Genomic DNA, 55,268 nt, shown 5'->3' with positions numbered 1-55,268 from the left:
CTTCACCTGCGCTGATGCGCGACAACAATGATCGGTCTCTGGTTGCCGCTGGATGAAAGCCGGGGGTCACGTCACGCGCCATATAGCGCAACCTGTTCAGCACCTTCCGCAGATCGGTTTTGGGCTTGCGGCCACGCCGGGGGCGCCGCCCCAGTATATCAGTCATCCGGTCACGGCGCGCTTGGGCCCAAATCCCGAGCTTGAATCACAACAAGACCAGCAGCTCAAGCCATTCCCAAACAGATCCTCAGAGCAGCGTATATCGCTCAACGGCGGCATCGACGTCCTCATAGACAGTCGCGCTGCCGTTATCGATAAGGACTGCCCTATTGCACAGCTCTTTCACCAAATGAGTGCTATGCGAGGCTAGGATCATCGTGCGATCCTTACGCCTTTCAAGAAGCTCATACTGGCACTTGCGGTTGAAATTCTGATCCCCCACCATGATGATCTCATCAACCAGATAACAATCAAATTCGATAGCCAACGATAAAGCAAAAGCCAGGCGCGCCCTCATGCCTGAGGAATAAGTCTTGACCGGCATGCTCAGCTGCCGACCAAGTTCCGTAAAATCTTCAACAAACGCCTTAATCTCAGAGTATTCGCGTCGGTAAATACGAGCTATAAAACGGGCATTATCATATCCCGTCAAACTGCCTTGAAAGCCGCCAGCGAAACCAAGCGGCCATGATATGGACATCCCGCGTACGATCTTGCCCGATGTCGGCATCTCAACACCACCGATCAGTTTGATGAGCGTACTCTTCCCCGCTCCATTGCGACCAAGCAATGCTAGACGATCCCCCGGTCGAACAACCAAGTTGACGTCGTTCAGCACTCGCTTTCGGTGAGAACCGTGCTTATATTCTTTATAGATTCCGTCGCAGACTATCATAGATGAAACCGCATGCTATTCGACTGCAAGCGTCCGCCGGACGCGACGACAAAGAATCAGCCCAATCATAGTCAACACGGCCGAACAACCAATTGTATACCATGGGTAATAGTAAGCGGTTATCAGATCTCCCCATATGCCCTTTCGCAGCATTTCCATTCCAGTAACAAAGGGGGACCATAGCAGATAATCCCTCATCCGAGGCGTCAGCCATGAGGCCAGTGTAAAAAGGCCAGAAAAGGGAATCATGACGTAAGTAGTCACGGGCACGAATTTTTCGAGAACATCCGACATCTCTGAAAGCGGAGCGATAACAAGACAGAGAGAGAAGGAAAAAAAGGCATAGATCATCCATCCCGCGATAGCCATGCCAATGTCGGCAGGAACTGGAAACTGGCCAAACGCCATCAGAATGGCAGCACTAAAAACAAAGGCCATCATGCCGCCAACCATCTCGATCAGAAATCTGACGATAACAAAATCGAGAATCTTAACTTGTCTATGGTAAAGGATGCTGCTGTTTGCAGTGAACACTACGACACTTCGATTCACCCCATGTCTGAACATTGTGATCGGAATATAACCGGTGACCACGAAGGCCGTAATGCCGATGCCATGTTCGGTTTCGCCGTGCAAAAAGTGCCAGATAAGTGCCACGAGCCCAGCAAACAATAACGGCTCTCCCATGATCCATAGGAAGCCGATATTTTCCCGCCCGAAGCGAGTGGTAAGCTCGCGGATCATCAACGCGTGGATCACGCGCAGCTGCGTAATCCATCCGCTATGCAGTTTAGCCAAGCTGTAGTTAGCCACCTTCAATCGTCCGGCGCGTGTTCAAGAATGCCGACAAACAGCATCCAGCCGATGAAATAGAGGCAACTGGCCGCCGCTGCGACGACGATGATTGCTATAAGTCGCTTCGGCAGCAGCGGCATATCGGGCAGATTGGGATCCACGATCCGCTCGAGGTAGAATTGCTGGCGCACGGCTTCGGCTCGTGCCTGAACCAGCGCCGCATTGGCGACGTTGAGCGTCTCCGTCGCGAACTCCTGTTCGACCATGAGATTTTCATAACCGCCCATTTTGGATGCGATACCGCCGCTGGAGCCCACGACACGGCTGTCCTGCGAGGCGATCTGCGTCGAAATCGCATTGATCCGCTGGCGCAGCGAAGGGATTGACGGATTGCGCGGCGCCACGCGTTCGATCTGGTCAAGCTGAGCCTGAAGCGCAGCGCGTTGCGCGATCATGCCATTGGCGATTTCGATCACACCCACAGCCTGTTTGCCCGGATCAATCAGTTCCTGGCTGTTGCGATATTGAGCCAGTTCGATCCGCGCCTTCTTGGCGCGTGCAGTGGCCAGGTCGACCTGCCTCTGCGCCTCGGCGATAGCCCTGCCCTGCGCGCGGACGTTGAGCTTGTTCACGAGCGCTTCCGAAAGCCGCAAAAGCTGCTCGTTGATCGCAAACGCGTCCTTCGCGCTAAAGGCTTTCACCGTCACGATTGCCGTGCCTGTCTCGGTATCGAGCCGCGCGCCAACCATTGTGCCGTAATATTTATAAAGGTCCTCGAACGTGCCATCGTGGAAGAAGGGCATCGGGAAATGCGAGAGAAAGTCGCCATTCGGCGCCGAATAGGCAGCGCGGACCCCTGGGGCTTTCTCGAGGGCCTTCAATGCGTCGCGCGAACGGACATATTCGAGGATCTCGTTGGTCTGCTCCTGTCCGCCGGACAAGCCCGTAGTTTGGATGAGATTGGCCAGCGTCGATATCTGCGAACGCTTCTGGTCCGCGCTCTTGAGGACGAAGCGCGATTCCGAGACATAGATGTCGGAAGCGATCAGCCCATAATAAAGCACCGCCAGCAATGTCGGCAGGATAACAAACAGCGCAAACCAGCGCCGTTTTTTTAACCAGACAAAAAGCGCGCGCCGACGCTCGATCGCCGCGGCCTCTATCGGAAACGACTGTTCAATATTCATAACTTATTGTGGCACTCATATGCTTTCAGGCGCGCTCTCCGCCCATCTCGCCTGCGCTAGGCCAACACGCTGCAGCGCGCAAGCATGGCGTTTGCGGATTCCCTGCGCCGGAGCACCGGCTGCAAAGCGTCTAGCTCACTCGAAGAACGCCCTGTCTTAAAGCCGCAAGACAAAATGTTCGCTGAATCGATTGAGCTGGGGATGATGCCAGGGGTCGATTTCCTCGTCCGGACCCGCCCCCGTCCGCCATGCCGCCTTCAGCGCCGCGAGCTCGCCGGCGAAACGCGCCGCGCCGATCGGGTCCCGGTCCAGTCCGCGCGAGACAGATTCATGATGGATCAGGCGCGCGCGCGGTTCGTAGAGCGACTGCCAGCCCCGGGCGTTCAGGCGCATGCACAAGTCCACATCGTTGAATGCAACAGCAAAATTCACTTCGTCCAATCCACCCACAGCATCGAAGCTCGCGCGCCTGACGACGAGGCATGCGGCCGTCACTGCCGATACGAACTGCGGCAGCGCATGGCGACGAAAATAGCCCTGCTGTTCCGGACGCAGCAGCCGGTGGGCATGCGCCGCGCCACCGCAGATTCCGAGCACCACCCCGGCATGCTGGATGCGTCCGTCCGGATAGAGGAGCTGGGCTCCGACCGCGCCCACTTCGGGGCGCAGCGCCTGACGAACCATCAGCTTAAGCCAGCCCGGTTCAATGACTTCGATGTCATTATTGAGCAGGCAAAGCATCTCGCCGGTAGCCAGGCTCGCGGCGCGGTTGTTGATCGTCGAGAAATTGAAGGGACCCGGATGCCGCAACACCCTGTGTCGTGCCGGATCAAGCGCTTCGAGATAGGACAATGTCTCTGGGTCGTCGCTCTCGTTGTCGACGATAATCACTTCGAGATCGGGATAGTCGGTGCGTTCCAGGCCTTCGAGGCAGGTCCGCAGCAAATCGACGCGATTACGCGTGGGCACGATCACGCTGACCCGGGGCAACGGGCCTTCCTCCACACCACTCCGTTCGGTCGCCACGACACTTTCTACGACAGGAATCTGCGGTGCAGGCCGCTCTCGTCGGTGATGCAGGACATAGGGCAGGCGTAGCGGAGTCCCCTCGCCTGCTGCAATCGCCACTAGTTCGCTTGCCCAATCCGCCTCACGCAGATGAGCCAACTGGTCTGCATCGATCCGCACGATGCATGCCCCGGTCAGATAGTCGAAGTGGCGGAACAACTCGGCATTCCACGAAGGTTTGAAATGCGGCGCGACGCGCCTGCCGCGTACATCCAGAATATCATCATCGGCATAAATGATAGGCGCGTGCGTCCGCGCGGCGACGCGATAGGCGGCGACAGCATCCGGCGCCAGGATATCGCCGGCAGGCAAAGGCATGAGCCAGGGCGACACGCTCCAGTCGATTTGCGCGGCGGCCGCAGCGAGATTGGGGACCGCGGGCGTTCCCAGCGGCAATATGATCGCACCCTGCATTGCGAGACTGGCGATCGTCTCATTCTGCCCCGGCCCCGCCTCGATCAGCGCAACGATGACAGGCCCGTCGCCGTCGGGTGCGACCGTGGGGGAAGGTTCGTCGCGCAGCCAGAGGCGATAGGCGCGCGGCGAAGCAGCCATCAGCGGCGCAAACTGCGCGCGAGCGCGCACCCGCTTTCCCAACACGCGCCACCAAAGGGCGGTCAGCCATGCGCGAGGAGCGAGCCGCGCCGCATCGAAATGCACCGCCAGCATCAACCAGGCTTCGTTCGCCTTCATTCCGTCCTTCACATCTGCGTGACTCAGGGTCTTCTTCGCGCACTGACGTCCGGCCGCCCGCGAACGCGCCGCGGCAAGGCAATCGTCAGCGCGATTTCCCCATCAAACGCTGCACAAGGCCGGCGCGGAGGCCGCCCGCCGACCTCGGCCCGGACTTAAGCAAAGCCTCGGCCGATTCTCCGAGATAGCTGTTCCGTCGCGGCAAGCCGTCGCTGATCGCTACCAGGTTTCGCAATTGCAATTGGCCTATGGACTCATCCGAAAAGGCGGGCGTGTAGTAGATGCAATCATCGAAATAATAATGCGTGACTTGCGACCAGCGTGTTTGGCGCAGATCATTTTGCGGGCTGCCGCCGTGCAGCAGGTTTGCGCACCAGACCAGCGCTTGCCCCTTCCGCGCCAGGAAAGTTTCCGGCTGCACATCATAAGCCTCACACAATGCGCTCCAGGCCGGGCCATAGGGATCCTGCGCGGAATCGAGCGCGCTGCCAAACCCCCTCCGTCCGATGAGGGCATTCGTCATGATCGGCCACCGATGCGATCCGGGATAATAGAGCAGCGGACCGGCATCGGGTCCGATATCTTCCATCGCCAGCCAAACGCCACACATGAAGCGTTCGGGCAGGCTGGAGAAATGCACGGAATCGGAATGCGCGTCCTGCTGCGTGCCAACGGGGAAATTCAGCGTCTGGAACGGAAAGGCGCGGCGGCCGTATAGTTTGCCTAGCAAATCCAGCACCGCCGCGTTGGCGGCAATTGATCGGACGTCCTCGTCAACCCGCCACGCATCCTGAATGCGGCGCACCCCGGCGCTCTTGTTGCTTTCCGGATCATCGAAATCGACACCGAAGCTCGGAGAAAGACGACCCTTGATCCGATCGATCCGCGCTTCAAGATCGACGTCGGGAAAATCGAAAACCGCATAGCCCTTGTCGAAAAGGCTGTCGGCGATCGCTTCCTCTGCTGCGCTCAGCCCGTGCATGGACTTCTGCTTGGGAAACAACGGCGATTCGATGAGGGGCAGACCGGGAAGCAGATTCGTCACGAGGGAGGCGCCTTTCTTTTTGTAGCTTCTACAATGCCGTTCGCCGCGAATGAAAGCTGGTTGTCGCGCCGTCCCGCGCGCCGCGCATGTGCATAGTCGATCAATATGCGCGCCGCGCGTCGCAGACCCGCCGGTCCCCGCGCAACATCCCGCATCAGGCTGAAAAGATCGTGGCGAACGGTGGCCCGATCGTCGAGCCCGGCATAGGCATCCCAGAAGGCGTCGACACCGATCGCTTTCGGCATGTTGAAAATACCGTGATAACCGAAGGTCATATCCACATCGCCCGCACGCTCGGCCGAAAACAGATCGGCAAGCGCAGCCGGCGCAAAGCGCATTCCCCGGCTCTCCAGCCAGTCGCGGTTGCGTCGGCAGACGGCAAGATCTTCAGGATGGGATGGGCGGAACCCGGCATCCTGGCACGCCAACATCAACCGGCGGCTGCGCAGCGAAAAGCCGCCATTGCCGACATCATGCCCGTCGTCGAATTGCGGCCAGGTCGCGCCGATATAGTCATAGTCGAGAAAGTCGGCCCGCCAGCGTCGTGCATCGAGGACATGTCCGTCCCATTGCACGATCAGGCAATGCGTTGTCGCGATATGATCGGCCACGCCGGATAATAGGAAGTCCGAATATTCGGCAGATGATCTGATGCGCGCGATCGGTGCCACGCGAATCTCTGCATGGCCTTGCGTCACGGCCGCATCGGTGAAGAACAGGCAATCGGCGAAGGCGATCTGCTCGAGGCACGCCTCCAGCGCCCTTAGCGTCGCCTGCACATTCACCGACGCCACGGCGCACAAGGTCACCTGCGGCAGGGCAAGGCGATCAGCGGCGGTGCGGATGCGCGAAGCGGCCATGCCCTCTCCTTATTCCTATCGGAAAGCACTGGCTCAACGAACCATATGCCGGCACCGCATTTGGATCCGCGCCGCGCAAGGCAGACAAATCAGCGTTCAGTCAAGACGGTCCGCAGATAGCGACCATAGTCCGACTTGCCGAGCTTGACGATCGCCTGCTCCATCTCCGTCACGCCGATGAAGCGTTGCCGGAACGCGATTTCCTCGGGGCTGGCGATCTTGAACCCCTGCCGCTTCTCCAGCACCCGGACGAAATCGGCGGCGTCGAGCAGGCTGTCGGGCGTACCCGTGTCCAGCCAGGCATAGCCGCGCCCCATGATTTCCACCGACAGCTGGCCGCGTTCGAGATAGATGCGGTTGACGTCGGTAATCTCCAGTTCGCCGCGCGCCGACGGTTGCAGATTCGCCGCGATATCGACGACCTGTTCGTCGTAGAAATAGAGCCCGGTGACCGCCCAGTTCGATTTGGGCTCTTCGGGCTTCTCCTCGATCGAGATGGCCTTCATCGCATCGTCGAAACTGACGACGCCATAACGCTCGGGATCGTTGACATGATAGGCGAACACACTCGCCCCCGATGCGCGGGACGCCGCGCTGCCCAGCAGCTCGGGCAAGCCATGGCCGTGATAGATATTGTCGCCGAGAATCAAGGCCGATTGCTGCCCCGCGACAAAGTCGGCGCCGATGATATAGGCTTGAGCGAGGCCGTCCGGGCTCGGCTGCTCGGCATATTCGAAACTCATGCCCCATTGCGAACCGTCGCCAAGCAGAGCCTGGAACGCCGGCAGGTCGCGCGGCGTGGAGATGATCAGCACTTCACGAATACCCGCCAGCATCAGCGTGCTCAGCGGATAGTAGATCATCGGCTTGTCATAGACCGACATCAGCTGCTTCGAAGTCGCCAGCGTCATCGGATAGAGGCGGGTTCCGCTCCCCCCCGCCAGAATAATGCCCTTCATGCGTTGATCCTTAGTCTGGGAAAGCCGTTCGGCTTGCGAATGTCAGAGGCGGCTGATCACGGTTTCCAGCGCTGGCCGCCAGTGCGGCAAGGCGACGCCATGCACGTTGGCGACAAGGCCGCAATCGAGGCGCGAATTGGCCGGGCGAGCTGCCGCTGTCGGATATTCCGCGGTCGCTATCCGCTTCACGGTGGCGGTCGGCCCGCCCCGCACTGCCGATGCCGCGAAAATCGCTTCGGCGAAATCCGCCCATGTCGCATCGCCGTCGGCGGTCATATGGAAAATGCCCCGCAGCGCCGGATCGGGCGTCGCGACCAGATTCTCCGCCACCTGCAGGATGCCGTCGGCAATGTCGAGTGCGCTGCTCGGATTGCCGATCTGGTCGGCCACGACGGCCACCTCGTCCCGGTCGCCCGCCAGGCGCAGCATCGTCTTCACGAAATTGCCGCCAAAAGGGCTATAGACCCAGGCCACGCGCAGGATCGCGCTATTGTCGCCGTGCGCGGCGAGCACGGCTTCTTCGCCCGCCAGCTTGGAAGCGCCATAGACGCCCGTCGGTCCGGTGGGATCGGTCTCGAGATAGGGGCGATCCAGCGCGCCATCGAATACATAGTCGGTCGAGATATGGACGATGGGCACGCCCAATGCCCGCGCCGCTGCGGCGACCAGGCCCGCTCCCCGGCCATTGATCGCCATGGCGGTTTCGACTTCGCTCTCGGCCTTGTCGACCGCCGTATAGGCTGCGGCCGACACGATCGCATCGGGCGCGGCGGCTTCCAGCGCAGGCAGGATCGAAACGGGGTCGGCGAGGTCCAGATCGGGCCTGCCGATCGCCAGCACCTCATGCCCCGCCGCCGCCCCGCGCTCGATCAGGCTGGTGACGACCTGCCCGGTGCGCCCGGTGACCGCCAATCTCATACCGTCAATCCCTCGGAAACCCGTTCGGTCACAACCAGCCCAAGCCGTTCTCCGTCATAGCGCTCACGCAGCGGGCGCCACCACCATTCATTGTCGAGATACCAGCGCACGGTCTTCTCGATGCCGGTATCGAAGCTCTCCCGTGCACGCCAGCCGAGTTCGGTTTCCAGCTTGGTGGCATCGATCGCGTAGCGCGCGTCGTGCCCCGGTCGGTCGGCGACAAATTCGATCAGCCTCTCGCGCGCGGCGTCGATCGGCGCCAGTTCGTCGAGCACGGCACAGATACGGCGCACGACATCGATGTTCCGCCGTTCGTTGCGTCCGCCGACATTATAGGTCTCGCCCGGCCGACCACGCTCGACGATGAGGTCGAGCGCGCGCGCATGATCGTCGACATAGAGCCAGTCGCGCACATTCTCGCCCGCGCCATAGACGGGCAGGCGCTGGCCGGCGAGCGCATTGAGGATAGTGAGCGGGATCAGCTTTTCGGGGAAATGATAGGGGCCATAATTGTTCGAGCAATTCGACACCACTACCGGCAGGCCATAGGTGTGCCACCAGGCCTTGGCGAGATGGTCCGACGCCGCCTTGGAGGCAGAATAGGGTGAGCTCGGATCGTAAGGCGTCGTCTCGCTGAACAACCCATCCGCGCCCAGCGAGCCATAGACTTCGTCGGTCGAGACATGGAGGAAGCGGAAGCCGGCGGCCGCATCGTCCGCCAGCGTGCTCCAATAGCCGCGCGCGGCTTCCAGCAGGCAGAACGTCCCGACGATATTGGTCTGGATGAAATCGGCCGCGCCGGTGATCGAGCGATCGACATGGCTTTCCGCTGCCAGATGCATGATCCGGTCGGGGCGGAATGTGGTGATCGCCTCCGCCATCGCGTCCCGGTCGCGGATGTCGGCTTTCAGAAACCGGTGATTGGGCTTTCCTTCCACCGCGCGCAGCGAGGCCTCGCAGCCGGCATAGGTCAGCGCGTCGATGGTCAGGACCTCATAGCCCTTCTCCAGCACCAGATGGCGCACGAGCGCCGATCCGATGAAACCCGCCCCCCCCGTTACGATCACACGCATGTCATGCGCTCCAGTTGAAATAGGCCGGAAGCTCGGCCAGAGAAGGCTGCTTGCGATCCTTGGCCGACAATGTGTCCGGATCCGCAACGTCAGGCCATGTCAGGCCGATCGCCGGATCGTCCCACGCCAACCCCTTGTCGCATTCGGCGCTGTAATAGGCCGTGACTTTGTAGCAGATCACCGTATTCGGCTCGAGCGAGCAAAAGCCGTGCGCGAAGCCCGATGGAACCCAGAGCTGCTTGCCATTTCCGGGCGTGAGCGTCTCGCCCACCCATTGACCATAGGTCGGCGACCCCCGCCGGATGTCGACCGCGACATCGAACAGCGCGCCGGCGGTGCAGCGCACCAGCTTGCCCTGGGCGAAAGGCGCGCTCTGGAAATGCAGGCCGCGCACGGTGCCGGCCCTCGCGCTCAGCGATTCATTATCCTGCACGAAGCTGTGATCGCCGCAATGCCGGGCAAAGACGTCCGCGCGGAAGGTTTCCGCAAAATATCCGCGCTCGTCTCCGATGTGACGAGGCGTAAAAAGCCGGACATCCGCGATCGGGTAACTTGTGACTTCCATGCCATCCTCACGAAATTGAAACCGGCGCGATGTGGCGCGCGCTTATCTGCTGCTGTTCTGCAGCGTCTGAACCGCGCTGGTCACGGTGAGGATCGGCGAGAAGAGCTGGCTGATGAGCTGGATCATCTTGGTCGGCTGGTTGGCGGATGCGTTGCCGAAATATAGCACGTCCTTGTCGCGTATCTCGAAATGCTGGGCCAGGAGGTAACTCCCCCCCTTCATCATGTTCAGATGATAGACGACGGGTACGTCTTTTCCTTCCTCGCCTTTGACATAGCGGAAAACGAAGATCGCCGCCGGATCGCCATAAGCGGGGTTCACGCCGCCGGATGCGGCGACCGCCTCGATCAGCGAAACCTTCGAGCGCTGGAACGGAACCTGATCCGAACGCCCCGAAGCGCCGAGAACCGAGAAGGATTCGGGCGTGCTGAGCAACGTCAGCCGATCGCCCGGATAGACCCGGACGTCGAACTGGGGCTCAGCCAGCAGATCGCCCAGACGCACGTCGACGATATCGTCGCGCCGCGCGATCCTGACCACCAGATCCTTGGCCGCCCCGCGATAACCACCGGCCAGCGCGATGACGTCGGTCAGCGTCTCATGGTTGGTCTGCAGCACCAGCCGCCCCGGCCGCGCCACCTCGCCGCCCAGAATCACCGAATTATTGATGACCTCGCGCTGCGTCACGAGAACCTGGGGGTTCTGCGAAAGTCCGCGCAGGGCGTTGCGGATCTGGGCCTGGACTTCCCCGACTGTCTTGCCCTGCACATAAAGGCGGCCCGCATAAGGCACCACGATATAGCCATTGTCGTCGATCCGGACCGACGGCAGCGTCTGCACCTTCGCGGTCGGATCGAACTCCGCATCTGAAGCCGCGCGGCTGTTGCCGAAAAGCGCGACCCCCACTTCATAGATCGAAATGCCGAGCACATCGCCGGGGCCGACCATGTCGGTGGGCGGCGGCGGCAAGTCGGGCAGCGAAACCGGCGCCGGCGACCGACCCTGCGGAATCTGGCCGACGTCGCTGACTTCGACGATCTCCGCCGCTACCGGGCTTTGCTGATCGCCGATCGATTTGCGAACTTGCGCGCCGGTCGGGCCGGAGGATGGAAGCGTCGAACAGGCACAAAGTGCGGTCGAAAGACCGAGAACAATAATTGTCTTAAATTGCATACACCCGATGCCTGTACTTCCGCCCTTTTGGAGGCTCTGCCCCTTAGACCAACCCACCATCGGGTGCAATTCGACTATTCATCCCCCGAACGCCTCGCGCGCCAGCGCTTCCCTGAAATCGGGATGCGCGATGCCGATCAGCGCCTTCGCCCGCTCGGCAAGCGTAAGCCCGCGCAGGTTGACCACGCCATATTCGGTGGCGACATAGTGCACGTCGTTGCGCGGCGTCGTCACCGGGCCGGTCAGGCGGGGGACGATGCGCGAGGCCTTGCCGCCGGCTGCGGTCGAGTGACAGGCGATGATCGATTTGCCGCCCTTCGCTGCCGATGCCCCGCGCACGAAATCGAGCTGCCCGCCCGATGCGCTATACTGCGCGCCGCCAAGGCATTCGGAATTGCACGCACCCTGCAGGTCGATCTCCAGCGTCGCGTTGACCGAGACCATCCCGTCGTTGCGCGCGATCACCGCCGGATCGTTCACATAGTCGACCGGATGCGCCTCGAACGCCGGATTGCCGTCGAGATAGTCGTAGAGCGCCTTGTCCCCCATCGCGAAAGTGAAGACGCTGCGCCCGGCGTGGATCGACTTGCGGCTGTTGTCGACCACGCCCTGCCGCATCAGCGCCGCCAGCCCCGGCGTCATCAGTTCGGTATGGATGCCGAGATGCCGGCGATCGGCAAGCGCCGCGCACACCGCATCGGGCAGCGCGCCGATGCCCATCTGCAGGCAGGCGCCGTCCTCCACCAGATCGGCGATCAGCCCGCCGATCACGACATCGGTGTCGCGGATCGCCGCCGGCGGCACCTCGACCAGCGTGCGGGGATTCTCGACGATCGCCGTCACCCGGTCGATCGGGATGCGGCAATTGCCCGCGACGCGTGGCATCGCCGGATTGACCTCGACGATCACCTGCCGCGCGCTCTGCGAGACAGCCAGCGCATAGTCGGTATTGGTGCCGAGGCTGAAGCAGCCTTCCTCGTCCATCGGCGCAACGGTGGTGACGAGCACGTCGACATCGACGAGCCGGCTCAGCACGCGCGGCGCCTCGCTGAAGGCGGTGGGAATGAAATCGACGGGCGGCAGCCCCCTTGCCGCGGCTTCCTTGTCCAGCGCGCGCTCGATCGCGCCGTGAAACAGGCTGATCGGCCGGATCCGCTCGCGCAGGTCGAGCCGCAGCACGGGCGCGGCATTGGCGCAGGACAGCAGATAATAGAGCGACAGGCCCGAGACCTCGCCGCGCCCGGCACGCTCGGCCAGTGCAGCAAGCAACGCGGGCGGCTGCGCCACCGCCAGCCCCATGGCGATGCGCGCGCCCGAGGCGATGAGCCCCACCGCCACCTCCGCGCTCGTCACCCGCGCGGCATAGGCCTCGGCATATGCTGACATTCAAATCCCTTCCGCCGCTCGTTCACGGCGAATGGAAGCGGGCCAAGCCCGATTCGGCAAGCCGCAACTCTCCCGAGAGTGGAACCCTATTCAGCGAAACCGTCATTGCGAGCGCAGCGAAGCAATCCAGGGAAGCTCGGCATCGCACTGGATTGCTTCGCTGCGCTCGCAATGACGGGGGCTGGGAAACCCCACCTAATCCTTCCCCGCCCCCTTCGCCGCACGCCGGTCGAGTATCTGCTTCAGCGGATTGGGCCGCCCCGGCGCCACGCGGCGCAGGCGGTTGGTGTCGTGATGCTCGAACGGATCGGGCCGGCCGTGGACGAGCAGCATCGTACGGATATCGTAGCTCCAGGCGTCGTCGCCGTCGAAGCTGATGTCGATGCTGTAGCTGTCGGTGCGGAAGCCATATTCGAGGAAGGCGGTCGAACAGATGCCATATTGGGTCTGTCCGCGCGTCGCGCTCAGCGACAGCTTGTCATCGCCCGGCTTGGCCTGTCCGGAGGCCAGCGCCACCTGCCCGCGCGGGATCGCCAGCGTCTGCAGAATCAGCCCCGTCGCCGGCTCCCACAGCCAGTAGCCGACCTGCTCGTGGAAGGTGATCTCCTCCTCGCGCGTGGTGATGTGCGTGTGATAGCGCAGCCCGTAGAAGAGCTGCGGGCCGTTGGTCTGCGGGTCGATCGCGTCGAAGGCGACCTTCTCGATGAACACGCGGCGCTCGGGCGCCTCGGCCTTGGGGTTGATGTCGACGCCCTTCTCGGCCTCCCACCGTCCCGCAAGCCGCGCCAGCGGGCCCAGATTGGCGAGCGTGTCGGGGTCGACATCGCTCGGCTCGGTGAAGATATCCTGCGGAAACGGGTTCATCGCGTCACTCCCTCATGCCGCATCGGACACCCAGTCGGCCCGCGCGATTCCCTGAGCGTAGAGCAACACGCTCAGATCGCCATGCTGAACACGTGCGGCGGCGGCGGCGGCGGTCGCGGGCTTGGCGTGATAGGCGACGCCCAGCCCCGCCTCGCGGATCATCGGGATGTCGTTGGCGCCGTCGCCGACCGCCAGGCTCAGCGCGCGGTCGTGCCCGGTCAGCGCCAGCGCCTCGCCCAGCGCCTGCCGCTTGGTCTCGGCGCCCACGATCGGCCGGTGGACGCTGCCGTCGAGCGCGCCCTTCGCGATCCCCAGCCGGTTCGAGATCGCCCGGTCGAAGCCGATCGCCTCGGCCACGCGATCGGCAAAGGCGGTGAACCCGCCCGAGACGAGCCACGCCGTCCCGCCGCGCGCGCGCATCGTCCGCACCAGCGCGCGCGCGCCGGGCATGATACGCACCCGCTCGTCATAGCAGCGCGCCAGCACGCTTTCGTCGAGCCCCCTGAGCAGCGCGACGCGCGCATCCAGCGCCATCTCGAAATCCAGCTCGCCGCGCATCGCCCGCTCGGTCACCTCGGAAATCTCGGCGCGCAGCCCTGCATAGTCGGCCAGCTCGTCGATGCATTCGACGGTGATCATCGTCGAATCCATGTCGGCGACGATCAGCCTCTTCTCGCGCCCGGCAAGCGGCTGGACGATCACGTCGGCCCCCGCCATCGCATGTTCGAGCGCGCGGCGCACCGTCACCGGATCACCCGCGAAGCTCAGGTCCGCCGCCTCGCCTTCGTCGATCGTCGCGATCGCTCCCGGCACGGCGCCCGCCGCCGCGATCCGGTCCGCCGCCGCCGAAATATCGCCCTGCGAAAGATGTTCCGATGCTATCAGCGTGGCGATGAACAAGGCTGTGTCCCCAAAGCGTCCCAAGGTCGCGCTCATCGCAGGGCCGACGGCCAGCGGCAAGTCCGCGCTTGCGCTCGCCCTCGCCCGCCATGCCCCAGCGACGATCATCAATGCCGATGCCTCGCAGGTCTATGCCGATCTCCGCATCCTTTCGGCGCGCCCGTCGGACGCCGAGATGGCCGAGGCGCCCCACCGCCTGTTCGGTCATGTCGACGGAGCCGAGGCCTGCTCCGCCGCGCGCTGGGCGGCCGAGGCGACGGCGGAGATCGACGCCGCGCACGCGGAAGGCCGCCTCCCCATCCTCGTCGGCGGCACCGGGCTCTATCTGCGCACGCTGATCGACGGCATCGCCCCGGTGCCCGAAATCGACGCCGGCGTGCGCGCCGCCGTCCGCGCGCTGCCCGTCGCCGAAGCCCATGACGCCCTGTCGCGCGAGGATCCGGAGGCCGCGCGCCGCCTCAATCCCGGCGACACCACGCGCGTCGCCCGCGCGCTGGAGGTCGTGCGCGCCACCGGCCGCCCGCTCGCCGCCTGGCAGGCCGCGCGCGAAGGCGGGATCGGCGACCGCATCGCGATCGACGCCGCCATTCTCCTTCCCGATCGCGACTGGCTGTTCGCGCGCTGCGATGCGCGCTTCGAGGCGATGGTCGAGGGTGGCGGCATCGACGAAGTCGAGCGCCTGCGCGCCCGCCGCCTCGCCCCCGACCTCCCCGTGATGCGCGCGATCGGCGTGCGCGAGATCGCCGACTGGATCGACGGCAGGACTGATCGTGCCGCCACCGTCGCCGCCGGCCAGCTCGCCACGCGCCAGTACGCCAAGCGCCAATATACCTGGTTCCGCAATCAGCCTCCCCCCGCATGGCCGCGGATCGAGCAATTGAATGACGATTTCATTTCTCATTTTATAACGAAATTACATCATTAAGCGTTGACACGCCCATTTCTTGCCAATAGGCGGCGCGCTTGCGTTCGCCGACCGGCGGCGCGACAAGGATTCGGCCGCAAGGGAAGACAATGGCACGCGAACTGAGTGGGGCAGACATATTGGTCGAGGCTCTGGTCGATCTGGGCGTCGAAGTGATCTTCGGCTACCCGGGCGGCGCGGTGCTTCCGATCTATGATGCGCTGTTCAAGCAGAAGCGGATTCGCCACATCCTCGTCCGCCACGAACAGGCGGCGACGCATGCGGCGGAGGGCTATGCCCGTTCCACCGGCAAGCCCGGCGTGGTGCTCGTCACCTCCGGCCCGGGCGCGACCAACGCGGTCACCGGCATCACCGATGCGCTGATGGATTCGATCCCGATGGTCGTCATCACCGGGCAGGTCGCGACGCACCTGATCGGCACCGATGCCTTCCAGGAAGCCGACACGATCGGCATCACGCGCCACGTCACCAAGCATAATTATCTGGTCAAGGATCCGGGCAGGCTGGGCAGCGTGATCCACGAGGCGTTCCACATCGCGACGTCGGGCCGCCCCGGCCCCGTCGTCATCGACATCCCGAAGGACGTGCAGGTCGCCACCGCGCCTTATGCGAAGCCCGGCGCGATCCAGCACAAGACCTATCGCCCGCAGGTCAAGGCCGACCAGGCGCTGATCGAGCAGGCCGTCGACATGCTGGCCGCGGCCGAGCGCCCGATCCTCTACACCGGCGGCGGCATCATCAACGCCGGCCCCGCCGCCAGCCAGCTGCTGCGCGAACTGGCGCGGATCAGCGGCGCGCCCGTCACCTCGACGCTGATGGGGCTGGGCGCGCTGCATGCCTCATCGCCGCAATGGCTGGGGATGCTGGGGATGCACGGCACCTACGAAGCCAATATGGCGATGCACGACTGCGATCTGATGCTGTGCCTCGGCGCGCGCTTCGACGATCGCGTGACGGGCCGGCTCGATGCCTTCAGCCCCAACAGCCGCAAGATCCACGTCGATATCGATCGCTCGTCGATCAACAAGAATGTCCGCGTCGATCTGGCGCTGGTCGCCGATGTCGGCCACGCGCTGGAAGACATGGTCCGCGTCTGGAAGGCGCGCCAGCATCCCAAGCCTGATCTCGCGGGCTGGTGGAGCACGATCGACGGCTGGCGTGCGAAGAAGAGCCTGTCCTTCGCCCCGTCGAAGCAGGAGATCATGCCCCAGCATGCGATCCGCGCGCTGTGGGAAGCGACGAAGGATAAGCAGCCGATCATCACCACCGAGGTCGGCCAGCACCAGATGTGGGCTGCGCAGCATTTCCACTTCGAGGGGCCGAACAAATGGCTCACCTCGGGCGGGCTCGGCACGATGGGCTATGGCCTGCCCGCCGCGATCGGCGCGCAGCTCGGCAACCCCAGGGCGCTGGTCATCGACATCGCGGGCGAAGCCTCGATCCAGATGAACATCCAGGAACTGGGCACCGCCACGCAATATCGCCTGCCGGTCAAGCTCTTCATCCTTAACAACGAATATATGGGGATGGTCCGCCAGTGGCAGGAACTGACCTACAGCAGCCGCTATTCGGAGAGCTATAGCGACGCGCTCCCCGATTTCGTGAAGCTGGCGGAGGCCTATGGCTGGACGGGCATCCGCATCGAGGGCCCCGATCAGCTTGACGACGGCATCGCCGCGATGCTCGCCGCCGATGGCCCCGTGCTCGTCGACTGCCGCGTCGCCAAGCTCGCCAACTGCTTCCCGATGATCCCCTCCGGCGCCGCGCATACCGACATGATCCTCGATCAGGCCGAGGTATCGGGCGAAATGGACGATGAGGCGAAAGCGCTGGTTTGATGACCCGCCGGGCTCTGCATCTCCACGTCGCCGAGCCCTATCATTTCGAGGCGGCGAACGGCACCAGCGAACTCATCGGCTGGACCGAGACGCCGGAACATGAAAGCGAATGGATCGTGCATTTCAACAGGAACTGGCATCTGGGCGACGAGAGCTTCAATCGCGTCCTCGTCTCGCCCCGCTATGTCGGCGAAGTCCTCGACAGCCTCGAGCGCCGCATCCTCGGCCTCGCGGTCAACATCCGCCGCTGGCGCGAGGATGCGTGGCATTTCGACATGATCGGCACTCTCTCCCCGCACCGGGAGAAGGCGTGATGCATATCCGCCAGGAAGCCGCCGAGCGCCACACCCTCTCCGTCACCGTCGACAATGAGGCGGGCATCCTCGCGCGCATCGCGGGCATGTTCACCGCGCGCGGCTATAATATCGAGAGCCTGACGGTGGCCGACATCACCGAGGATCAGAAGATCAGCCGCATCACGATCGTGACGAGCGGCTCGGCGCATGTCCTCGAACAGATCATCGCCCAGCTCGACCGGCTGGTGCCCGTGCACAAGGTGCTCGATCTCACCGCGCACGGCCCCCACGTCGAACGCGAACTGGCGCTGGTGAAGGTCGCGGGCGTGGGCGATCACCGGATCGAGGCGCTGCGCCTCGCCGATGTCTATCGCGCGCGCGTGGTCGACGCGACGACGAGCAGCTTCGTCTTTGAAGTGACCGGCGCGACCGAGAAGATCGACAAGTTCGTCGAGCTGATGCGCGAGGTCGGCCTCGTCGAGGTCGCGCGCACCGGCATCGTCGCCATCACGCGGGGGCGCGAGGCGGCCTGATTTCCCATCCGGCGCGTCCCCGAAAGGGCGTGGCCTTCAATCGAAACGTTCGTCCCGAGCGCAGGCGAGGGACGCTTTGCAAGGAGCTTGAACATGCGTGTCTATTATGATCGCGATGCCGATCTGGGCCTGATCAAGGGCAAGAAGATCGCCATCCTCGGCTATGGCAGCCAGGGCCACGCCCATGCGCAGAATCTGCGCGACAGCGGCGTCGGCGAAGTCGCGATCGCGCTTCGTCCCGGCTCGGCCTCGGCCGCCAAGGCCGAAGGCGCGGGCTTCAGGGTGCTGCCCAACAAGGAAGCGGCGGCATGGGCCGACATCCTGATGATCCTCGCCCCCGACGAACATCAGGCCGCGATCTACGAAGCCGACATCAAGGGCAATATGAAGCCGGGCGCCGCGCTCGCCTTCGCCCACGGCCTCAACGTCCATTTCGGGCTGATCGAGCCGCCTGCCGACATCGACGTCATCATGATCGCGCCCAAGGGGCCCGGCCATACGGTGCGCAGCGAATATGTGCGCGGCGGCGGCGTCCCCTGCCTCATCGCCATCCACCAGGATGCGTCGGGCAACGCGCACGACGTCGCGCTCGCTTATGCCTCGGGCGTCGGCGGCGGCCGCTCGGGCATCATCGAGACCAACTTCCGCGAGGAATGCGAGACCGACCTGTTCGGCGAGCAGGCCGTGCTGTGCGGCGGCACCACCGCGCTGGTGCAGGCCGGGTTCGAAACGCTGGTCGAGGCGGGCTACGCCCCCGAAATGGCCTATTTCGAGTGCCTCCACGAACTCAAGCTGATCGTCGACCTGATGTATGAGGGCGGCATCGCCAACATGCGCTATTCGATCTCGAACACCGCCGAATATGGTGACATCAAGACCGGCCCGCGCATCATCACCGAAGAGACGAAGAAGGAAATGAAGCGCGTCCTCGCCGACATCCAGTCGGGCCGCTTCGTGAAGGACTTCGTGCTCGACAACCGCGCCGGCCAGCCCGAACTGAAGGCCAGCCGCATCGCCGCCAGGCGCCACCAGATCGAAACGGTGGGCAGCGAACTGCGCGCGATGATGCCGTGGATCGGCGCCAACAAGCTCGTCGACCAGACGAAGAACTGACCCTTGCCGGCAGGACTCCCCTCCCCTGAACGGAGGGGAGTCCTGTTGTCGCCGCAGGTCTCTGGCTCGCGTGGGCAAATTTGGGCAATCAGGAATGGCCCCACTTGCGGACATTGCCGAGGCTTTTGAGTAACGCGGATTGCGGACCGTCCGTCTATTGGACTTTGGCAGCGTTTCCGATGAACCCGAAAAATAGACCGTGCGCTTTCAGGTCGGCAGCCGAGGTGGCATTGATCACACACTCGAATTGAGTCTCGTTGGCAGCAGTGCCTTCGATGCCGTCGGCGGTAAGATGGCCCAATCCGTCCTTAGTAAAGGTAATGGCGTGATCGTCCGACGCCACCAAAAGCGATCCGGGTTTCACTCCGCAGAACGCTTCAACCGCCTGCGCATACTTGGCTGCGGGCTCGCCTTCGACAGGCTCAGGCAGCTTGTCGAGAAGACCGCGCGTGCGGAGCCATTCCCTGGCGCTCGCTACGCCAGCCTGATCGCCGATGCGGCTGTAAATGACGTCATATGGCCGCTGGACGGACGGGTCGCGGAAGTAGATGTAGTAGCTGGTCGCCACCGAGGCCCGAGCCAGACAGGTCAGCGTAGATTGCGAGATAGGTGATCCCGTCCTAGAAATCCAAACGACGTCTTCCTGCAAGGTTCCGTCGAATTGGACTGAGACGCGAGTATCAGGCAGTCCGCAGGCGACGACCTTGCCTTTGGCGTTGTGCGGTGTGGGAAGGGCCGTAGGGATTGAAGGGGGTGGAGCATCCATTTGCTCAGCCGGGGCCGCCGCCAACGCCAGTGCGCTGTATAGAGCTATCATGCTTGCCACCATTCCCTCTCTACCAACCTTCGTGTTGAACGGCTGCAATCCTTACTCAAAAGCAATTCTCAAAGTCCGTTCTTTATCTTGGGCCGCATGGACAAATTCGACAGTGATTGAAACGACTGAAATGGGGCGGACAGCGGACGTTCGGGTCACCGCCGCCATCGTCAGAAAAGCTCGGCGGCGACCTTTTGTGCAGAGTGGCAAACCTCATCGTCGGGGTGAGCGCGACAGATTTGATCCATGCGCCGCACGGCAAACATTGAAGTCGTGATCACGGAAAAAGTTGATGTTCTCGGCGAGACTTAAACCCGAGAAGAAGCCGCCAAGCCAATCAAGATAAGCCCGCCGGACTGGGTCATCATCAGCCAAATGGTCGCTCCATTCCCTGCCGTAATCGCCACCAAGCCCTGTCACACGCCACTGGTCGCTCGCCTTCATCGGCGGGGTTGTCTTCTTGAAGTGCCAGATCACCGTTAGCACCTCGTGGCTTGTCTAGCTCGCATCGTGCTTGGTGTCTGGAATGTCCACAAGTGGACGGAATCGGACGTTCGAATTTGTCCACGCCGCCTAGCCACCTGAAGCAGCCATTCCGCTTTCCACCCCGATCACGCCGCTTAGCGGTGTCGAATTTGGCCACGCGACCTAACCCCCTGACCGGAAACACAGTGTTGCCGATTAGGCCATTGTGCGCGTGCATCCGCGCGCGGCAAGGGACCGGGCGGAATGGCGGGCGATGAAGCGCCGCCGACCGCCCCCAACCCTCGGAGAACGCATGACCTTTTCCAACCATCGCACGCGCGCGGCCGTGGTCGCCGCGCTTGGCCCCGTCGCCCTTGCCCTCGCCGCCCCGCTCTTCGCCCAGCCGATCCCGACCATTGCCGACCAGCCCGGCCAGGCGACGACGCCCGTTGCCGCCGGCACCTATCAGGTCGATCCGATGCACACCCAGGTCGCCTGGGAAGTGAACCATATGGGCTTCACGATGCTGGAGGGCATGTTCCCGGTTAGCGCCGGCACGCTCACCATCGATCCCGCCAACCTCAAGGCCGCCAAGGTCTCGGTGACGATGCAGATCGATCAGATCGCCGTCACCGCAGCGCCCTTCGCCAATCATCTGAAGTCGGCCGAACTGTTCGACGCCGCCAGCAATCCCACCGCGACCTTCGTGTCGACCGCAGTCACGCCGACCGGCAAGGGCAAGGCGACGGTCACCGGCACGCTGACGATCAAGGGCATCGCCAGGCCCGTCACGCTGCAGGCGATCTTCATGGGCGCGGGCGAGAACCCCGTCGCGAAGCAGGCCAATATCGGCTTCAGCGCGACCGGCACGATCAAGCGCAGCGATTTCGGCCTCGGCCTCTATGCGCCGCTGGTTTCCGACACCGTCGCGCTGCACATCAACGCCGCGTTCGCCAGGTAACGCGACCTTGCCGGGGGCGGCGCGCCACATGTGCGCCGCCCCTCCCCCTCCGCTCAGGCCGGGTGCAAGGCCTTGAAATGCTGCACCGTCTCCACCGATACGCCGGCGAGCAGCACGCGCATCCGCGCGTCGAAATCATCGTCCACGCCGCGCCGCTCGCGGTAGATCATCGTCCAGTCCCCGAACTCGCGGCGCGCGATCTCGCGGTCGACGAGGATCGTCATGTCGCGATGGCGGGCGTCGCATTCCAGCCGCGCCATCAGATGCGCGACGCTTTCGGGCGGCCCTTCGATGACCTGCAGGAAAAAGGGGTTTTCCGCATAAAGCAGCCCGGTGATGCCATCGACGCCGTTGCGTTCCACGGCTTCGCGCAGAATGTCGGGCACATGGTCGATGGCGCGGCCCTCGGGCGCGGTGCTGGTGCTGCGGTAGATGATCTGGCGCATTTGCTCTCGTGCGAACTTTTGCATCCACCTGCCACGCGGCGCGCGACATGTCCTTGCTCTGGATCAATGTCGAAACGCACTGGACTTTCAATGCCGGCCGCGGTTAGGAGTTGGGCAGACATGGCGACGATCAACGGCCTTCTTCTTATTCGACTTACGCGCCCTTAGGCGCGGACTTCGTTGCGCGCCCGTAACGGTGCGCACTTCGCCTAAGGGCATTTCCCCCTGACAACCCAGCCGGCAACCTCGCCGCGCATCCTGGTCGAAAGCCGAATCATGCTCGCCGATCCGTCCCTCAAATACCGCCCCTTCCCGCAGGTCGACCTGCCTGACCGCCAATGGCCCTCGCGCACGATCACGCGCGCGCCGCGCTGGCTCTCCACCGATATGCGCGACGGCAATCAGGCGCTCATCGATCCGATGGACGGCGAGAAGAAGCGCCGCTTCTTCGACCTGCTGGTGAAGCTGGGCGTCAAGGAGATCGAGGTCGGTTTCCCCTCCGCCGGCGCGACCGAATTCGATTTCATCAGCGGCCTCGTCCGCTCGGAAAGGGTGCCCGATGACGTGACGGTGCAGGTCCTCACCCAGTCGCGCCGCGAACTGATCGAGAAGAGCTTCGAGAGCCTCGAGGGCGCCCACCGCGCGATCGTCCACCTCTACAACGCGGTCTCGCCCGCATGGCGGCGCATCGTCTTCCAGATGGAGCGTCCCGAAGTCCGTCAGATCGCGATCGACGGCGCGAAGATCCTGCGCGACGAGGCGGCCAGGCGGCCGGGCACCGACTGGCATTTCGAATATAGCCCCGAAACCTTCTCGACCGCCGAGCTCGATTTCTCGATCGAGGTCTGCGCTGCGGTGATGGACGTGCTGCGCCCCACGCCCGAAAAGCCGCTGATCCTCAACCTGCCGGCCACGGTCGAAGCGGCGACGCCCAACATCTATGCCGATCAGATCGAATATTTCGCGCGCCACATCCCCAATCGCGACAGCGTGGTGATCAGCCTCCACACGCATAACGACCGCGGCACCGGCGTCGCCGCGACCGAGCTCGGCCTGCTTGCCGGCGCCGATCGCGTCGAGGGCTGCCTGTTCGGCAATGGCGAGCGCACGGGCAATGTCGATCTCGTCACCGTCGCGCTCAACATGTACACGCAGGGCGTCAATCCCGGGCTCGATTTCTCGGACATCGACGAGGTCATCCAGACCGTCGAATATTGCAACGCGCTGCCCGTCCACCCGCGCCACCCCTATGCGGGCGATCTGGTGTTCACTGCCTTTTCCGGCAGCCACCAGGATGCGATCAAGAAGGGTTTCGCGGCGCAGGAAGCGCGCAACGACCAGATCTGGGAAGTCCCCTATCTGCCGATCGACCCCGCCGATCTCGGCCGCAGCTACGAAGCGGTGATCCGCGTCAATTCGCAGTCGGGCAAGGGCGGCGTCGCCTGGGTGCTCGAGCAGGACAAGGGGCTGAAGCTGCCCAAGCGGATGCAGGCCGATTTCAGCCGCCACGTCCAGGCGCTGGCCGACGAGACGAGCCGCGAGCTGACCGCCGAGGATATTTCCGCGCTGTTCGAGCGCGTCTATCTGGAAGGCGAGGCCACGCGCTTCACCCTCGTCGACTATCAGGAAACGCACGCGCCGGGCGTGGGCGGCAGCCGCCTGTTCGTCGGCAAGATCATCAGCGACGGCGCCGAACGCTCGGTCAGCGGGCACGGCAACGGCCTGATCTCGTCGGTGCTCGACGCGCTCAGCGACGCCTATGGCATCGATCTCGACGTCTCGGACTATAGCGAGCATGCGATCGGTCACGGCGCGGGCGCGCAGGCCGCCGCCTATGTCGAATGCCGCACCCGCGAAGGGCGCGTCATCTTTGGCGCCGGCGTCGACAGCGATGTGGCGACGGCATCGGTGCGCGCGGTGCTCAGCGCTGCAAACAGGCTTGTTTCTGTTTGATTGCCGGAGTGCGGCAATCCGGCAACTATCGTGCCGTCAGATGACAATCGCGCCCGTTCAGATGTAATTTTCGCAGTTGCACAATGATCGATGTGATGATTTTCTTACAGCTATCAGCAGGGGAGAATCGCTGTGATCGAAGTGTTTCTGTTGGCCATGCTCTCGCCCGAGCCGGCAGCCGTCGCATCCGTAGCCACGTCGAAGCCGACGGAAGTCGCGGACGTCGAGGCTGATGACGAGAAGGAAATCTGCCGCCGCAAGTTCGATGCGACCGGCCAGAACGGTACGATGGTCAAGGCCCGCAAGGTCTGCAAGACGGCATCCGAATGGGCCGCCGAAAGCGCCAAGCGCCGCTAGCGCGCCGGCTGTCGCCACGTCGCCCGGCCTGCTAGGATCGGGGGATCAAGTGCTGGCCGGGTGACGTGGAATGACCGACGACGACTATATTGCCGGTCTGCCCAAGGCCGAACTACATCTGCATATCGAGGGCAGCCTTGAGCCCGAGATGATGTTCGCGCTCGCGCGGCGCAATCGTGTCGCTATCCCCTTCGCTTCGGTCGAAGAGGTGCGCGCCGCCTACAGCTTCACGCGGCTCCAGGATTTCCTCGACATCTATTATGCCGGCGCCGACGTGCTGCGCACCGAGGAGGATTTCCGCGACCTCGCCGCCGCCTATTTCGATCGCGCCGCCGCCGACAATGTGCGCCATGCCGAAATCTTCTTCGATCCGCAGACGCATACCGCGCGCGGCATCCCCTTCGCCACCGTCGCCAGTGGGCTGCTCGCCGCGATGCGCGAGGCCGGCGACCGACATGGCGTCTCGTCGCAACTGATCCTCTGCTTCCTCCGCCATCTCGACGAGGATGCGGCCTTCGCGACGCTGGCCGAGGCCGAGCCCTGGCTCGATCGCATCGCCGGGGTCGGTCTCGATTCGAGCGAGCTTGGCCACCCGCCGTCCAAATTCGCGCGCGTCTTCGCCCGCGCCGGCGAAATGGGGCTGAAGCGCGTCGCCCATGCCGGCGAGGAAGGCCCGCCCGCCTATGTCCATGAGGCGCTCGATCTGCTTGCCATCGACCGGCTCGACCATGGCAACCGGTCGCTCGAGGATGCGGCGCTCGTCGCGCGGCTCGCGGCAGAGGGCATGACGCTCACCGTCTGCCCCCTCTCCAACCTCAAGCTGTGCGTGGTCGACGATATGGCGCGCCACCCGATCGCGCGCATGCTCGACCTCGGCCTCGCCGCCACGGTCAATTCGGACGATCCCGCCTATTTCGGCGGCTATGTGAACGACAATTTCCGCGCGATCGCCGCCGCAGGGCTGGTCGGCCGCGCGCAGATGGCGGCGCTCGCGCGCAACAGCTTCACGGGATCCTTCCTGCCCGCCGCAGACATCGCACGCCACATCGCTGCGATCGACGCCTATGAGGCCGCCGCCGCATGAGCACCCCGCCCCTTGCCTATATCGGGCATGATCGCTTCGTCGCCGATGTCCGCGCGCTCGCCACGCTGCTCAAGGCCGATGACTGGCGGCCCGATTTCCTCGTCGGCATCGGGCGCGGCGGCCTGACCCCTGCCGTCTATCTCAGCCACGCGACGGGCATCCCCCTGCTCTCGGTCGATCATTCCAGCCACGTCCCGACCTTCGGCGACGAGCTGCTCGCCAGGCTCGCGGCGAGCACCGCCGCCGGCACGCGCATCCTGATCGTCGACGACATCAACGATTCTGGCCGCACGCTCGCCTATCTGCGCAAGGCGATCGCCGCCGCCGGGGGCGACGCGCCCAACCTCCGCTTCGCCGTGCTGATCGACAATATCCGATCGATCGAGACGGTCGACTATCGCGCGCGCACCATCGACCGCGACGAGGAGAAGAGCTGGTTCGTCTTCCCGTGGGAAGCGATGGCGGATCGCGAGGAAGCGCTGGTCGAAGCCGCGATCGTCCACAATCAGGTCGCCTGAGCCGCCCACCCATAAAAAAGTTTCGCGGCGGGCGCCGGCCCATGTCACACTCGCCGCTGCCGTCTCGTCTTGTCGGTAAGCGCGCATGGTGCGCGCCGGGAGACTGACCATGACACCGCGTATCCGCAATCCGCACACGCTCGCCCCCGAACAGATCAAGGCGATGATGGCGTTCGAAAAGAGCTTCGAGGGCAGCGCGATCGAGCCCAGCCTTGCCGAGCTGGTTCGCCTGCGCGCCTCGCAGATGAACGGCTGCGCCTATTGCATCCACATGCATTCGACCGAGCTGCGCAAGGGCGGCGAAACCGAGCTTCGCCTCTACATGCTCCCCGCATGGCGCGAATCCTCGCTCTACAGCGATCGCGAGCGTGCCGCGCTCGGCTGGACCGAGACGCTCACCCGCCTCGCCGACACCCACGCACCCGACGCCGATTATGCGCCGCTGAAGGAGCAGTTCAGCGAAGCCGAGCAGGTCCAGCTCACGCTGCTGATCGGCGCGATCAACGTCTGGAACCGGCTGATGGTTGGCTTCCGCGCCCCGCATCCGGTGAGCGAGCCGCGTGCTGCCGCCTGAGGGCCGCCTTGAGGATTTCGAGGCGCAGCGGCCCCGCCTGCTGCGCCTCGCCTATCGCATGACCGCGTCGGTCGCCGAGGCCGAGGATGTCGTGCAGGATGCCTGGCTGCGCTGGGCGCGGACCGGGGAATCGGTCGACGCGCCTGCCGCCTATCTGACGCGCATCGTCACGCGCCTCTGCCTCGATCGCATGAAATCCGCGCGAGCACGGCGCGAGACCTATGTCGGCGCCTGGCTACCCGAGCCGTTGATGGGCACGACCGAGGATCTGGAGGAAGACATGGCCGACGATGTCACCATGTCGCTGATGCTCGCGCTCGAACGTCTCTCGCCGCTCGAGCGCGCCGCCTTCCTGCTCCACGACGTGTTCGACATGCCGCTGGGCGAGGTCGCGACCAGCCTCGATCGCGATCCGGCGGCGGTGCGCCAGCTCGCCGCGCGGGCGCGCAAGCATGTCCATGATGCGCGCCCGCGCTACCGGATCGAGCGCAGCGAGGCCGATCGCATCGCCGGCGCTTTCTTCGCGGCCGCGCGCGACGGCGATCTCGCGACGCTCAGGGCAATGCTCGCCGACGACGTCCAACTCCATTCGGACGGTGGCGGCCGCGTCATCGCCTTTCTCAACATCATCCGGGGTCTGGATCGCGCGCTCCGCCTGTTTGCCGGGCTGGCGCGCAAGCATCGCCGCTTCGGCGAACTGGTGCGCGTCGTCTCGATCGACGGCATGCCGGGCTTCATCAGCCGCGACGCGATGGGCGTGCTCCAGACCACCGCGCTCGACCTTCGCGAGGGCAAGGTCGCTGCCATCTACATGACGCGCAACCCGGAAAAGCTGCGCCACATCGTCGCCGCGCTCGAACCGCCAGGCACACCAGCACATTGAGGCTGCGGCTGGTGCCTGATAGAAGGACAACAAAGGTCGCGTCAGTACTCCTATCCCTCCAGCCGGAGAGAGTGATGCGCATCCCCGCCCATAAATTGCTGTCCGCCGGGGCCGCCTTCTTCCTCGCCAGCTTCGCACCGGGGCTGTCGATTTCGCCCGAAGCGCTCGCAATGCTCGATCCGACGCGACAGGCGGCCTTGCTGTGCGGAGGCGACGGCGGCAACAACGCGCTCCGGCAGGCCCTGATCCTCGCCTCGACGGCGGCGATGGCGGCCAGTGCAGAACCAGCCGTAATTCCCCTCTATCCCGATCTCTCCAGGCCCCGCTTTCCGGTCAGTACGAAGAGCGAGGAGGCTGCCCGCTACTTCAATCAGGGGCTGCTGCTCACCTACGGCTTCAACCATGCCGGCGCGGTGCGTTCGTTCCGCGAGGCGCAGCGCCTCGATCCCGGCTGCGCGCTGTGCTGGTGGGGCGAGGCGATGGCGCTCGGCCCCAATATCAACGCGCCGATGGACGATCGCGATCGCGATGCCGCGCTGAAGGCGATGGACCGCGCACAGGCGCTGAGCGCCAACGCCCCGCCACTCGAACAGGCGCTGATCGCAGCGATCGGCCGTCGCTATTCGCGCGATCCGGCGGCCGATCGCGCGGCGCTCGACGCCGCCTATGCCGATGCGATGCTCGACGTCGCGCGCCGCTTCCCGGCGGACGACGACGTCTCCGTGCTCACTGCCGAAGCCGCAATGGACACCACCCCCTGGAATTACTGGGAAGCCGACAAGCGCACCCCCGTCGGCCGCAGCGGAGAAGCCGTGCGCCTCGTCGAGACCGTGCTCGCGCGCAATCCCGCTCATCCGCAGGCAGCGCATCTCTACGTCCACCTCATGGAGAACAGCGCGGACCCGCACCGTGCCGAGGCCGCCGCCGATCGCCTCTCCCGCCCCGTCGCGCCCAGCGCCGGGCACCTCGTCCACATGCCGGCGCACATCTACTATGTCGTCGGCCGCTATCCGGATTCGATGCGCGTCAACATCGCCGCCGCGCGCGCCGACGAAGCCTATATCCGCAGCGCCGGCGATAGCGGCCTCGTCCGCTACGGCTATTATCCGCACAACGTCCATTTCATCGTCACCTCGGCGCAGATGGCCGGCGACATGCGCACCGCCATCGCCGAGGCGCGTCGGCTGCGCACCATTCTCGATCCCGCCACCTCGGCGAAGTTCGCCTGGATACAGGCGATCGATGCCGCGCCCTATCTGGCGATGGCGCAGTTCGCTTCCCCCGCCGCGATCCTCGCCATGCCTGCACCCGATGCCCGCCTGCCCTATGCGGTCGCGATGCGCCATTATGCACGCGCCGTCGCCCGCGCCGAACAGCGCGACCGCCCCGGCTTCGATCGGGAAATCGCGGCGATCGCATCGCTCCGCCAATCGAGCGCCTTCGCCGACATGATCGCGCAGGGCGTGCCCGCGCCCGATCTGCTGACGCTCGCCGAAACCGTCGCGCGCGGCCGCTTCGCCTTCGCATCGGGGCGCTACGACGATGCAGCGGCGCTTTACCGCGACGCGATCGCGATCGAGCGCCGCGTCCCGTATCAGGAGCCGCCTTACTGGTATTATCCGGTCAACCAGTCGCTCGGCGCGGCGCTCTACAAGGCCGGCCGCTATGACGAGGCGAGCCAGGCCTTCCGCGCCGCGCTCGTCCAGCAACCGCACAGCGGATGGGCGCTTTACGGCCTCGCACAGAGCGAGCAGGCGCAGGGCCGCCGCCTCGAGGCCGCCGCCGCGCGTCAGGCGCTTGGCAAGGCCTGGGTCGGCAATGCGGGCTGGCTGCGGATGGAGCGGCTATAAGCAACCTCGACCGCACCGGGGTCAGGCTGCGAGAGTGATGCGGCGCTGCTCGCGCGGATCGATAGATCGCCTCGATGATCCGCATGTCGCGCAGCCCTTCCTCGCCGCCCACGATCGGCTCGCGGTCGTGCATGATGCACTCCGAAAGATGGTCGAGCTGGCCCGACCATTGCGTCTTGCCCGGCCCCGGCGGCGGCGTGATCTCGGTGCTGCGTCCGTCGCCAACCCACATGCGGTTGCCGCTGTAGAAAGTCCCCGGCTCCAGCTCGATTCGCCCCTTGTCGCCCATCAGCAGGATATGGTTCTGATCGGCGCTGTAGCCGGACATGCAGGACGCGATCACGCCCGACGGGAATTCGAGCTCGAATTCGATCCGGTCCTCGACTTCGTGGAAGCGCGGATCGCTGCGATCGGTCGATTCCTTGGCATAGACCGCCAACGGCTCTTCCGCCGTCATGTAGCGCGCGGCCTGCAGCGCGTAGATACCGTAATCCATCAGCGATCCGCCGCCGGCATAGGCGTTCTTCAGCCGCCAGAGCGCGGGATCGGTCTGGACGAAGGCATGTTCGGACCGGAAATAGCGCAGCCTGCCAATCTCTCCGGCGCGCGCGCGGCGGCGCGCTTCCAGATTGTAGGCCTCGAAATGGCAGCGGTAGCCGATCATCAGCTTGCGGTTCGCGGCTCGGCATGCCGCGATCATCGCCTCGCATTCACCGACGTTCATTGCCATCGGCTTTTCGCACATCACATGCTTGCCCGCTTTCGCGGCGCGGATCACATATTCGGCATGCATCGAATTGGGCAGGCAGACATAGACGATGTCGATGTCCGGATTGTCGCGGATGCTGTCGAAATTCTCGTAATTATAGATGCTGCGTTCGGGCACGCCATATTGGGCCGCGACGCGCTTCGCCTTGGCCGGATCGCCGCTGACCAGCCCGACCAGCCGGCTGTGCGCGCAATTGGCGAATTGCGGGATGATGATGCCGAGGCCATAGCCGCCAAGCCCGACGATCGCATAACCCAGCTTGCGCGGCGCGGTCTCAGCGGCCGCCCTGCCATCCCCGGCACCCAGCGCCATCAGCGTCCCCGCGCCCGCCACCACTTCGCGTCTGCTCCACTCGCTCATGCCGCTCTCCCGAATATCGATGCTGTCCTACAGTGAGCGGCGAATGCTACGCTGTTCCTCTGCGACCGCGCCACGGCTCTTTGACATCGCCGACCACGCTTGAAGTTGAGAAACGGGTTCCAGCCTCTCAACTTTGTCAACTTCCACGAAGAGAAATGGCAGTTTTCCGACATTCCCTACAGAAGGCAGCGTCACGCTGCCTGCCCTAGTCGCGGAAGACCGGAACGCGCTTCTGCATGTTCGCCATCACCGCCTCAACCTGATTGGGCGTGCGCATGAGCTTCAGCTGCTCGACGCTCTCCGCGACGAGGATCGCCGCGGCGTCATCGTCGGCGGCCGCATTGAACAGCCGCTTCGCGCCGCGCACAGCATCGGGACTCTTTCCTGCGATCTCGCGGGCCAGCGCCATCGCCTCGGCCATCGGATCGACCGACACGCGCGTGACGAGGCCGAGCGCGGCGGCTTCATCGCCGCTCACCTGCCGCCCGGTATAGGTCAACTCGCGCGCCACATCGTCGCGGGTCAGCGTGCGGAGCAGCGCGATCCCGCCCATATCGGGGACGAGGCCCCATTTGATCTCCATGATCGACAGCCGCGTATCGGGCGCGGCGATGCGGATGTCCGATCCCAGCATGATCTGGAAACCGCCGCCAAAGGCCACGCCATGCACTGCCGCGATCACCGGCACCGGCAATTCGCGCCAGCCCATCGAGACATGTTGGAACAGGTTGGAGATGCCGTGCGTGCGATCGGTGATGTCGCCCGCATCCGCGCCGATATTGGCGAAGCTCGCCATGTCGAGCCCGGCACAAAAGGCCCGCCCCTCGCCCGACAGCACTACCGCGCGCAGCCCCGGCGTGTCGCGCAGCTGCGCCAGCGCCGTCTCGATCCCCGCGAACATCGCCGGGTCGAGCGCGTTCATCTTGTCGGGGCGGTTGAACCTGACATCGGCGACGCCGGCGTCGATGCTGATGGTCACGCGGTCGGTCACGGAGTCTCCTTCTTTCTGTTCGGAAATGCGCTGATGGCGCATTTCGCGGCGCGGGCCGGCGCCGCTTCATACGATACGGCTGTCCGCCTTGCCCCAGTAGCGGTCACGCAGCAGTCGTTTGTAGAGCTTGCCGGTGGGGTGGCGCGGCAATTCGGCCATGAAGTCGATCCGCTTCGGCGTCTTCACGCCAGACAGGCTCTGACGGCAATAGGCCGTCAGCTCTGCAGCCAGCGCCTCGCCGGCCTCGGCCATGTCGGCGGGCTGGACCACCGCCACCACCTGCTCGCCCATATCCTCGTGCGGCGCGCCGATCACCGCGACATCGGCGACGCGCGGATGCGTGATGATCAGATTCTCGATTTCCTGCGGATAGATGTTCACCCCGCCGGAGATGATCATGAAACTCTTGCGGTCGGTGAGATAGAGGAAGCCGTCGCCATCCATCCGGCCGACATCGCCCAGCGTCGACCAGCCCATGGCGTTGCGGCTGTCGGCGGTCTTGGTAGGGTCGTTATGATATTCGAACTGCGTCGGGCTTTCGAAGAAGATTAGCCCTTCCTCGCCGCGCGGCAATTCCTCGCCGTCCTCGCCGCAGACATGCGCGATGCCGTGCACCGCACGCCCGACCGATCCGGGATGCGCCAGCCAGTCCTCGGGGCCGATCACGGTCATGCCATTGCCTTCGGACCCGGCATAATATTCGTGGATCACCGGACCCCACCAGTCGATCATCGCCTGCTTGACGGGGACTGGGCATGGCGCGGCCGCATGGATCGCGACTTTCAGCGACGACAGGTCGTGCCGCGAGCGCACGTCGCCCGGCAGCTTGAGCATCCGGATGAAATGCGTCGGCACCCACTGGCTGTGCGTGATGCCGTAGCGCTCGATCGCCTCCAGCGCCGCCTCGGGATCGAAATGCTGCATCATCACAACCGTACCGCCCAGCCGGTGCACTGACATGCTCCAGCGCAGCGGCGCGGCATGATAGAGCGGCGCGGGGCTCAGATAGCACGTGTCGGGGCCGAAGCCATAAAGCGCCGAGGCAAGCATCGCGAGCACATTGGGCGCATCGATCTCGGGCGGGTCGGGCAGCGCGACGCGCACGCCCTTGGGCTTGCCCGTGGTGCCCGACGAATAGAGCATGTCCACCCCGGCGCTCTCGTCGGCGATCGGCGTGTCGGGCATCTCCGCCGCCGCCTCTTCCCAGCTGGCAAAGCCGGGTTCGACGCCGCCGACCATGTAGCGCTTCGCCTCGCTCTGCAGCGCGCGCGCCACCCCCGCCAATGCGGGCGACGTGACGAGCAGCTTCGCGCCACTGTCCGCAAGGATATAATCGACTTCAGGCGCGGTGAGCTTCGCCGGCACGCAGACGAAGAACAGCCCGGCGCGCTGCGCGCCCCAGGCGATCTCATAATAGCGCGGATGGTTTTCGAGGAAGATCGCGATCACGTCCCCCCGCGCCAGCCCCTCGCGGCGGAACAGGTGGGCGGCGCGGTTCGATCGCGCATCGAGTTCGGCGTAGCTGACCGTCTCGCCGGTCTCCGCGACGATCAGCGCCGCCTTGTCCGGCCCGGCCGCCGCATGACGACTTGGGTGCATCCTCTCTTCGCCTTTCCGGCTGTTATGGCGGGAAGGTAGAACGAGAATCGCTCAGCCGACAAGCCGGTAGCCGACGCCTTTCACCGTTTCGATCGCCGAGGTCGCAAAGCCCCGGTCAAGACGGGCGCGCAGCCGCGAGACGTGCACCGCGACGACATTGGTGCCCGGATCGAAGCGTAGCCCCCACACCGCTGCAAGCAGATCGCACCGCGACACGCACTCGCCGTCGCGCCGCGCGAGATGAAGCAGCAGCCGATATTCGCGCGCGAGCAATGGCACCGCTAGCCCCTCGCGCCGCACGCTGCGATCGACCATATCGATCTCGATTCCGCCGCACCGGATTGGTGCTGGGCGCGCGACGCAAACAATCCAGGCCGCCAGTTCCTCGGGCGAACAGGCACCGGCAGCGCAGGCGGAGGCCATCCGCATTGCCGCAAATTCGATCGATTCGACCGCCCCGTCCACGAATGCGAGACTGCCCGGTAAAGCACCCTCCGCCCGGGCATCTCATCCATATCCGATGCAATTACCCCTCAATCCGGATCGAAGCGGTCGAGCAGCCGACGACTATGACCCGAGACGAAGGCATCGGCCTGCCGCACGCCATCGAGCAGAATGGATCGCTTCGCATCATCGGTGTCCGCCGCCGAGGCCATGGCGCGCAGTGCGGCCACGCGCATCCGCCCACTTGGATGGCTATGCGCGAAATGGTTTGCGACATCGGCTGCATCCGGTCCTCCGAAATGCGCAGCCAGCGTCAGCAGCGCTTCTGATGGGCTGTGCGAGAGGATGCCGTCGATCCGTCCGCGATCGACGTCGAAGCGATATTGATCGAGCCAGATCGTGCGCGGCGACGCCGCCATGATGTTGAGCGAGACGGACAGGCTGTCGGCCGGCAATTGGCGGTGCACGTCGCGATGCGCGCGATAAAGCATCAGCTTGCCTTCGGCGAGGCGCGATCGTTCGACGAAGCGCAGCGCGACAGACTCGCCGGGCACGCCCGCCGTCGCCTCATAGTCATGCTCATAATAGTCGGACCAATAGCCCGGCCCCTTGTAGCCGACCGTCAGGAAGGAGAAATTATGATCGTGCGCCACGCCGTAGAAGAAGGGCGCGGCGCCGCTCGCGCGCACCACGGCGTCGGTCGCGGCAGGCCAGAAATTGGCGCGGATGAAATATTTGCTGCCGGGCGCGTGGATCATCATCACCTGCGCGCTGTAGGCGTTGCGCTCCGATTGGAACCGGAAGCGGTTCTTCAACTCGGCGATGGCGAGATCGGCGAGGAAGTCGCGATTGGCACCGAGCCGCGCGAGCCATGGCCCGGCGGCCGCAAAACTCTCCTCGTCGTCCGGATCGAAGGCCGGGGATTCGAGTTGCTCGATCAGTTCCGCGAGCGCAATCGGGGAGACGCTCCCCGCATCGATCAGGCGCGGCACGGCGCGCCCTCCCCGGCCGATGCCAGCCGCGCTTCGACCATTGCCAGCGTGCGTTGCGCCACCTCTCCGGCGCCGTGGCGCACCGACCGCCGCAGGGTGTGCAAGGCCGCGCGCGGATCAAGCGCGATCCATTCGCGCATGGCCTGCCAGGCAAGATAGATATCGTCGCTTTGTGCGAATTGGGCGAACAACGCCCCTGCATCGCGCCGCTCCATCAATCGCAGCAGGCTCAGCATCATCTGCGCGCGTGACTGGCCGACATCCGCCGCCGCAGCTTTGATTGGGTGTCCCGTTTCGCGATCATGATCGCGGATGAGCGGCAAGCGCCCCGCCTTCCTCACCGCGCGCAGCGTCACCATGTCGCGTTCGGCACGCTCGATCGTCCATGCTTCGTACGCACCATCGAAATCGACGATCAGCCCATCTTCGACCGGACGGGTCGGCCCCGCGACGCACAACCCGTCCTTGCGCTGCCAATGGCGCAATATCGCCCCGCCACCGCGCACGAAGCGAATGATCGTGCGCGCACCGCCAAAGGTGATGACGCGCCCCGGCGCTGCGCGCGGATCGTGGAAACGAACGGTGGCGAACAGGCTCGCCTCCGGCGCGTCGAGCAACAGCAGGCCATGCTGATCCTCGCCGATCAACGCACGCATGGGCGGATCGAGGAAAGGCTCCGCGCCGAGCCGCGACATGGCCCAGTCCAGCGCGTCGCGAACGCACTTGTCGTCCCGAACCAGGGCATCGACACTAGCCTCGCCATCCGGGTCGGGCAGGCGATCCGCCCACCCCCGCGCAAAGGCTGCGCGCGCCGCAAGAGCCCGCTCGATCCCAGTCTCGTCGCCCAGCCAGCCGGCAAGTTCTTCCCCGATCCGCATGCCGCCGCCTTCAGGGAACCGGATGACCGCCGACCGCAATGGCGATGATGATGGCGATGTCCGCCACCATGTCCCCACCCGGCTCTCCCCCCGCGCCGTGAATTGCCACGGGCGACTCCAGATCTTCGATTTCATCGATGTCGATCATGACGTCCTGCATGCCCACCTCCCTCGCCGCCGGAACTGGCGGCCATCCGAAGCTAGGCGGGGTGCTGCACCGTCCCGTAGTTACATCGGTGTAACGCCACGATTGCGCCGGGCGGCATGCTGCGGCTAGACGGCGCATGATGAGCGAGCAGATCTGGCCGGAGTTCGATCCCCGGCGCTTCGTGGAAGGCGTGTCCAATCGCCATCATGGCGGGCTGATCGGCCTCGGCTATGTCGCGCATGGCGACGACTGGGCCGAGCTGTCGATCGGCTATGACGAGCGCCTGGTCGGCGATCCCGAAAGCGGCGTCCTCGCCTCCGGCCCGATCCTCGCGATGATGGACATGGCGACAAGCATGGCGATCTGGGTCAAGTGCCGGCGTTTCCGCACGCAGGCGACGCTCGATCTGCGCGTCGATTATCTCCGCCCCGCAACGCCGGGCCGCAGCGTCATCGGGCGCGGCGAATGCTATCGGCTGACCCGGTCGGTCGCCTTCGTCCGTGGGCAGGCGCATGACGGCGATCCCGCCGATCCGGTCGCGCATGTCGCCGGCACCTTCATGTTCACGGACGGAATCAAATGAAACCGCTGCCCCCTTATGCGCTCAGCCTGAGCCTCAGCGTCGACGGCGAGATGGACGGTGCGCCTGTGCTCGTCATGCCTTTCAGCGCGGACGTGACCGGGCGGCCCGGCTTCGTGCACGGCGGCGCGCTCGGCGGATTGCTCGAGATGGCAGCGATCGCGGCCCTGCGCGCACGCTTCGGCGATGGCGAGCAGCCACGCGTCAAGCCGGTCAACGTCACCGTCCAGTTCATGCGCGGCGGCCGCGAGCAGCCGACGCAGGCTGTCGGCATCGTCACCCGCCTCGGCAATCGCGTGGCGAATCTCGAGGCCTTCGCCTGGCAGGAGGATCGTAGCCGGCCGATCGCCTCGGCCTGGATGAACGTCCTCCTCGCCCGGGATTGAGCAACGCTTACCCGTCGATGCTGACGCCCAGTTTCGCGTTTACCAGCCCGCCATCGACGGTGATCGTGTCGCCGACCACATAATCGCCCGCCCGGCTGGCGAGATAGACTGCCGTTGCCGCCATGTCCTCGGGCGTACCGATCCGCTTCGCGGGAATGGATTTCGCGACTTCGCTCCCGTGATCGCGCGCGGCCTTGTTCATGTCCGAAGCGAAGGCGCCGGGCGCGATCGAGGTGACGACGATGCCGTCCTCGATCAACCGCGCCGCCATGCGCTTGGTGAGGTAGATCAGGCCCGACTTGGAGGCATGATAGCTATACGTCTCCCACGGATTCAGGCGCTGGCCGTCGATCGAGGTGATGTTGATCACTTTGGCGAGCTGGCCACTCGCCGCGCCGGCCTTCAGCTTTTCATGCAGCGCCTGGGTGAGGAAGAAGGGCGATTTGAGGTTGAGGTCCATCACCTTGTCCCAGCCCTTTTCGGGAAACTGGTCGAACGGTTCGCCCCAGGCCGCACCGGCATTGTTGACGAGGATGTCGAGCTTCGACTCATGCTCGCCATATTGTTCGGCCAGCGCGCGGCAGCCTGCGACGGTCGACACGTCCTGCGGCAGCGCGATGCAGTTCGGCCCCAGTTCCTCGGCCGTCTCGAAGCAGGCCTCGGCCTTGCGCGACGAGATATAGACCTTGGCGCCCTGCGCGATGAAGCCTTCGGCGATCCACTTGCCGATGTTGCGCGATCCCCCGGTGACGAGCGCGACGCGCCCTTCGAGGCTGAAAAGCTTGGCGATATCCATCTTGTCTCTCCCTTGTTTCAGCCGCCGCGACGGATCGTCTCGCGCGCGATGACGATCTGCTGGATCTGGCTGGTGCCTTCGTAGATTCGGAACAACCGCACGTCGCGGTAGAGCCGTTCGATGCCGTGATCGGCGATATAACCCGCGCCACCGAAGATCTGCACGGCACGGTCGGCGACGCGCCCGACCATCTCGGACGCGAAATATTTGGCGGCTGCGGCCTCGAGCGTGACGTTGTCGCCCGCGTCCTTCTTGGCGGCGGTTTCGAGCACCAGCGCCTTTGCCGCCATCGCCTCGGTCTTCGAATCGGCGATCATCGCCTGGATAAGCTGATGCTCGGCGATCGGCTTTCCGAACTGCCTGCGCTCGCTGGCATAAGCGACGCTGTCGGCAATGAGCCGCTCGGCGACGCCCACGCACACGCCCGAGATATGCAGCCGCCCGCGATCGAGTACGCGCATCGCGATCCTGAAGCCTTCGCCTTCCTCGCCCAGCCGGTTGGCGACGGGGACGGCGACATCGTCGAAGATCACGTCGGCGACCTTGGCGCCTTTCTGTCCCATCTTCTTCTCGGGCTCGCCGACGCTCAGCCCCGGCAGATCGCGCGGGACGAGGAAGGCGCTGACCCCCGACGCGCCTTCGCCGCCGGTCCGCGCCATCACGGTGAACAGATCGGCCTTGTCGGCATTGGTGATGAAGCGCTTGGTGCCGGTCAGGCGATAGACGTCGCCATCGCGCACCGCGCGCGTCCGCACCGAAACGCTGTCAGATCCGACTTCGGGTTCGGTCAGCGCGAAACTCGTCACCACCTCGCCGCTGGCGATGCGCGGCAGCCATTCGGCCTTCTGCGCGTCATTGCCCGCCATCACCAGCCCCTGGCTGCCGATCCCGACATTGGTGCCGAAGGACGATCGGAAGGCCGGTGTCGTCCGCCCCAGCTCGATCGCGACGCGCACTTCCTCGCTCATCGTCAGGCCGAGCCCGCCATAGTCTTCGGCGATCGACAGGCCGAACAACCCCATGTCGCGCATCTCGGCCAGCACCGCCTCGGGAATCGCGTCTTCGGCCTCGACCTCGGCCTCCAGCGGGCGCAGCCGCTCGGCCACATAGCGCCTGACCGACTCGATCAGCGCCGCGAACGTCTCCTCGTCCATCGCCATCGCAAGCATCCTTTCCGGGGCGCTTCATCGTCCCGCCTTGACGTGTTCGTCAACTAACGCGCTTTCCGTAGCGTCCGCCGCGAGGCGGTTGACGCCCACCGCCCGACCCATATTCTGACCGGAAAAATGAGAGGATAGCTATGCGTTTCAACGGCAAGGTGGCGGTCGTCACCGGCGGCGCTTCCGGTATCGGCAAGGCGACTGCGCTCCGGTTCGCTGCGGAAGGCGCGGCGGTGGTCGTGGGCGACCTGGACGAGGCCGGCGGTGCGGCGCTCGCGGAATCGTCGGGCGGCAAGATCAGCTTCCGGCGCACCGACGTCACCAGCGAAACGGACATCGTCGCGCTGCTGAAGGCCGCCGCCGATCTGGGCGGGCTCGATATCCTTTTCAACAATGCCGGCGCCGGCGGGCAGCGCGCGCGCATCGACGAGATCGACCTCGCCGGCTGGGACGCGACGATGGCGCTGCTGCTCCGCTCGGTCGCGCTCGGCATCCGCCACGCCACGCCGCTGATGGCGGCACGTGGCGGCGGCGCGATCGTCAACACCGCCTCGATCGCGGCGCTTGCCGCAGGCGCCGCGCCGACCCCCTATTCAGTCGCCAAGGCGGGCGTGCTGCACCTCACCAAAATGGCTGCCGCCGATCTCGCCCGCTACAAGATCCGCGTGAACGCCGTCTGTCCGGGCTTCATCACGACCAACATCTTCACTTCCGCGCTCGGTCTCGACGGTGCACAACGCACACAGGCCAACGCGATGATCGAAGGCATGGCCGGGCAGGCGCAGCCGATCGCACGCCCCGGCCGGCCCGAGGATATCGCCGCCGCCGTCACTTTCCTCGCCAGCGAGGACGCGGGTTTCATGACCGGTACGCACCTGCTCGTCGACGGCGGCATGGGCGTTGGGCCGCGCCACAGCTGGGACCCGCAGCAACCGGGTCTTTTCGATGCGCTGACCGCGATGTCCGGCCAGTGAGCCCGGCGTTGGACAGCGGGGCCGGCCAGCGCGTCCCGCTTCCGACCAAGCTCGCCTACGGCTTCGGCGCGATCGCCTATGGCATCAAGGACAACGGCTTTCAGGTCTTCCTGCTGCTGTTCTACAATCAGGTCGTCGGCCTGCCTGCCGATACGGTGGGCCTTGCGATCATGGCGGCGCTGTTCGTCGACGCCTTCGTCGATCCGGCGATCGGCGTGCTCAGCGACCGGACGCACAGCCGCTGGGGCCGCCGACACCCGTGGCTCTACGCATCGGCGATCCCGATCGCGCTCAGTTGGGTGCTGCTGTGGAACCCGCCATCGCCCGACACCATTCCCACGGTGCTTTATCTCTTCCTGATCGCGATCCTCGTCCGCACCGCGATTTCGACCAACGAGGTGCCATCGGTCGCGATGGTGCCCGAACTGACGCGCGATTACCACGAGCGCACCGCCGTCATTCGCTATCGCTATCTGCTTGGCTGGGCGGGCGGGCTCGCCATGCTGATGCTCGCTTATGGCTGGCTGCTCGCCCCGCCCCACGGCGCGCCGACCGGGCCGCTGGCGCCCGCCGGCTATCGTCACTTCGCGCTGCTCGGCGCGGCGATCATGTTCGTCAGCGTCGTGGGCTCCGCGCTCGGCACGCATCGCCGCATGGCACGCACGCCGCAGACGCGAATACACGAGGCGACGCTGGGCGAGACGTTCCGCGGCATCGCGCATGCGCTCAGCAACCGCGCCTTCCTGGTCCTGATGGCCGCCGGCATCTTCGCCTATGTGAACCAGGGCATCAGCTTTGCGATGAGCAACTATCTGCTCGGCTTCGTCTGGCTCTTCAGCCCGTCCGACTTCCTCACCTACGCCATCGTGCTGTTCGCAGGCGTGTTCGCCGCCTTCTTCATGGTCACGCCCATCGCCCGCGCGCTGGGCAAGAAAGGCGCAGCGGCGCTGCTGTCGGTGCTGTCGTCGATCTTCGCGACGATCCCCTATTGGGCGCGGCTCGCCGGGGTCTTCCCGAGGCCCGGCGACGCCGCGATGCTGCCCATCTTCTTCGTCTGCCTCGGGCTGGCGACCGGGTTCGGCGTCTGCATCATGATGCTCGGTGGATCGATGATGGCCGACGTCGTCGAAGCATCGGAGGAACGGACCGGGCGGCGCGACGAAGGCCTGTTCTATGCCGGCTATTTGTTCATGCAGAAATGCACCTCGGGCTTTGGCATCTTCGGCGCGAGTCTGATCATCGCCTTTGCCGGCCTGCCGGCCAAGGCCGTGCCGGGGCAGGTGGCGGAGGATGTTCTCGATCGCGCCATGATCGGCTTTGCCGGCGCAACGATCGTCATCGGCTGTGTTTCGGCACTGATCTTCATGCGCTTCCCCTTCGGTCGCGCAGAGCATGAAGCGCGACTTGCCACGCTTGCCGTAGCGGCAAGTGGCGACGTCCCCGAAAAAGGCGGCAATCCGCAGATTTCGGGACTGGCCGACTCGGATTTGGGCTGACAAAAGGCCCGCAAACCAAAGCAGGAGAGTGTCGTGGACTTTACCCTCACCGACCGTGAAACGCATTGGCGCGATCGCGTCCGCGACTTCATCGAGAAGCATGTCCGCCCCCGCGACAAGGATTATCATGACCAGCAGGCCGAGGGTGGCCGCTGGAAAGTGCTTCCCGTCATCGAAGAGGAAAAGGTCCGCGCCAGGGCCGCCGGCATCTGGAACCTGTTCATGCCGCCGGGCTCGGGGCACGCTCCGGTCGACGACACGTTCGAATTTGACGGCCCCGGCCTCTCCAACCTCGAATATGCGCTGTGCGCCGAGGAAATGGGTCGCATCGGCTGGGCGTCCGAAGTGTTCAACTGCTCGGCGCCCGACACCGGCAACATGGAAGTGCTGCTGCGCTACGGCACGCGCGCGCAGAAGGACGAGTGGCTGAAGCCGCTGATGGACGGCGAGATCCGTTCGGCGTTCCTGATGACCGAGCCGCAGGTCGCCTCGTCCGACGCGACCAACATCGAGACGCGCATCGATCGCGACGGCGACCATTATGTGCTCAACGGCCGCAAATGGTGGTCGTCGGGTGCGGGCGATCCACGCTGCAAGATCGCGGTCGTCATGGGCAAGACCAACTTCGAGGCGCAGCGCCACGCCCAGCAGTCGATGGTGCTGATGCCCCTCGACGCGCCGGGCGTCACCATCCTGCGCCACCTGCCCGTCTTCGGCTATGACGATGCGCCGCACGGTCATATGGAAATCGAGCTGAAGGATGTCCGCATCCCGGTCGACAACATGCTGCTGGGCGAAGGCCGCGGATTCGAGATCGCGCAGGGTCGCCTTGGGCCGGGCCGCATCCATCATTGCATGCGCACGATCGGCGCCGCCGAGGAAGCGATCGGCAAGATGGCCAGGCGCCTCCTCTCGCGCGTCGCCTTCCGCAAGGCCGTCGCCGAGCACAGCATCTGGGAACAGCGCATCGCAGAGGCGCGTATCGACATCGAGATGTGCCGCCTCCTCTGCCTCAAGGCCGCCGACATGATGGACAAGGCGGGCAACAAGGCCGCTCAGGCCGAGATCGCGATGATCAAGGTCGCCGCGCCGCGCATGGCACTGCGCGTCATCGACGACGCGATCCAGGCGCATGGCGGCGCCGGCGTCAGCGAGGATTTCGGGCTGGCGCGCTCCTATGCCGGCATCCGCACGCTGCGCCTCGCCGATGGCCCCGATGAAGTCCATAACCGCGCCATCGCGCGGCTCGAATTCGGCAAGCATGGCGGGCGCGAAGCGATCGCCGCCGCCAAGGCAGGAGTCGTCAAATGAAGGCTGCAATCCTCCGCACGCCCGGCCAGCCGCTGACGATCGAGGACGTCACGATCGCGGCGCCCGGCCCACGCGAAGTGCTGATCCGCACGGCGGCGGTCGGCGTCTGCCGGTCGGACCTGCATTTCGTCGATGGCGCCTATCCCCATGCCCTGCCCGCCATTCCGGGGCATGAAGCCGCCGGCATCGTGGAAGCGGTCGGATCGGAAGTCCACACGGTCAAGCCCGGCGACGCCGTCGTCACTTGCCTCAGCGCCTATTGCGGCCACTGCGAGTTCTGCGTGACCGGCAATCTCTCGCTCTGCCTGGGCGGCGACACCCGGCGCGGTTCGGGGCAGCCCCCGCGCCTCACGCTCAGCGCGGACGGCAGCGTCGTCAATCAGATGCTCAACCTGTCGGCCTATGCCGAACAAATGCTGGTGCACGAAAATGCCTGCGTCGCCATCAACCCCGAAATGCCGCTCGACCGCGCCTGCGTGATCGGCTGCGCGGTGACGACGGGTGCCGGCGCGGTGTTCCATGCCGCAGACGTGTCGCCGGGCGAGACGGTGGCGGTCGTCGGCTGCGGCGGGATCGGGCTCGCCGCGATCAATGCCGCGAAGATTGCGGGCGCCGGGCGCATCATCGCGCTCGATCCGGTGCCCGAGAAGCGTGAGCTGGCGAAGAAGCTGGGCGCGACCGACGCGGTCGACGCCACCTCGCCCACCGCCGTCGCCGAAGTCGTCGAGCTGACCAAGGGCGGCGTGCATCACGCGATCGAGGCGGTCGGGCGTCCGGCGTCGGGCGATCTGGCGGTCGGCGTCCTCCGTCGCGGCGGTACTGCAACGATCCTCGGCATGATGCCGCTGACGCACAAGGTCGGCCTCTCGGCGCTGGATCTGCTCTCGTCGAAGAAGCTGCAGGGCGCGCTGATGGGCGGCAATCGCTTCCCGGTCGATATCCCCCGCCTCGTCGACTTCTACATGCGCGGGCTGCTCGACCTCGACAGCATCATTGCCGAACGCATTCCGCTCGATCAGATCAACCACGCCTTCGACCAGCTTCGCAAAGGCGACGCGACGCGCAGCGTGGTGACTTTCGGATGAGCGGATCGGCGCAGGAGACGATGACGGGCACCATCGCGGTGCCAGAGAAGGACCGGCTCGACGAAGCGCGGCTGTCCACATGGATGGCCGCCAACGTCGAGGGGTTTGTGGGGCCGATCAGCCTCAGCAAGTTCAAGGGCGGCCAGTCCAACCCGACCTATCGGGTCGATACGCCCAACCGATCCTACGTGCTGCGCCGCCAGCCCTTCGGCCCGCTCCTGCCCTCCGCGCATGCGGTGGACCGCGAGTTCCGGGTGATCGCGGCGCTTCATCCCACCGGCTTCCCGGTTGCGACGCCCTATGGCCTGTGCACCGATCGCAACGTCATCGGATCGATGTTCTACGTCATGGGGCTCGCCGAAGGCCGCAACCTGTGGGACGGGGCGCTGCCCGGCTGCACGCCGGGGGAGCGCACGGGCATCTACCACGCGATGATCGACACGCTCGCGCGGCTCCACAATATCGATCATGAGGCCATCGGCCTCGGCGATTATGGCAAGCCGGGCAATTATTTCGAACGCCAGGTCGCGCGCTGGACCAAGCAATATCGCGCCTCGGAAACCGAGACGATCCCGGAGGTCGACAAGCTGATCGACTGGCTGCCGACCACGGTGCCGGCGCAGGAGCGCGTCTCGATCGTCCACGGCGATTTTCGCATCGACAACATGATCATGGCCGCCGACGAGCCGCGCGTCGTCGCCGTGCTCGATTGGGAATTGTCGACGCTCGGCGATCCGCTCGCCGATTTCTCCTATTTCCTGATGAACTGGGTGACCGAGCCGGAGGGGCGCTCAGGCATTCACGGCCTCGACCTCGCAGCGCTGGGCATCCCGACGATCGAGCAGGCGGTCGAGCGTTATTGCGCGGCCACGGGTCGTGAGGGCGTGCCCGACCTCAACTGGTATTTCAGCTATAATCTCTTCCGGCTGACCGGCATCGTCCAGGGTATCAAGAAACGCATCGTCGACGGGACCGCCAGCTCGGCGCAGGCCGAAGCGACGGCAGCGCGCGTGCCGGGCCTGGCGAAGGCCGCGTGGCATTTCGCCCAGCTCGCCGGCGCAAAATAAAGGGACGAAGGAGAGGCCCGCCCATGCAATTGTTCGATCTCACCGGCAAGGTCGCCGTCATAACCGGATCGTCGCGCGGCATCGGCAAGGCGATCGCCGAAGCGATGGCGGATCATGGCGCTAAGGTCGTGATTTCCAGCCGCAAGCAGGATGCCTGCGATGCCGTCGCAGCGGAAATCAACGCCGCGCATCCGGGCGCCGCGATCGCGGTCGCCGCCAACATTTCGGACAAGGCCGGGCTGCAGCATCTGGTCGATGAGGCGCGCCGCGCCTTCGGCCGGATCGACATCCTCGTCTGCAACGCCGCGTCCAATCCCTATTACGGGCCGATGGCCGGCATCGCTGACGAGCAGTTCCGCAAGATCCTCGACAACAATATCGTCGCCAACCACTGGCTGATCTCGATGGTCGCGCCGGAGATGCGCGCGCGGCGCGACGGTGCGATCGTGATCATCTCATCGATCGGCGGGATCAAGGGATCGACGGTGCTCGGCGCCTATTGCATCTCCAAGGCCGCCGACATGCAGCTCGCGCGCAACCTGGCCGACGAGTTCGGGCCGGATGGCGTGCGCGTCAACTGCATCGCGCCGGGGCTGATCCGCACCGATTTCGCCAAGGCGCTCTGGGAGGATCCGGAGACGCTCAAGCGCTCCACGCACAATGCGCCGCTGAAGCGCATCGGCGAACCGCACGAGATTGCGGGCGCCGCCGTCTTCCTCGCCTCGCCTGCCGGCAGTTTCATGACCGGGCAGACGATGGTGATTGACGGCGGGGCGACCAGCACGGGAGGATATTCATGAGGCTCGAAGGCAAGATCGCGATCGTCACCGGCGCCGGATCGGGCATCGGTCGCGCCACCGCGCAGCGCTTCGCGATGGAAGGCGCGCGCCTCGTGATCGGCGACATGAGCGAAGGCGTGTTCGAAACCGCGACCTCGATCGGCGATGCTGCGATCGCGATGCAGATGGATGCCGGCAACGAAGCCGATGTCGAGAAACTCGTCGCAACCGCCGTCGATCGCTTCGGCGGGCTCGACATCGCCTATGCCAATGCCGGCATCTCGGGCGGGCTCACCGGTATCCTCGATCATACGGTCCAGGAATGGGAGACGATCCTGCGCGTCAACCTGATCGGTCCCTTCCTCGTCATCAAGCACGCCGCGCCGGTGATGATGAAGGCGGGCAAGGGATCGATCATCTGCACTGCCAGCGTCGCCGGTATCCGGTCGGGCGCGGGTTGCCCCGCCTATTCGGCATCGAAGGCGGGCGTGATCAATCTCATCAAGACCTCGGCGCAGCAGATGTCGGGCACCGGCGTGCGCGTCAACGCGATCTGCCCGGGCCTGATCCAGACCGGCATGACCCAGCGCGCGTTCGACTATGCAGAGGAAAAGGGCGTGACAGACAGGATCGGCCGCCTCAATCCGCTGCGCCGCGCCGGCCAGCCCAGCGAGATCGCCAACATGGCGCTGTTCCTTGCCTCCGACGAGGCGAGCTATGTCAACGGACAGGCAATCGCCGTCGATGGCGGACTGTCCTCATCGCATCCGGTTACCCGTCAGGAGACGGGCAAGACGGCAGCCTGATCAATTCTGCTCCGTTCGTCCCGAGCATGGTCGAGGGACGCGGGGCGCGAACCAAGCGTGTCTCGACTTCGCTCGACACGAACGGATGAAGGAAGGAAAGATAATGTCATCCCCCATCACCACCGAGCGCCATGACGACGTGCTCGTCATCATCTCGAACAACCCGCCGGTCAACGCGCTGGGCGCCGCCGTGCGCCTGGGGCTGGACGCGGGGCTCAAGGAAGCGCTCGCCGACGACAGCATCAAGGCGGTCGTCATCCGCTGCGACGGCCGCACCTTCTTCGCGGGCGCCGACATCACCGAATTCACCAAGCCGCCCGTAGAGCCGCTGCTTCCCGCCGTCGTCGACATGATCGAGGCGAGCAGCAAGCCGGTCGTCGCCGCCATCCACGGCACCGCGCTCGGCGGCGGGCTCGAGGTGACGCTCGGTTGCCATTATCGCGTCGCTGTGCCCTCGGCGAAGCTGGGCGTGCCTGAAGTGAAGCTCGGCCTGCTCCCAGGCGCGGGCGGCACGCAGCGCCTGCCGCGCGTCGCGGGCGTGGAGGCTGCGGTCGAAATGTGCGCGACCGGCACGCCTATCTCCGCCGGGAAGGCGCTCGAGGTCGGGCTGGTCGACAAGCTGGCGGGCGAGGACAGCCTTGCCGCCGACGCTATCGCCTTCGCGCGCGAAGTCGTCGCCAAGGGCCCGCGCCCGACACGCGCGCTGCCCGTCAAGGGCGATCCCGCCGCGATTGCGGCCTTTGCCGAAGCCAATGCCAAGCGCTTCCGCGGCTTCGATGCACCCGCCGCCAACATCGCCTGCGTCGAGGCGGCGACCCGCCTGCCCTTCGACGAAGGCATCGCGTTCGAACGCGAGCAGTTCATGAAGCTGATGTTCGGCAGCCAGTCGGCCGCCCAGCGCCACATCTTCTTCGCCGAACGTCAGGCCGCGAAGATCGACGACGTTCCCGCCGACATCAAGCTGCGCGACATCAGGAAGGTCGGCATGATCGGCGCCGGCACGATGGGCGGCGGCATCTCGATGAACTTCCTGACCGCCGGCATCCCGGTGACCATCGTCGAGATGAAGGAAGACGCGCTGGAGCGCGGCGTCGGCGTGATCCGCAAGAATTACGAGGCATCGGCCGCCAAGGGCCGCTTCACCGCCGAGCAGGTGGAAGGCGCGATGGGCCGGCTGACCCCGACGCTTTCGCTCGACGATCTCGCCGACTGCGACCTGATCATCGAGGCGGTCTACGAGAATATGGACGTCAAGAAGGAGGTTTTCGGCAAGCTCGACAAGATCGCCAAGCCCGGCGCCATCCTCGCGTCCAACACCAGCTATCTCAACATCGACGAGATCGCGACGGCGACCAGCCGCCCGCAGGACGTACTCGGCCTCCACTTCTTCTCGCCGGCCAACGTCATGAAGCTGCTGGAAGTCGTGCGCGGCGCCAAGACCGCGCCCGACGTGCTGGCGACCGCGATGGCGGTGGCGAAGGCGATCGGCAAGGTCGCGGTCGTCGCCGGCGTCTGCGACGGCTTCATCGGCAACCGCATGCTCAAGCCGCGTCAGGTCGAGGCGATGAACCTGCTGATGGAAGGCGCGACGCCCGCGCAGATCGACAAGGTCCATGTCGATTTCGGCATGCCGATGGGTCCGTTCCAGATGAGCGATCTCGCCGGCGTCGACATCGGCTGGCACCGCGATCCGACCCGGATCGAGAATGTCCGCGACGCGCTTTGCGCGGTCGGCCGCTGGGGCCAGAAGACCGGCAAGGGCTTCTACGATTATGACGAGAAGCGCCGCCCGACCCCGTCGGCCGAAGTGCAGCAGATCATCGACGATTTCGCCGCCAAGGCCGGCAAGACCAAGCGCGCGATCAGCGACGAGGAAATCATCGAGCGCACGCTCTACACGATGGTCAACGAAGGCGCGCTGATCCTCGAGGAGAAGATGGCGCAGCGCGCATCGGACATCGATGTCGTCTGGGTCTATGGCTATGGCTGGCCGGTCTATCGCGGTGGCCCGATGTTCTGGGCCGACCTCGAAGGCAATGACAAGATTGCTGCGGGCCTCGAGAAGCACGGCTATCCCGTCGCCAAGCTGCTCAAGGAAAAGGCCGAGGCCAAGGGCAAGTTCAACCGATAAGCTGGCAGCGAAATCGCGTCATGCGCAAACCCGGATCAGTCGCCTCGCTCGAAACGCTCGGGCGAGTGCGGCTGTCCGACAATTTCTTCATGCGCGATTTCCTTTACTCCGAGATCGCCAACTTTCTCGGCGTTCCCAACATGCCCGACGACCCTGATCTCGCGATCGAGATGGGCTCGCGTCTCTGTCAGGAACTGCTCGAGCCGCTCCAAGAGCGCTTTGGCCGCGTCTCGATCCGTTCCGCGTACCGCTCGGTGGCGGTCAACGCTGTCGGCAACGAACATGGCTTCAACTGCGCGTCCAACGAATCCAACTACGCCGGACACATCTGGGATCGCCGCGATCGGAACGGCTTCGGCGGCGCGACAGCCTGCATCGTCGTCAATCGCTTTATCCCCTATTATGAAGCGACGGGAGACTGGCAGGCTATGGCCTGGTGGGTCCACGATCATTTGCCGCATGGTGGCATGGAGTTCTTCCCCAAACTCGCAGCCTTCAATCTCCGTTGGCGCGAGCAGCCGGAGCCGTCCATCTACAGCCACATAGCGGGCGCCAGAGGCTGGCTCGCCAAGCCGGATGCGCCCGGCCGTGGCACTAACCACGCCGACCGCTATGCGGCTTGGCTCGCATGGGAGAGGCAGGCGCCATGACGAGCAGCGCGTTCCGCATCGAACCCGTCGGCTGGGTCCGCACGGCCCGGCGCGAGGCGGTCGACGATGACTGGGATTCAGTCGCCTCGACGATCGAGCTCGATGGCGCGACGTACGACGCGTCGGCGCTGGCCGGCCTGTTGGACTTCTCGCACGTCGAGATTCTCTATCTTTTCGACAAGGTCGCGCCCGATGCGGTCGAGCGCGGCGCGCGGCATCCGCGCGGGCGCACCGACTGGCCCAGGGTCGGCATCTTCGCCCAGCGCGGCAAGAACCGGCCCAACCGCATCGGCGCGACGATCGCGCGGCTGCAGGGCGTCGAGGGTCTGACGCTGCGCTTGGCCGGGCTCGACGCGATAGACGGCACGCCGGTAATCGACATCAAACCGGTGATGCAGGGTTTCCTGCCGCGCGGGTTGGTGCTTGAGCCCGCCTGGGCGAACGAGATCATGCGCAGCTACTGGAAGGCGTCCGATGACTGAACGGGGAGCGATCGAGACCGCGCGCGCCATCGCGACAGGCGAGACGAGCGCACGCGCCGAATGCGAAGCAGCAATCGCTCGGATCGCGCAGCGAGACCCCGCGATCAACGCCGTCGTCATTCGCGATTTCGATCGCGCCCGCGCGGCGGCGGACGCCGCCGACGCTCGCCTGAAAGCCGGCGAGGCCGCACCACTGCTGGGCGTGCCGATGACGGTCAAGGAATCCTTCGACGTCGCCGGATTGCCGACGAGCTGGGGCTTCCCGCAACACCGCGATCATATCGCCGCAGCCGATGCGCTTGTCGTCCGCCGCCTGAAGGCGGCCGGCGCAGTCATTCTGGGCAAGACCAACGTGCCCGTCGGACTGACCGACCTTCAGGCGGTGAACCCGATCCACGGACGCACCCGCAACCCGCACGACGGCTCGCGCACTTCGGGCGGATCCTCGGGCGGCGCGGCGGCGGCGCTGGCGGCGGGCATGGTGCCGCTCGAATATGGATCGGATATCGGCGGATCGATCCGCACGCCCGCCCATTTCTGCGGCGTGTGGGGTCATAAGTCGAGCTATGGCCTCGTCTCGTCCGAAGGCCATTTCTTCCCCGGCACCGATGGCGCGGATGCCCCGTTGGGCGTCGTCGGGCCGCTGGCGCGCAATGCCGAGGATCTCGCGCTTGCGCTGCTCCTGACGGCCGATTTCACGCCCCCGCCCGCACGGATCGAGACGCTGGCCGGCGCACGCATCCTGCTGCTCGCCAGCCACCCCGTCGCGCGCGTGGACGGCGCGATCGTCGCGGCGATCGAGAAGGCCGGCGAAGCCTGCGCCGTGGCCGGAGCAAGCGTCGATCGGCAATCCGCGCTGATGCCCGATCTGGAGGCCATGCACCGCGATTATATGCGGATGCTCAACATGGCGCTGACGCGGGGCCTTGCTCCCGGTCGCGAGGCGCCGACGCTGACCCACTGGTTCGATCAGCGCGACCGGCAGGCGCGTGCCGAACGCGGCTGGCGCGCCTTGTTCGACGATTATGACGCGGTGTTTGCGCCGGTCTGCGGCACCACGGCCTTCCCGCATGACGACGAGGCCGATCTGCGCAAGCGCCGCCTGATCATCGACGGCGAGGCGACCGATTTCGCGGCGCAATTCGCCTGGGCGGGGCTGGCGACCTATCCCGAGCTGCCGTCGACTGCGGTGCCGATCGGAGTGGATGCGGGCGGATTGCCGATCGGAATGCAGGTGATCGGCCCGCGCTGGGCGGACCGGACGACGACCATGATCGCGGAACTGGCGCGCCGCGCGCTGGCTGGCTGATCAGCGGCGGAAGCGCTGGACATTGCCCCAGCGCGTATCCTCGAACGAGATGAAAGCTGTGGCGTTGTCGCCGAGCGGGATCGCCGCCGCACCGTAGAAGCCGCGCGCGCCGCCCGTGCCGACCATGAAGCCGACCTCGCCATGGATCTGGCGGCTCGGGCCGTCGCCGCCCAGCGCCTGCGCCTGCGCCTGCGCGGCATCGACCTTTTCCTCGCTGCCCTGCGCGAGCAACGCTTCCTTCTCCTCAGGCGACAGGCGGATGACCTGCCCGGTCGCAACGGGCACATCGCTCACCACAGCCTGCGCCCATGCGGGCGCGGAACAGGCGAAAAGCCCGGCCATCGCGGGAACGAGCAGGGTGCGAGCCGTGATCATGCGGCGACCCTGCGCCTTTCTTCCTGAAAGCGCAATGAACGACATCATGCCAGCCGGTCGCGCAGTTCGCGCTTGAGGACCTTGCCGATCGCGCTGCGCGGCAACTCGTCGATCGCATGGAGCGCGGACAGACGCTGCGTCTTGCCGAGCTTCGCATTGACCGCCGCGAGCAGCGCCGCAAGATCGAGGCCTTCGTCGCCGACCACGAAGCCGACAGGCGTCTCGCCCCAATCGGGATGCGGCACGCCGACCACCGCTGCATCGATCACGCCCGGCTCGGCGCGGAGCACGGCCTCCAGATCGCTCGGATAGATGTTGAACCCACCCGAGATGATCATGTCCTTCGCGCGGTCCATCAGGATCAGGAAACCGTCCTCGTCGAAGCGCCCGATATCGCCGTGGCGGATATAGCGCCGTCCCTCGGCATCGAACCATTCCGCGGCCGCGCTGGCCTCGGCGCGATTATGATAGCCAGTCATCATCGCCGGCCCTCGCCCCACGACCTCGCCGACGCCGCCTTGCGCGACTTCGCGTCCTTCCTCGTCGATCAGCCTGATCTCGTTCCCCAGGGCAGGCTGGCCGACCGTATGGAGCTTGTCGGGATATTGGTGCGCAAGCAGCAATGTCGCAGCGCCACCTTCGGTCATCCCGTAAATCTCGATGAGCGCGCCCGGCCAGCGCTTCACCACATCGGCCTTCAGCTCGGCCGCGAATGGCGCGCTGGTGCAGGTCTTCATCCGGTAGGCCGACAGGTCGAAGCTGTCGAAATCGGGCTGCGCCATCAGCCGCCGATACTGGACGGGGACGAGCATGGCGTGCGTCACGCGCTCGCGCTGGCTGAATTCGAGGAAACGGCGCGCGTCGAACTTGCGCATCAGCACGACCTTGCCACCCGCCGCGAGGGTCGGGAGGAAGCTGACCAGCGTGGTGTTGGAGTAGAGCGGCGTCGAGTTGATCGTCACAGCATCGGGCGCATAGCCGAGCGGGAGGCCGCGCTGGATATGGCTCCAGCGCATCGCGTGGCTCTGGACGATGCCCTTGGGCGCGCCCGTGGTGCCCGAAGAATAGATGATGTTGAACGCATCGCCCGGCGCGACGGCGACAGGCGTGGGCCGGCTGCCTTCGGGCACGATCCAGTCGGCCAGCGGCTCGCCTTCGGCCATGGCGTCGAGCGCGATGCGGGCAACACCGGCGGGCGTCTCGAGCGCGACCGTCGCATCGGCGAACAGATGGCGCGCGCTGCAATCGGCGATCATCGCGGCCTGCGCCTCGGCCGTCGCCGACGAGGTGAGCGGCGCCGCCACGCCCCCGGCCCGCAGCGCCCCCAGATAGGCGGCGGCATAGGGAATCGAATTGACCCCGACGATCGCGACCGCCTGCCCCGGCGCCAGCCCGTCCGCCTGAAGCCGGGCGGCGATGCGATCGACGAGGCTGTCGATCGACCGCCAGTCGATCGCGCCATCTTCGTCGACGATCGCGATGTCGTCCGGCCGCTCGGCCGCGTGGGCGGCGATGAGTTGCGATACCGTGGCGAATTCCTGCTTCAGCAGGTCTGTGGCTCTCTCCATGGCCCAGCGATAGGCGAGTCGCGGGGCGGAATCGAGGCGCGGCGCAACCTTTCCGCCGCTCGTGCGCGCACTTCGTCGCACCCCATCGCCCCGTCCGCTCGACTCGCCGCAAAGATGAATGGTTTGAAAGCGCGCGGTCTTTTCTCGTTAACCCGATGCCGCCAGACAGGCTTCAACAGTTCGGGCCGGGGAAAATCCTGAATGCTTGGTCGCCTCAGCGCCATTTTCGGCGCGTGTATTCTTGCGCTCTCGGCAATCGTCGCCGTGACGCCCGCCTCCGCCCAATTCTGGCAGTGCGCACCCTTCGCCCGCGAAGTGTCGGGCATCGACCTGCACGGCAATGCCGGCACCTGGTGGGCGCAGGCCGATGGACGCTATGAGCGCGGCCACAGCCCCGAAATCGGTTCGGTAATGGTGATCAAGCCCAGCCACGGCATGCGCGTCGGCCATGTCGCGATGGTCAGCCGCGTCGTTTCCGACCGCGAAGTGCTCGTCACCCACGCCAACTGGTCGCGCCGCGGCGGCGTGGAGCGCGACGTTCGTGTGGTCGACGTCTCGGCCACGGGCGACTGGAGCCAGGTCAAGGTGTGGTACGCGGCCAATCGCGATCTCGGCACCAGCAGCTATCCGGTCTATGGCTTCATCTACGCCAAGGGCGCCCCGGTCGAAGCCGAAGCGCCCTCGATCCAGATCGCCTCGCGCAGCGGCGGCATGACCCGCTCGCTGCGCTAGGCCTCAATCGCAGACGCGGACGCGGCGCCAGCCATAGCCGTCCCACTGGCGATCGTTCCAACAGCGCGGCGCATAGCCGTAATAGGGTCCGGGAGCATAGTAGCCCGGCGCATAATAGCCGCCATAATAGGGCGCGCCGCCATAGTAGCCGCCGCCATAATATCCACCGCCATAATAGCCGCGATTGCTCGAGGCGATCGCCGCACCGACGCCGAGGCCAAGGAGGCCGGCGCCGATGGCGAGGCCGGTGCGATCCCCGCGATAATAGCCGCGGCCGCCCCAATGGCCGCCGCCATGCCAGCCGCCACCGCCGCGATAATAACCACCGCGCCCGCGCTGGGCCTCGGCGGGGGTGGTCGCCAGAACCATCGCGCCGACGCTGGCGACCGAAAGTGCGATCTTGCCGAACATCGAATTCATCTCGTCCTCCAACAGAGCAGTCCCTGTGCCGTCATCGGCGACATTGATTGCCTTTCTGACCGGGTTCGTCTGAACATGTGGGGAACCGGTCGTTCACCTGCAATTCAACCGCAGAGCCCCGGTCCGGTTCCAGCAGAGATGCAGCGTCACGCTGCCTCGTGTAGGAAATGGCCGAAATACGCGATTCCCGTCGCACGAAGTTGAGAAAGTTGAGAGGCTGGGGCCCTATCCCGTCAACTTGCGCATCCGCATCGCCGATCACGCGGATGACAATGTTTAACATGGGCGATACCCGGTAGGACAGCATAAGGAACATCGATGATCTGGCTGCTGTTGCTCATGGAAGCCCCGATCGACTCGATCCGTGCCGAGGTCGCCCGTGCGCCGGCGCCGGTGCAGGCCTTCATCGCCCGTCGCGCCAACTGCAATCACTGGAGCGGCGAAGAGCCTTATGACGATGAGCGTGCGCGCCAGATCGTCCGCGCATTGGGCTCATTGAAATGCAACCGGATCGAAGCCGACGAGCTGGTGCTGAGGCGACGCTATGCCGCGCACGCCGATCTGATCGCGCTGATTGACCGCACGAGCGAGATTGAGGGCTGGTGATCCCGCCTGCCGCGCCGCCTGGCCTCAGGCCGCCACGACAGGAGAAGGGATGCCGGCGAACTGGTCGAACGCCCTGAGCGCGTCGGCGGCGTACATCAGCGCAGGGCCGCCGCCCATATAGACGCACATAGCCATCGTTTCGGCGATTTCCTGCCGGCTCGCGCCCATGCCCGCCAGCGCCTTGGCGTGGAAGCCGATACAGCCGTCACAACGCTGGGTCACGCCGATCGCCAGCGCGATCAGTTCCTTCGTCTTGGCGTCGATCGCGCCATCCGCGCCAGCGGCGCGGGCCATGACATGGAAACCCTGCATAGCCTCCGGCGCGAGCTTGCGCAGCTGCGCGCTGTAGGCGGCGATATCAGTCGTGATGGCTGCATAATCCTTGGACATGGGCTCTTCCTAATTTCATGGTTTTATGATATTAGGATAATATGAAATTAGAATCCAGCCCCCAGATGTCCCCGATCGACGCAATGCAGGCGAAAGCGGGCGGCGTCGCTGCCTTCCTGAAGGGGCTGGCCAATCCCCAACGCCTGCTGATCCTCTGCCAATTGGCAGAAGGCGAGAAATGCGTCGGCGACCTCATTGCCGCTACCGGCATCGCCCCTACGTCGATGTCGCAGCATCTGGCGCGACTGAAGGACGAGGGGATCATCGGGTTCCGGCGGGATCACCGCACTCTCTTCTACGCGATCAGCCACCCGGCGACACACGCGCTGATGGCGGTACTCTACGAGCAATTCTGCAAGGAGTGACGACATGACCGGACTGGCCGAGATTAGTGCCGAGGAAGCGCAGGCGAGGCTTATGGTGGGCGAAGCGGCGCTGATCGACGTGCGCGGGGCGGACGAGTTCCGCGCCGCTCACATACCTTATGCGGTGTCGCTGCCGCTCGGGGGGCTCGGGGCTACAATCGCTGCGGGCGGGCTGCCGGCGAAGACCATGCTCATCTTCCAGTGCGCCCGCGGCGCGCGTAGCGTGGAGGCTTGCCGGATCGCCGCCGCGGCAGGGTCGGAAGCGGAGGTGCGCAGCCTGCGCGGCGGGATCGAAGGCTGGCGCGCGGCGAAGCTGCCGCTCATCGGCAATGCCGGCGTCTCCATTTTCCGCCAGGTGCAAATCACGGTCGGCCTGCTTGTGCTCGCCACTACCCTCGCGGGGCTGGCCGGCGTGACCGGCGCATTCTATTTCGCCGCATTTTTCGGCGCGATGCTGGCATTCGCCGGCATCAGCGGGTGGTGCGGATTGGCGATGCTGCTGGCGCGGATGCCCTGGAATCGTCCGACCGGCCTCTCCGCCTGATCCCCCCCCGGAATCGCGCGGGCCGGAGATGCTTGTTTGCATCTCCGGCCCGCATGCCGCCTTTGGCGAGGGATTGGCGCC

At 65.2% G+C, this 55,268-nt stretch carries 59 protein-coding genes and 1 pseudogene; 30 read left to right on the top strand and 30 right to left on the bottom strand.

Features of this window, described 5'->3' with window-relative positions; genetic code table 11:
* Positions 1-247 precede the first annotated feature (247 nt).
* From AC3WT0_RS17705 to serB, 14 genes are all read right to left on the bottom strand, one after another.
* A complete protein-coding gene (locus AC3WT0_RS17705; protein ID WP_492754763.1) occupies positions 248-895 on the bottom strand; it encodes an ABC transporter ATP-binding protein in 648 nt (215 codons plus the stop codon).
* Positions 896-910: 15 nt separating this feature from the next.
* Positions 911-1,708: an ABC transporter permease gene (locus tag AC3WT0_RS17700; RefSeq protein ID WP_492754762.1), complete on the bottom strand. Its 798-nt coding sequence runs from the start codon at positions 1,706-1,708 to the stop codon at positions 911-913.
* Between the two features lie 2 nt (positions 1,709-1,710).
* A complete protein-coding gene (locus AC3WT0_RS17695) occupies positions 1,711-2,877 on the bottom strand; it encodes a KpsE/RkpR family capsule polysaccharide export protein (protein ID WP_492754761.1) in 1,167 nt (388 codons plus the stop codon).
* A 156-nt stretch (positions 2,878-3,033) separates the two neighbouring features.
* Positions 3,034-4,638: a glycosyltransferase family 2 protein gene (locus AC3WT0_RS17690; RefSeq protein WP_492754760.1), complete on the bottom strand. Its 1,605-nt coding sequence runs from the start codon at positions 4,636-4,638 to the stop codon at positions 3,034-3,036.
* An 85-nt stretch (positions 4,639-4,723) separates the two neighbouring features.
* Entirely contained in the window at positions 4,724-5,683 is a 960-nt protein-coding gene (locus tag AC3WT0_RS17685; protein WP_492754759.1) for a phytanoyl-CoA dioxygenase family protein, read from the bottom strand.
* Positions 5,680-6,543 carry a DUF5672 family protein gene (locus tag AC3WT0_RS17680; RefSeq protein ID WP_492754758.1) on the bottom strand — a complete coding sequence of 288 codons (864 nt, stop codon included), beginning with the start codon at positions 6,541-6,543 and terminating at the stop codon, positions 5,680-5,682. The genes AC3WT0_RS17685 and AC3WT0_RS17680 overlap by 4 nt, the downstream gene beginning before the upstream one ends.
* Before the next feature lie 89 nt (positions 6,544-6,632).
* Complete coding sequence (gene rfbA / locus AC3WT0_RS17675) at positions 6,633-7,502, bottom strand: glucose-1-phosphate thymidylyltransferase RfbA (protein WP_492754757.1); 870 nt, start codon at positions 7,500-7,502, stop codon at positions 6,633-6,635.
* 42 nt (positions 7,503-7,544) lie between these two features.
* On the bottom strand, positions 7,545-8,420 hold the full coding sequence (gene rfbD, locus AC3WT0_RS17670; protein ID WP_492754756.1) for a dTDP-4-dehydrorhamnose reductase: 876 nt from the start codon (positions 8,418-8,420) through the stop codon (positions 7,545-7,547).
* Positions 8,417-9,493 carry a dTDP-glucose 4,6-dehydratase gene (rfbB, locus tag AC3WT0_RS17665; protein ID WP_492754755.1) on the bottom strand — a complete coding sequence of 359 codons (1,077 nt, stop codon included), beginning with the start codon at positions 9,491-9,493 and terminating at the stop codon, positions 8,417-8,419. The genes rfbD and rfbB overlap by 4 nt, the downstream gene beginning before the upstream one ends.
* 1 nt (position 9,494) lies before the next feature.
* Positions 9,495-10,058, bottom strand: coding sequence for a dTDP-4-dehydrorhamnose 3,5-epimerase (rfbC, locus tag AC3WT0_RS17660; protein ID WP_492754754.1), 564 nt, complete (start codon positions 10,056-10,058; stop codon positions 9,495-9,497).
* Positions 10,059-10,100: 42 nt separating this feature from the next.
* On the bottom strand, positions 10,101-11,231 hold the full coding sequence (locus AC3WT0_RS17655) for a polysaccharide biosynthesis/export family protein (protein WP_492754753.1): 1,131 nt from the start codon (positions 11,229-11,231) through the stop codon (positions 10,101-10,103).
* Between the two features lie 78 nt (positions 11,232-11,309).
* Positions 11,310-12,617, bottom strand: coding sequence for an acetyl-CoA hydrolase/transferase family protein (locus tag AC3WT0_RS17650; protein WP_492754752.1), 1,308 nt, complete (start codon positions 12,615-12,617; stop codon positions 11,310-11,312).
* A 195-nt stretch (positions 12,618-12,812) separates the two neighbouring features.
* Positions 12,813-13,481, bottom strand: a complete 669-nt coding sequence (locus tag AC3WT0_RS17645) for an FABP family protein (protein WP_492754751.1) — start codon at positions 13,479-13,481, stop codon at positions 12,813-12,815.
* Positions 13,482-13,493: 12 nt separating this feature from the next.
* Positions 13,494-14,381 (bottom strand): phosphoserine phosphatase SerB, encoded by an 888-nt coding sequence (gene serB / locus AC3WT0_RS17640; protein ID WP_492754750.1) that lies wholly within the window; start codon positions 14,379-14,381, stop codon positions 13,494-13,496.
* Here serB and miaA point away from each other — a divergent pair.
* The 5 genes from miaA to ilvC all read left to right on the top strand — a co-directional run bounded on the left by miaA (position 14,374) and on the right by ilvC (position 19,086).
* On the top strand, positions 14,374-15,306 hold the full coding sequence (miaA, locus tag AC3WT0_RS17635; protein ID WP_492754749.1) for a tRNA (adenosine(37)-N6)-dimethylallyltransferase MiaA: 933 nt from the start codon (positions 14,374-14,376) through the stop codon (positions 15,304-15,306). The genes serB and miaA overlap by 8 nt on opposite strands.
* An 89-nt stretch (positions 15,307-15,395) precedes the next feature.
* Positions 15,396-17,144 (top strand): acetolactate synthase 3 large subunit, encoded by a 1,749-nt coding sequence (locus AC3WT0_RS17630; RefSeq protein WP_492754748.1) that lies wholly within the window; start codon positions 15,396-15,398, stop codon positions 17,142-17,144.
* Complete coding sequence (locus AC3WT0_RS17625) at positions 17,144-17,458, top strand: hypothetical protein (RefSeq protein ID WP_492754747.1); 315 nt, start codon at positions 17,144-17,146, stop codon at positions 17,456-17,458. Before AC3WT0_RS17630 ends, AC3WT0_RS17625 begins: the two co-directional genes overlap by 1 nt.
* A complete protein-coding gene (ilvN, locus tag AC3WT0_RS17620) occupies positions 17,458-17,973 on the top strand; it encodes an acetolactate synthase small subunit (protein WP_492754764.1) in 516 nt (171 codons plus the stop codon). The genes AC3WT0_RS17625 and ilvN overlap by 1 nt, the downstream gene beginning before the upstream one ends.
* A 93-nt stretch (positions 17,974-18,066) precedes the next feature.
* Positions 18,067-19,086, top strand: a complete 1,020-nt coding sequence (ilvC, locus tag AC3WT0_RS17615) for a ketol-acid reductoisomerase (protein WP_492754746.1) — start codon at positions 18,067-18,069, stop codon at positions 19,084-19,086.
* Positions 19,087-19,240: 154 nt separating this feature from the next.
* Here the strand turns inward: ilvC and AC3WT0_RS17610 are convergent, their stop codons facing one another.
* Positions 19,241-19,654 carry a hypothetical protein gene (locus AC3WT0_RS17610; RefSeq protein WP_492754745.1) on the bottom strand — a complete coding sequence of 138 codons (414 nt, stop codon included), beginning with the start codon at positions 19,652-19,654 and terminating at the stop codon, positions 19,241-19,243.
* Positions 19,655-20,116: 462 nt separating this feature from the next.
* The gene (locus AC3WT0_RS17605) at positions 20,117-20,380 is read right to left on the bottom strand and encodes a hypothetical protein (protein ID WP_492754744.1); all 264 of its coding nucleotides are present in this window, start codon (positions 20,378-20,380) and stop codon (positions 20,117-20,119) included.
* Between the two features lie 301 nt (positions 20,381-20,681).
* Here AC3WT0_RS17605 and AC3WT0_RS17600 point away from each other — a divergent pair, with 301 nt between their 5' ends.
* Positions 20,682-21,329 (top strand): YceI family protein, encoded by a 648-nt coding sequence (locus AC3WT0_RS17600; RefSeq protein ID WP_492754743.1) that lies wholly within the window; start codon positions 20,682-20,684, stop codon positions 21,327-21,329.
* Between the two features lie 53 nt (positions 21,330-21,382).
* Here the strand turns inward: AC3WT0_RS17600 and AC3WT0_RS17595 are convergent, their stop codons facing one another.
* The gene (locus tag AC3WT0_RS17595) at positions 21,383-21,775 is read right to left on the bottom strand and encodes a BLUF domain-containing protein (protein ID WP_492754742.1); all 393 of its coding nucleotides are present in this window, start codon (positions 21,773-21,775) and stop codon (positions 21,383-21,385) included.
* A gap of 276 nt (positions 21,776-22,051) precedes the next feature.
* On the opposite strand from AC3WT0_RS17595, the gene leuA reads away from it, so the two are divergent.
* From leuA to AC3WT0_RS17560, 7 genes are all read left to right on the top strand, one after another.
* On the top strand, positions 22,052-23,728 hold the full coding sequence (gene leuA, locus AC3WT0_RS17590) for a 2-isopropylmalate synthase (protein ID WP_492754741.1): 1,677 nt from the start codon (positions 22,052-22,054) through the stop codon (positions 23,726-23,728).
* Between the two features lie 132 nt (positions 23,729-23,860).
* On the top strand, positions 23,861-24,085 hold the full coding sequence (locus tag AC3WT0_RS17585) for a hypothetical protein (protein WP_492754740.1): 225 nt from the start codon (positions 23,861-23,863) through the stop codon (positions 24,083-24,085).
* 70 nt (positions 24,086-24,155) lie between these two features.
* A complete protein-coding gene (locus tag AC3WT0_RS17580; RefSeq protein WP_492754739.1) occupies positions 24,156-25,169 on the top strand; it encodes an adenosine deaminase in 1,014 nt (337 codons plus the stop codon).
* Entirely contained in the window at positions 25,166-25,687 is a 522-nt protein-coding gene (locus AC3WT0_RS17575) for a phosphoribosyltransferase (protein WP_492754738.1), read from the top strand. Before AC3WT0_RS17580 ends, AC3WT0_RS17575 begins: the two co-directional genes overlap by 4 nt.
* Positions 25,688-25,796: 109 nt before the next feature.
* Positions 25,797-26,261 carry a carboxymuconolactone decarboxylase family protein gene (locus AC3WT0_RS17570; protein ID WP_492754737.1) on the top strand — a complete coding sequence of 155 codons (465 nt, stop codon included), beginning with the start codon at positions 25,797-25,799 and terminating at the stop codon, positions 26,259-26,261.
* Positions 26,248-27,144, top strand: coding sequence for a sigma-70 family RNA polymerase sigma factor (locus AC3WT0_RS17565; RefSeq protein ID WP_492754736.1), 897 nt, complete (start codon positions 26,248-26,250; stop codon positions 27,142-27,144). The genes AC3WT0_RS17570 and AC3WT0_RS17565 overlap by 14 nt, the downstream gene beginning before the upstream one ends.
* Positions 27,145-27,218: 74 nt before the next feature.
* A complete protein-coding gene (locus tag AC3WT0_RS17560) occupies positions 27,219-28,994 on the top strand; it encodes a tetratricopeptide repeat protein (protein WP_492754735.1) in 1,776 nt (591 codons plus the stop codon).
* A gap of 109 nt (positions 28,995-29,103) precedes the next feature.
* On the opposite strand, the pseudogene AC3WT0_RS17555 reads toward AC3WT0_RS17560, so the two are convergent.
* From AC3WT0_RS17555 to AC3WT0_RS17525, 7 genes and pseudogenes are all read right to left on the bottom strand, one after another.
* A pseudogene (locus tag AC3WT0_RS17555) lies at positions 29,104-30,075 on the bottom strand (Gfo/Idh/MocA family protein); the annotation flags it as partial.
* A 253-nt stretch (positions 30,076-30,328) separates the two neighbouring features.
* Positions 30,329-31,114, bottom strand: coding sequence for a crotonase/enoyl-CoA hydratase family protein (locus AC3WT0_RS17550; protein WP_492754734.1), 786 nt, complete (start codon positions 31,112-31,114; stop codon positions 30,329-30,331).
* 66 nt (positions 31,115-31,180) lie between these two features.
* On the bottom strand, positions 31,181-32,713 hold the full coding sequence (locus AC3WT0_RS17545) for an acyl-CoA synthetase (RefSeq protein WP_492754733.1): 1,533 nt from the start codon (positions 32,711-32,713) through the stop codon (positions 31,181-31,183).
* Positions 32,714-32,764: 51 nt separating this feature from the next.
* Positions 32,765-33,028 carry a winged helix-turn-helix domain-containing protein gene (locus tag AC3WT0_RS17540; protein WP_492754732.1) on the bottom strand — a complete coding sequence of 88 codons (264 nt, stop codon included), beginning with the start codon at positions 33,026-33,028 and terminating at the stop codon, positions 32,765-32,767.
* Between the two features lie 218 nt (positions 33,029-33,246).
* Entirely contained in the window at positions 33,247-34,149 is a 903-nt protein-coding gene (locus AC3WT0_RS17535) for a transposase (protein ID WP_492754731.1), read from the bottom strand.
* Positions 34,137-35,027: a hypothetical protein gene (locus tag AC3WT0_RS17530; RefSeq protein WP_492754730.1), complete on the bottom strand. Its 891-nt coding sequence runs from the start codon at positions 35,025-35,027 to the stop codon at positions 34,137-34,139. Before AC3WT0_RS17530 ends, AC3WT0_RS17535 begins: the two co-directional genes overlap by 13 nt.
* A gap of 10 nt (positions 35,028-35,037) precedes the next feature.
* Positions 35,038-35,187, bottom strand: a complete 150-nt coding sequence (locus AC3WT0_RS17525) for a hypothetical protein (protein WP_492754729.1) — start codon at positions 35,185-35,187, stop codon at positions 35,038-35,040.
* Positions 35,188-35,314: 127 nt separating this feature from the next.
* Here AC3WT0_RS17525 and AC3WT0_RS17520 point away from each other — a divergent pair, with 127 nt between their 5' ends.
* Complete coding sequence (locus AC3WT0_RS17520; RefSeq protein ID WP_492754728.1) at positions 35,315-35,758, top strand: PaaI family thioesterase; 444 nt, start codon at positions 35,315-35,317, stop codon at positions 35,756-35,758.
* Positions 35,755-36,141 carry a PaaI family thioesterase gene (locus AC3WT0_RS17515; RefSeq protein WP_492754727.1) on the top strand — a complete coding sequence of 129 codons (387 nt, stop codon included), beginning with the start codon at positions 35,755-35,757 and terminating at the stop codon, positions 36,139-36,141. The genes AC3WT0_RS17520 and AC3WT0_RS17515 overlap by 4 nt, the downstream gene beginning before the upstream one ends.
* Positions 36,142-36,148: 7 nt before the next feature.
* Here the strand turns inward: AC3WT0_RS17515 and AC3WT0_RS17510 are convergent, their stop codons facing one another.
* Positions 36,149-36,937 (bottom strand): SDR family oxidoreductase, encoded by a 789-nt coding sequence (locus AC3WT0_RS17510; protein WP_492754726.1) that lies wholly within the window; start codon positions 36,935-36,937, stop codon positions 36,149-36,151.
* Between the two features lie 17 nt (positions 36,938-36,954).
* A complete protein-coding gene (locus tag AC3WT0_RS17505; RefSeq protein WP_492754725.1) occupies positions 36,955-38,097 on the bottom strand; it encodes an acyl-CoA dehydrogenase family protein in 1,143 nt (380 codons plus the stop codon).
* A gap of 140 nt (positions 38,098-38,237) precedes the next feature.
* Between AC3WT0_RS17505 and AC3WT0_RS17500 the strand changes: the two genes are divergently transcribed.
* The 11 genes from AC3WT0_RS17500 to AC3WT0_RS17450 all read left to right on the top strand — a co-directional run bounded on the left by AC3WT0_RS17500 (position 38,238) and on the right by AC3WT0_RS17450 (position 50,187).
* Positions 38,238-39,071 (top strand): SDR family NAD(P)-dependent oxidoreductase, encoded by an 834-nt coding sequence (locus AC3WT0_RS17500; protein WP_492754724.1) that lies wholly within the window; start codon positions 38,238-38,240, stop codon positions 39,069-39,071.
* Between the two features lie 8 nt (positions 39,072-39,079).
* A complete protein-coding gene (locus AC3WT0_RS17495) occupies positions 39,080-40,567 on the top strand; it encodes an MFS transporter (RefSeq protein ID WP_492754723.1) in 1,488 nt (495 codons plus the stop codon).
* A 33-nt stretch (positions 40,568-40,600) separates the two neighbouring features.
* Complete coding sequence (locus AC3WT0_RS17490; protein ID WP_492754722.1) at positions 40,601-41,878, top strand: acyl-CoA dehydrogenase family protein; 1,278 nt, start codon at positions 40,601-40,603, stop codon at positions 41,876-41,878.
* Positions 41,875-42,963 carry a Zn-dependent alcohol dehydrogenase gene (locus AC3WT0_RS17485; protein ID WP_492754721.1) on the top strand — a complete coding sequence of 363 codons (1,089 nt, stop codon included), beginning with the start codon at positions 41,875-41,877 and terminating at the stop codon, positions 42,961-42,963. Before AC3WT0_RS17490 ends, AC3WT0_RS17485 begins: the two co-directional genes overlap by 4 nt.
* 20 nt (positions 42,964-42,983) lie before the next feature.
* Entirely contained in the window at positions 42,984-44,030 is a 1,047-nt protein-coding gene (locus AC3WT0_RS17480; RefSeq protein WP_492754720.1) for a phosphotransferase family protein, read from the top strand.
* Between the two features lie 23 nt (positions 44,031-44,053).
* On the top strand, positions 44,054-44,830 hold the full coding sequence (locus AC3WT0_RS17475; protein ID WP_492754719.1) for an SDR family NAD(P)-dependent oxidoreductase: 777 nt from the start codon (positions 44,054-44,056) through the stop codon (positions 44,828-44,830).
* On the top strand, positions 44,827-45,615 hold the full coding sequence (locus tag AC3WT0_RS17470; RefSeq protein WP_492754718.1) for an SDR family NAD(P)-dependent oxidoreductase: 789 nt from the start codon (positions 44,827-44,829) through the stop codon (positions 45,613-45,615). The genes AC3WT0_RS17475 and AC3WT0_RS17470 overlap by 4 nt, the downstream gene beginning before the upstream one ends.
* A 103-nt stretch (positions 45,616-45,718) precedes the next feature.
* Complete coding sequence (locus tag AC3WT0_RS17465) at positions 45,719-47,746, top strand: 3-hydroxyacyl-CoA dehydrogenase NAD-binding domain-containing protein (protein ID WP_492754717.1); 2,028 nt, start codon at positions 45,719-45,721, stop codon at positions 47,744-47,746.
* A 65-nt stretch (positions 47,747-47,811) separates the two neighbouring features.
* Entirely contained in the window at positions 47,812-48,396 is a 585-nt protein-coding gene (locus AC3WT0_RS17460; protein ID WP_492754716.1) for a hypothetical protein, read from the top strand.
* Complete coding sequence (locus AC3WT0_RS17455; RefSeq protein WP_492754715.1) at positions 48,393-48,878, top strand: SAM-dependent methyltransferase; 486 nt, start codon at positions 48,393-48,395, stop codon at positions 48,876-48,878. The genes AC3WT0_RS17460 and AC3WT0_RS17455 overlap by 4 nt, the downstream gene beginning before the upstream one ends.
* Positions 48,871-50,187, top strand: coding sequence for an amidase family protein (locus tag AC3WT0_RS17450; RefSeq protein WP_492754714.1), 1,317 nt, complete (start codon positions 48,871-48,873; stop codon positions 50,185-50,187). The genes AC3WT0_RS17455 and AC3WT0_RS17450 overlap by 8 nt, the downstream gene beginning before the upstream one ends.
* Here the strand turns inward: AC3WT0_RS17450 and AC3WT0_RS17445 are convergent, their stop codons facing one another.
* Positions 50,188-50,562, bottom strand: coding sequence for a hypothetical protein (locus AC3WT0_RS17445; RefSeq protein WP_492754713.1), 375 nt, complete (start codon positions 50,560-50,562; stop codon positions 50,188-50,190). It lies immediately after the preceding gene.
* 44 nt (positions 50,563-50,606) lie between these two features.
* The gene (locus AC3WT0_RS17440) at positions 50,607-52,130 is read right to left on the bottom strand and encodes a class I adenylate-forming enzyme family protein (protein WP_492754712.1); all 1,524 of its coding nucleotides are present in this window, start codon (positions 52,128-52,130) and stop codon (positions 50,607-50,609) included.
* A 201-nt stretch (positions 52,131-52,331) separates the two neighbouring features.
* Here AC3WT0_RS17440 and AC3WT0_RS17435 point away from each other — a divergent pair, with 201 nt between their 5' ends.
* Positions 52,332-52,862, top strand: coding sequence for a CHAP domain-containing protein (locus AC3WT0_RS17435; RefSeq protein WP_492754711.1), 531 nt, complete (start codon positions 52,332-52,334; stop codon positions 52,860-52,862).
* 3 nt (positions 52,863-52,865) lie between these two features.
* Here the strand turns inward: AC3WT0_RS17435 and AC3WT0_RS17430 are convergent, their stop codons facing one another.
* The gene (locus tag AC3WT0_RS17430) at positions 52,866-53,282 is read right to left on the bottom strand and encodes a hypothetical protein (protein ID WP_492754710.1); all 417 of its coding nucleotides are present in this window, start codon (positions 53,280-53,282) and stop codon (positions 52,866-52,868) included.
* A 318-nt stretch (positions 53,283-53,600) separates the two neighbouring features.
* Between AC3WT0_RS17430 and AC3WT0_RS17425 the strand changes: the two genes are divergently transcribed.
* Positions 53,601-53,888 carry a hypothetical protein gene (locus tag AC3WT0_RS17425; protein ID WP_492754709.1) on the top strand — a complete coding sequence of 96 codons (288 nt, stop codon included), beginning with the start codon at positions 53,601-53,603 and terminating at the stop codon, positions 53,886-53,888.
* A 24-nt stretch (positions 53,889-53,912) separates the two neighbouring features.
* Here the strand turns inward: AC3WT0_RS17425 and AC3WT0_RS17420 are convergent, their stop codons facing one another.
* Entirely contained in the window at positions 53,913-54,278 is a 366-nt protein-coding gene (locus AC3WT0_RS17420) for a carboxymuconolactone decarboxylase family protein (protein ID WP_492754708.1), read from the bottom strand.
* 65 nt (positions 54,279-54,343) lie between these two features.
* Here AC3WT0_RS17420 and AC3WT0_RS17415 point away from each other — a divergent pair, with 65 nt between their 5' ends.
* Complete coding sequence (locus AC3WT0_RS17415) at positions 54,344-54,643, top strand: ArsR/SmtB family transcription factor (RefSeq protein ID WP_492754707.1); 300 nt, start codon at positions 54,344-54,346, stop codon at positions 54,641-54,643.
* Between the two features lie 4 nt (positions 54,644-54,647).
* The gene (locus tag AC3WT0_RS17410) at positions 54,648-55,187 is read left to right on the top strand and encodes a rhodanese-like domain-containing protein (RefSeq protein WP_492754706.1); all 540 of its coding nucleotides are present in this window, start codon (positions 54,648-54,650) and stop codon (positions 55,185-55,187) included.
* The last annotated feature ends 81 nt before the right edge of the window (positions 55,188-55,268 follow it).

The organism is Sphingomonas sp. EU05-FHT14C10 (assembly GCF_058790595.1).
Note: the sequence above shows the minus strand (reverse complement) of the source record. Positions and strands in the feature narration are given on the sequence as shown.

Bases quoted from the DNA above. Each gene is read 5' to 3' on its own strand.
- AC3WT0_RS17705 (WP_492754763.1), bottom strand. From the start codon at position 895: ATGATAGTCTGCGACGGAATCTATAAAGAATATAAGCACGGTTCTCAC.
- AC3WT0_RS17695 (WP_492754761.1), bottom strand. From the start codon at position 2,877: ATGAATATTGAACAGTCGTTTCCGATAGAGGCCGCGGCGATCGAGCGT.
- AC3WT0_RS17690 (WP_492754760.1), bottom strand. From the start codon at position 4,638: ATGAAGGCGAACGAAGCCTGGTTGATGCTGGCGGTGCATTTCGATGCG.
- AC3WT0_RS17680 (WP_492754758.1), bottom strand. From the start codon at position 6,543: ATGGCCGCTTCGCGCATCCGCACCGCCGCTGATCGCCTTGCCCTGCCG.
- rfbA (WP_492754757.1), bottom strand. From the start codon at position 7,502: ATGAAGGGCATTATTCTGGCGGGGGGGAGCGGAACCCGCCTCTATCCG.
- rfbD (WP_492754756.1), bottom strand. From the start codon at position 8,420: ATGAGATTGGCGGTCACCGGGCGCACCGGGCAGGTCGTCACCAGCCTG.
- rfbB (WP_492754755.1), bottom strand. From the start codon at position 9,493: ATGCGTGTGATCGTAACGGGGGGGGCGGGTTTCATCGGATCGGCGCTC.
- rfbC (WP_492754754.1), bottom strand. From the start codon at position 10,058: ATGGAAGTCACAAGTTACCCGATCGCGGATGTCCGGCTTTTTACGCCT.
- AC3WT0_RS17655 (WP_492754753.1), bottom strand. From the start codon at position 11,231: ATGCAATTTAAGACAATTATTGTTCTCGGTCTTTCGACCGCACTTTGT.
- AC3WT0_RS17650 (WP_492754752.1), bottom strand. From the start codon at position 12,617: ATGTCAGCATATGCCGAGGCCTATGCCGCGCGGGTGACGAGCGCGGAG.
- AC3WT0_RS17645 (WP_492754751.1), bottom strand. From the start codon at position 13,481: ATGAACCCGTTTCCGCAGGATATCTTCACCGAGCCGAGCGATGTCGAC.
- miaA (WP_492754749.1), top strand. From the start codon at position 14,374: ATGAACAAGGCTGTGTCCCCAAAGCGTCCCAAGGTCGCGCTCATCGCA.
- AC3WT0_RS17630 (WP_492754748.1), top strand. From the start codon at position 15,396: ATGGCACGCGAACTGAGTGGGGCAGACATATTGGTCGAGGCTCTGGTC.
- AC3WT0_RS17625 (WP_492754747.1), top strand. From the start codon at position 17,144: ATGACCCGCCGGGCTCTGCATCTCCACGTCGCCGAGCCCTATCATTTC.
- ilvN (WP_492754764.1), top strand. From the start codon at position 17,458: ATGCATATCCGCCAGGAAGCCGCCGAGCGCCACACCCTCTCCGTCACC.
- ilvC (WP_492754746.1), top strand. From the start codon at position 18,067: ATGCGTGTCTATTATGATCGCGATGCCGATCTGGGCCTGATCAAGGGC.
- AC3WT0_RS17600 (WP_492754743.1), top strand. From the start codon at position 20,682: ATGACCTTTTCCAACCATCGCACGCGCGCGGCCGTGGTCGCCGCGCTT.
- AC3WT0_RS17595 (WP_492754742.1), bottom strand. From the start codon at position 21,775: ATGCGCCAGATCATCTACCGCAGCACCAGCACCGCGCCCGAGGGCCGC.
- leuA (WP_492754741.1), top strand. From the start codon at position 22,052: ATGCTCGCCGATCCGTCCCTCAAATACCGCCCCTTCCCGCAGGTCGAC.
- AC3WT0_RS17580 (WP_492754739.1), top strand. From the start codon at position 24,156: ATGACCGACGACGACTATATTGCCGGTCTGCCCAAGGCCGAACTACAT.
- AC3WT0_RS17575 (WP_492754738.1), top strand. From the start codon at position 25,166: ATGAGCACCCCGCCCCTTGCCTATATCGGGCATGATCGCTTCGTCGCC.
- AC3WT0_RS17570 (WP_492754737.1), top strand. From the start codon at position 25,797: ATGACACCGCGTATCCGCAATCCGCACACGCTCGCCCCCGAACAGATC.
- AC3WT0_RS17560 (WP_492754735.1), top strand. From the start codon at position 27,219: ATGCGCATCCCCGCCCATAAATTGCTGTCCGCCGGGGCCGCCTTCTTC.
- AC3WT0_RS17545 (WP_492754733.1), bottom strand. From the start codon at position 32,713: ATGCACCCAAGTCGTCATGCGGCGGCCGGGCCGGACAAGGCGGCGCTG.
- AC3WT0_RS17540 (WP_492754732.1), bottom strand. From the start codon at position 33,028: ATGGTCGATCGCAGCGTGCGGCGCGAGGGGCTAGCGGTGCCATTGCTC.
- AC3WT0_RS17530 (WP_492754730.1), bottom strand. From the start codon at position 35,027: ATGCGGATCGGGGAAGAACTTGCCGGCTGGCTGGGCGACGAGACTGGG.
- AC3WT0_RS17525 (WP_492754729.1), bottom strand. From the start codon at position 35,187: ATGCAGGACGTCATGATCGACATCGATGAAATCGAAGATCTGGAGTCG.
- AC3WT0_RS17520 (WP_492754728.1), top strand. From the start codon at position 35,315: ATGAGCGAGCAGATCTGGCCGGAGTTCGATCCCCGGCGCTTCGTGGAA.
- AC3WT0_RS17515 (WP_492754727.1), top strand. From the start codon at position 35,755: ATGAAACCGCTGCCCCCTTATGCGCTCAGCCTGAGCCTCAGCGTCGAC.
- AC3WT0_RS17510 (WP_492754726.1), bottom strand. From the start codon at position 36,937: ATGGATATCGCCAAGCTTTTCAGCCTCGAAGGGCGCGTCGCGCTCGTC.
- AC3WT0_RS17505 (WP_492754725.1), bottom strand. From the start codon at position 38,097: ATGGCGATGGACGAGGAGACGTTCGCGGCGCTGATCGAGTCGGTCAGG.
- AC3WT0_RS17500 (WP_492754724.1), top strand. From the start codon at position 38,238: ATGCGTTTCAACGGCAAGGTGGCGGTCGTCACCGGCGGCGCTTCCGGT.
- AC3WT0_RS17485 (WP_492754721.1), top strand. From the start codon at position 41,875: ATGAAGGCTGCAATCCTCCGCACGCCCGGCCAGCCGCTGACGATCGAG.
- AC3WT0_RS17480 (WP_492754720.1), top strand. From the start codon at position 42,984: ATGACGGGCACCATCGCGGTGCCAGAGAAGGACCGGCTCGACGAAGCG.
- AC3WT0_RS17475 (WP_492754719.1), top strand. From the start codon at position 44,054: ATGCAATTGTTCGATCTCACCGGCAAGGTCGCCGTCATAACCGGATCG.
- AC3WT0_RS17470 (WP_492754718.1), top strand. From the start codon at position 44,827: ATGAGGCTCGAAGGCAAGATCGCGATCGTCACCGGCGCCGGATCGGGC.
- AC3WT0_RS17465 (WP_492754717.1), top strand. From the start codon at position 45,719: ATGTCATCCCCCATCACCACCGAGCGCCATGACGACGTGCTCGTCATC.
- AC3WT0_RS17455 (WP_492754715.1), top strand. From the start codon at position 48,393: ATGACGAGCAGCGCGTTCCGCATCGAACCCGTCGGCTGGGTCCGCACG.
- AC3WT0_RS17450 (WP_492754714.1), top strand. From the start codon at position 48,871: ATGACTGAACGGGGAGCGATCGAGACCGCGCGCGCCATCGCGACAGGC.
- AC3WT0_RS17445 (WP_492754713.1), bottom strand. From the start codon at position 50,562: ATGATCACGGCTCGCACCCTGCTCGTTCCCGCGATGGCCGGGCTTTTC.
- AC3WT0_RS17440 (WP_492754712.1), bottom strand. From the start codon at position 52,130: ATGGAGAGAGCCACAGACCTGCTGAAGCAGGAATTCGCCACGGTATCG.
- AC3WT0_RS17435 (WP_492754711.1), top strand. From the start codon at position 52,332: ATGCTTGGTCGCCTCAGCGCCATTTTCGGCGCGTGTATTCTTGCGCTC.
- AC3WT0_RS17430 (WP_492754710.1), bottom strand. From the start codon at position 53,282: ATGAATTCGATGTTCGGCAAGATCGCACTTTCGGTCGCCAGCGTCGGC.
- AC3WT0_RS17425 (WP_492754709.1), top strand. From the start codon at position 53,601: ATGATCTGGCTGCTGTTGCTCATGGAAGCCCCGATCGACTCGATCCGT.
- AC3WT0_RS17420 (WP_492754708.1), bottom strand. From the start codon at position 54,278: ATGTCCAAGGATTATGCAGCCATCACGACTGATATCGCCGCCTACAGC.
- AC3WT0_RS17415 (WP_492754707.1), top strand. From the start codon at position 54,344: ATGTCCCCGATCGACGCAATGCAGGCGAAAGCGGGCGGCGTCGCTGCC.
- AC3WT0_RS17410 (WP_492754706.1), top strand. From the start codon at position 54,648: ATGACCGGACTGGCCGAGATTAGTGCCGAGGAAGCGCAGGCGAGGCTT.